The sequence below is a fragment of the Marininema mesophilum genome (assembly GCF_900106775.1).
Classification (GTDB): Bacteria; Bacillota; Bacilli; order Thermoactinomycetales; family DSM-45169; genus Marininema; species Marininema mesophilum.
In genome coordinates this window covers 1-57,671 of the sequence record NZ_FNNQ01000011.1, presented here as the reverse complement: position 1 = coordinate 57,671, position 57,671 = coordinate 1, and the positions used below count along the sequence as shown (strand labels likewise).

General features: G+C 46.3%; 54 protein-coding genes (1 of these 54 running past the window's edge). 3 read left to right on the top strand and 51 right to left on the bottom strand.

The window, feature by feature from the left end; all coding sequences use genetic code 11:
- The 9 genes from BLV90_RS11175 to BLV90_RS11135 all read right to left on the bottom strand — a co-directional run.
- A protein-coding gene (locus BLV90_RS11175) for an RrF2 family transcriptional regulator (protein ID WP_091740812.1) crosses the window boundary here: on the bottom strand, window positions 1-48 show its 5' portion. The gene continues 393 nt to the left of window position 1, outside the view; 48 of the gene's 441 nt are visible here — the first part of the coding sequence; the start codon lies at window positions 46-48; its stop codon lies beyond the left edge, outside the window.
- A 35-nt stretch (window positions 49-83) separates the two neighbouring features.
- A complete protein-coding gene (locus tag BLV90_RS11170) occupies window positions 84-977 on the bottom strand; it encodes a sulfite exporter TauE/SafE family protein (protein ID WP_091740809.1) in 894 nt (297 codons plus the stop codon).
- 256 nt (window positions 978-1,233) lie between these two features.
- Window positions 1,234-1,959, bottom strand: coding sequence for an exonuclease domain-containing protein (locus BLV90_RS11165; protein WP_091740806.1), 726 nt, complete (start codon window positions 1,957-1,959; stop codon window positions 1,234-1,236).
- Between the two features lie 20 nt (window positions 1,960-1,979).
- Window positions 1,980-3,068 carry a DUF294 nucleotidyltransferase-like domain-containing protein gene (locus BLV90_RS11160; protein WP_091740804.1) on the bottom strand — a complete coding sequence of 363 codons (1,089 nt, stop codon included), beginning with the start codon at window positions 3,066-3,068 and terminating at the stop codon, window positions 1,980-1,982.
- Between the two features lie 117 nt (window positions 3,069-3,185).
- Entirely contained in the window at window positions 3,186-4,427 is a 1,242-nt protein-coding gene (locus tag BLV90_RS11155) for an ammonium transporter (RefSeq protein WP_091741068.1), read from the bottom strand.
- A 224-nt stretch (window positions 4,428-4,651) separates the two neighbouring features.
- Window positions 4,652-6,856, bottom strand: a complete 2,205-nt coding sequence (locus BLV90_RS11150) for a YheC/YheD family protein (RefSeq protein ID WP_091740801.1) — start codon at window positions 6,854-6,856, stop codon at window positions 4,652-4,654.
- A gap of 105 nt (window positions 6,857-6,961) precedes the next feature.
- A complete protein-coding gene (locus BLV90_RS11145; RefSeq protein ID WP_091740798.1) occupies window positions 6,962-7,699 on the bottom strand; it encodes a DnaD domain protein in 738 nt (245 codons plus the stop codon).
- A gap of 116 nt (window positions 7,700-7,815) precedes the next feature.
- Window positions 7,816-9,105 (bottom strand): asparagine--tRNA ligase, encoded by a 1,290-nt coding sequence (gene asnS / locus BLV90_RS11140; RefSeq protein ID WP_091740795.1) that lies wholly within the window; start codon window positions 9,103-9,105, stop codon window positions 7,816-7,818.
- Between the two features lie 168 nt (window positions 9,106-9,273).
- On the bottom strand, window positions 9,274-9,873 hold the full coding sequence (locus BLV90_RS11135) for a histidine phosphatase family protein (protein ID WP_091740792.1): 600 nt from the start codon (window positions 9,871-9,873) through the stop codon (window positions 9,274-9,276).
- A gap of 340 nt (window positions 9,874-10,213) precedes the next feature.
- On the opposite strand from BLV90_RS11135, the gene BLV90_RS11130 reads away from it, so the two are divergent.
- Both BLV90_RS11130 and BLV90_RS11125 read left to right on the top strand, forming a co-directional pair.
- The gene (locus tag BLV90_RS11130; RefSeq protein ID WP_091740790.1) at window positions 10,214-10,810 is read left to right on the top strand and encodes a DUF2087 domain-containing protein; all 597 of its coding nucleotides are present in this window, start codon (window positions 10,214-10,216) and stop codon (window positions 10,808-10,810) included.
- Window positions 10,807-11,334, top strand: coding sequence for a GNAT family N-acetyltransferase (locus BLV90_RS11125; protein ID WP_091740786.1), 528 nt, complete (start codon window positions 10,807-10,809; stop codon window positions 11,332-11,334). Before BLV90_RS11130 ends, BLV90_RS11125 begins: the two co-directional genes overlap by 4 nt.
- A gap of 62 nt (window positions 11,335-11,396) precedes the next feature.
- On the opposite strand, the gene glnA is transcribed toward BLV90_RS11125, so the two are convergent.
- The 30 genes from glnA to recA form a co-directional block, all read right to left on the bottom strand.
- Window positions 11,397-12,734: a type I glutamate--ammonia ligase gene (glnA, locus tag BLV90_RS11120; protein ID WP_091740783.1), complete on the bottom strand. Its 1,338-nt coding sequence runs from the start codon at window positions 12,732-12,734 to the stop codon at window positions 11,397-11,399.
- Window positions 12,735-12,790: 56 nt separating this feature from the next.
- Complete coding sequence (locus BLV90_RS11115) at window positions 12,791-13,201, bottom strand: MerR family transcriptional regulator (protein ID WP_091740781.1); 411 nt, start codon at window positions 13,199-13,201, stop codon at window positions 12,791-12,793.
- A gap of 399 nt (window positions 13,202-13,600) precedes the next feature.
- Entirely contained in the window at window positions 13,601-14,077 is a 477-nt protein-coding gene (locus BLV90_RS11110; protein ID WP_091740779.1) for a DUF456 domain-containing protein, read from the bottom strand.
- 10 nt (window positions 14,078-14,087) lie between these two features.
- Window positions 14,088-15,377: a methionine gamma-lyase family protein gene (locus tag BLV90_RS11105; protein WP_091740777.1), complete on the bottom strand. Its 1,290-nt coding sequence runs from the start codon at window positions 15,375-15,377 to the stop codon at window positions 14,088-14,090.
- A gap of 22 nt (window positions 15,378-15,399) precedes the next feature.
- Window positions 15,400-16,641: a GTPase HflX gene (gene hflX / locus BLV90_RS11100; RefSeq protein ID WP_091740775.1), complete on the bottom strand. Its 1,242-nt coding sequence runs from the start codon at window positions 16,639-16,641 to the stop codon at window positions 15,400-15,402.
- Between the two features lie 107 nt (window positions 16,642-16,748).
- Window positions 16,749-17,726, bottom strand: a complete 978-nt coding sequence (locus BLV90_RS11095) for an AAA family ATPase (RefSeq protein WP_091740773.1) — start codon at window positions 17,724-17,726, stop codon at window positions 16,749-16,751.
- Window positions 17,727-17,822: 96 nt separating this feature from the next.
- Complete coding sequence (hfq, locus tag BLV90_RS11090) at window positions 17,823-18,068, bottom strand: RNA chaperone Hfq (protein WP_091740771.1); 246 nt, start codon at window positions 18,066-18,068, stop codon at window positions 17,823-17,825.
- A gap of 40 nt (window positions 18,069-18,108) precedes the next feature.
- Complete coding sequence (gene miaA / locus BLV90_RS11085; protein WP_245726332.1) at window positions 18,109-19,059, bottom strand: tRNA (adenosine(37)-N6)-dimethylallyltransferase MiaA; 951 nt, start codon at window positions 19,057-19,059, stop codon at window positions 18,109-18,111.
- On the bottom strand, window positions 19,028-19,807 hold the full coding sequence (locus BLV90_RS11080) for a class I SAM-dependent methyltransferase (protein WP_091740769.1): 780 nt from the start codon (window positions 19,805-19,807) through the stop codon (window positions 19,028-19,030). The genes miaA and BLV90_RS11080 overlap by 32 nt, the downstream gene beginning before the upstream one ends.
- The gene (gene mutL, locus BLV90_RS11075; protein ID WP_091740766.1) at window positions 19,807-21,768 is read right to left on the bottom strand and encodes a DNA mismatch repair endonuclease MutL; all 1,962 of its coding nucleotides are present in this window, start codon (window positions 21,766-21,768) and stop codon (window positions 19,807-19,809) included. Before mutL ends, BLV90_RS11080 begins: the two co-directional genes overlap by 1 nt.
- The gene (gene mutS, locus BLV90_RS11070) at window positions 21,761-24,400 is read right to left on the bottom strand and encodes a DNA mismatch repair protein MutS (RefSeq protein WP_091740764.1); all 2,640 of its coding nucleotides are present in this window, start codon (window positions 24,398-24,400) and stop codon (window positions 21,761-21,763) included. Before mutS ends, mutL begins: the two co-directional genes overlap by 8 nt.
- Before the next feature lie 89 nt (window positions 24,401-24,489).
- The gene (locus tag BLV90_RS11065) at window positions 24,490-25,869 is read right to left on the bottom strand and encodes a putative amidoligase domain-containing protein (protein ID WP_177168021.1); all 1,380 of its coding nucleotides are present in this window, start codon (window positions 25,867-25,869) and stop codon (window positions 24,490-24,492) included.
- A gap of 127 nt (window positions 25,870-25,996) precedes the next feature.
- Complete coding sequence (cotE, locus tag BLV90_RS11060) at window positions 25,997-26,563, bottom strand: outer spore coat protein CotE (protein WP_091740758.1); 567 nt, start codon at window positions 26,561-26,563, stop codon at window positions 25,997-25,999.
- A 115-nt stretch (window positions 26,564-26,678) separates the two neighbouring features.
- Window positions 26,679-27,101, bottom strand: coding sequence for a YlbF family regulator (locus tag BLV90_RS11055; RefSeq protein ID WP_091740755.1), 423 nt, complete (start codon window positions 27,099-27,101; stop codon window positions 26,679-26,681).
- 1 nt (window position 27,102) lies between these two features.
- Window positions 27,103-28,575, bottom strand: coding sequence for a tRNA (N6-isopentenyl adenosine(37)-C2)-methylthiotransferase MiaB (miaB, locus tag BLV90_RS11050; protein ID WP_091740752.1), 1,473 nt, complete (start codon window positions 28,573-28,575; stop codon window positions 27,103-27,105).
- Between the two features lie 230 nt (window positions 28,576-28,805).
- On the bottom strand, window positions 28,806-29,981 hold the full coding sequence (locus tag BLV90_RS11045) for a glycine C-acetyltransferase (RefSeq protein ID WP_091740749.1): 1,176 nt from the start codon (window positions 29,979-29,981) through the stop codon (window positions 28,806-28,808).
- Window positions 29,982-30,012: 31 nt separating this feature from the next.
- A complete protein-coding gene (gene tdh / locus BLV90_RS11040; protein WP_177168020.1) occupies window positions 30,013-31,053 on the bottom strand; it encodes an L-threonine 3-dehydrogenase in 1,041 nt (346 codons plus the stop codon).
- A 231-nt stretch (window positions 31,054-31,284) separates the two neighbouring features.
- Window positions 31,285-31,944 (bottom strand): hypothetical protein, encoded by a 660-nt coding sequence (locus BLV90_RS11035; RefSeq protein WP_091740746.1) that lies wholly within the window; start codon window positions 31,942-31,944, stop codon window positions 31,285-31,287.
- 202 nt (window positions 31,945-32,146) lie between these two features.
- Window positions 32,147-33,013, bottom strand: coding sequence for a 2-oxoacid:ferredoxin oxidoreductase subunit beta (locus BLV90_RS11030; protein ID WP_091740743.1), 867 nt, complete (start codon window positions 33,011-33,013; stop codon window positions 32,147-32,149).
- Window positions 33,000-34,760 carry a 2-oxoacid:acceptor oxidoreductase subunit alpha gene (locus tag BLV90_RS11025; RefSeq protein WP_091740741.1) on the bottom strand — a complete coding sequence of 587 codons (1,761 nt, stop codon included), beginning with the start codon at window positions 34,758-34,760 and terminating at the stop codon, window positions 33,000-33,002. The genes BLV90_RS11030 and BLV90_RS11025 overlap by 14 nt, the downstream gene beginning before the upstream one ends.
- 505 nt (window positions 34,761-35,265) lie before the next feature.
- Window positions 35,266-36,210 (bottom strand): dipeptidase, encoded by a 945-nt coding sequence (locus BLV90_RS11020; RefSeq protein WP_245726331.1) that lies wholly within the window; start codon window positions 36,208-36,210, stop codon window positions 35,266-35,268.
- An 87-nt stretch (window positions 36,211-36,297) separates the two neighbouring features.
- Window positions 36,298-36,558 carry a stage V sporulation protein S gene (locus BLV90_RS11015; RefSeq protein WP_091740738.1) on the bottom strand — a complete coding sequence of 87 codons (261 nt, stop codon included), beginning with the start codon at window positions 36,556-36,558 and terminating at the stop codon, window positions 36,298-36,300.
- A 211-nt stretch (window positions 36,559-36,769) separates the two neighbouring features.
- On the bottom strand, window positions 36,770-37,561 hold the full coding sequence (locus tag BLV90_RS11010; protein WP_091740736.1) for a TIGR00282 family metallophosphoesterase: 792 nt from the start codon (window positions 37,559-37,561) through the stop codon (window positions 36,770-36,772).
- A 51-nt stretch (window positions 37,562-37,612) separates the two neighbouring features.
- Window positions 37,613-39,154 carry a ribonuclease Y gene (rny, locus tag BLV90_RS11005; protein ID WP_245726337.1) on the bottom strand — a complete coding sequence of 514 codons (1,542 nt, stop codon included), beginning with the start codon at window positions 39,152-39,154 and terminating at the stop codon, window positions 37,613-37,615.
- A 235-nt stretch (window positions 39,155-39,389) separates the two neighbouring features.
- Window positions 39,390-40,067: an ATPase gene (locus BLV90_RS11000; RefSeq protein ID WP_091740731.1), complete on the bottom strand. Its 678-nt coding sequence runs from the start codon at window positions 40,065-40,067 to the stop codon at window positions 39,390-39,392.
- Window positions 40,060-40,311, bottom strand: coding sequence for a hypothetical protein (locus tag BLV90_RS10995; RefSeq protein ID WP_091740728.1), 252 nt, complete (start codon window positions 40,309-40,311; stop codon window positions 40,060-40,062). Before BLV90_RS10995 ends, BLV90_RS11000 begins: the two co-directional genes overlap by 8 nt.
- Window positions 40,289-41,752, bottom strand: coding sequence for an AAA family ATPase (locus tag BLV90_RS10990; protein WP_177168019.1), 1,464 nt, complete (start codon window positions 41,750-41,752; stop codon window positions 40,289-40,291). The genes BLV90_RS10995 and BLV90_RS10990 overlap by 23 nt, the downstream gene beginning before the upstream one ends.
- Window positions 41,749-42,744, bottom strand: a complete 996-nt coding sequence (locus tag BLV90_RS10985) for a metallophosphoesterase family protein (protein WP_091740721.1) — start codon at window positions 42,742-42,744, stop codon at window positions 41,749-41,751. The genes BLV90_RS10990 and BLV90_RS10985 overlap by 4 nt, the downstream gene beginning before the upstream one ends.
- Before the next feature lie 8 nt (window positions 42,745-42,752).
- Window positions 42,753-43,403, bottom strand: coding sequence for a RecX family transcriptional regulator (locus tag BLV90_RS10980; protein ID WP_177168018.1), 651 nt, complete (start codon window positions 43,401-43,403; stop codon window positions 42,753-42,755).
- A gap of 7 nt (window positions 43,404-43,410) precedes the next feature.
- Window positions 43,411-44,499: a recombinase RecA gene (recA, locus tag BLV90_RS10975; protein ID WP_091740715.1), complete on the bottom strand. Its 1,089-nt coding sequence runs from the start codon at window positions 44,497-44,499 to the stop codon at window positions 43,411-43,413.
- A 176-nt stretch (window positions 44,500-44,675) separates the two neighbouring features.
- Here recA and BLV90_RS10970 point away from each other — a divergent pair, with 176 nt between their 5' ends.
- On the top strand, window positions 44,676-44,987 hold the full coding sequence (locus BLV90_RS10970; protein WP_091740712.1) for a metal-sulfur cluster assembly factor: 312 nt from the start codon (window positions 44,676-44,678) through the stop codon (window positions 44,985-44,987).
- Between the two features lie 173 nt (window positions 44,988-45,160).
- Here the strand turns inward: BLV90_RS10970 and BLV90_RS10965 are convergent, their stop codons facing one another.
- The 12 genes from BLV90_RS10965 to BLV90_RS10910 form a co-directional block, all read right to left on the bottom strand.
- Window positions 45,161-46,744, bottom strand: a complete 1,584-nt coding sequence (locus tag BLV90_RS10965; RefSeq protein WP_091740709.1) for a DEAD/DEAH box helicase — start codon at window positions 46,742-46,744, stop codon at window positions 45,161-45,163.
- Window positions 46,741-47,991: a competence/damage-inducible protein A gene (locus BLV90_RS10960; RefSeq protein WP_091740706.1), complete on the bottom strand. Its 1,251-nt coding sequence runs from the start codon at window positions 47,989-47,991 to the stop codon at window positions 46,741-46,743. Before BLV90_RS10960 ends, BLV90_RS10965 begins: the two co-directional genes overlap by 4 nt.
- Window positions 47,992-48,020: 29 nt before the next feature.
- Entirely contained in the window at window positions 48,021-48,605 is a 585-nt protein-coding gene (pgsA, locus tag BLV90_RS10955) for a CDP-diacylglycerol--glycerol-3-phosphate 3-phosphatidyltransferase (RefSeq protein WP_091741056.1), read from the bottom strand.
- A gap of 468 nt (window positions 48,606-49,073) precedes the next feature.
- Window positions 49,074-49,967, bottom strand: a complete 894-nt coding sequence (locus tag BLV90_RS10950; protein ID WP_177168017.1) for a helix-turn-helix domain-containing protein — start codon at window positions 49,965-49,967, stop codon at window positions 49,074-49,076.
- A 103-nt stretch (window positions 49,968-50,070) separates the two neighbouring features.
- Window positions 50,071-51,228, bottom strand: a complete 1,158-nt coding sequence (locus BLV90_RS10945; protein ID WP_091740700.1) for a helix-turn-helix domain-containing protein — start codon at window positions 51,226-51,228, stop codon at window positions 50,071-50,073.
- Window positions 51,229-51,259: 31 nt separating this feature from the next.
- Window positions 51,260-52,423, bottom strand: a complete 1,164-nt coding sequence (locus tag BLV90_RS10940) for a helix-turn-helix domain-containing protein (protein ID WP_091740697.1) — start codon at window positions 52,421-52,423, stop codon at window positions 51,260-51,262.
- Between the two features lie 29 nt (window positions 52,424-52,452).
- Entirely contained in the window at window positions 52,453-53,226 is a 774-nt protein-coding gene (locus tag BLV90_RS10935; protein ID WP_091740694.1) for a DUF3388 domain-containing protein, read from the bottom strand.
- Between the two features lie 265 nt (window positions 53,227-53,491).
- Window positions 53,492-53,755, bottom strand: a complete 264-nt coding sequence (locus BLV90_RS10930) for a DUF3243 domain-containing protein (RefSeq protein ID WP_091740692.1) — start codon at window positions 53,753-53,755, stop codon at window positions 53,492-53,494.
- Between the two features lie 94 nt (window positions 53,756-53,849).
- On the bottom strand, window positions 53,850-54,605 hold the full coding sequence (ymfI, locus tag BLV90_RS10925; protein WP_177168016.1) for an elongation factor P 5-aminopentanone reductase: 756 nt from the start codon (window positions 54,603-54,605) through the stop codon (window positions 53,850-53,852).
- Between the two features lie 74 nt (window positions 54,606-54,679).
- Window positions 54,680-55,960 (bottom strand): EF-P 5-aminopentanol modification-associated protein YfmH, encoded by a 1,281-nt coding sequence (gene yfmH / locus BLV90_RS10920; RefSeq protein ID WP_091740686.1) that lies wholly within the window; start codon window positions 55,958-55,960, stop codon window positions 54,680-54,682.
- Window positions 55,947-57,248, bottom strand: coding sequence for an EF-P 5-aminopentanol modification-associated protein YfmF (gene yfmF / locus BLV90_RS10915; RefSeq protein WP_245726330.1), 1,302 nt, complete (start codon window positions 57,246-57,248; stop codon window positions 55,947-55,949). Before yfmF ends, yfmH begins: the two co-directional genes overlap by 14 nt.
- Window positions 57,249-57,488: 240 nt before the next feature.
- Window positions 57,489-57,671: zinc ribbon domain-containing protein (locus BLV90_RS10910; protein ID WP_143035045.1), on the bottom strand; the 183-nt coding region annotated here is incomplete at its 5' end.

Sequence of the window (57,671 nt, the reverse complement as noted above, 5' to 3'; positions counted from 1 at the left end):
CACAATAAGCGCTCGTAGTGCGTATTCCCCTCGACTGGATATTTTCAATACCATCCAACTCCATGAGGATTTATTACCTACTACTATGCGTCATTCTCAACTTGATGAATAGAGGAGCCCTCATTCCACTTTTTCCAGACTGCAAAAGCGATACATGCTGCCCAAAGAGAGAGAACCAGTGCATATATGTAGGTTTTTGTTGTAGAATCCAATCCCTTTGAAACATCAACCAAGTTACGTAGGTTGGTAAAGATGATCAATCCACCTACGAGTACTCCTAACAAATACGAAGGAAGAACCTTTACCAACCAGGCAGCGATTGGTGCAGCGATGATCCCCCCAAGGGTTAATGCTCCAATCCATAGCCAGTTAAATCCACTTGTACCTAAGGAGATTAAAAATCCGAGGGTCGCTGCTGAAGCAATGGCAAATTCACTTGTATCTACTGAACCAATCACTTTTCTTGGCTCCATACTGGTTCTGCTCAACAAAACTGGAGTCGTAAAGGGGCCCCATCCGCCTCCTCCTGTAGCATCTAAAAAACCTGCGAATAGCCCAAGTGGATAGAGGAAACGTTTGGAGTATGGTTGCCGAGTTGCCTTCGTTTGCGCCCTATTAAAAAGAAAACGATATACGATGTATACACCCAACGCTAGCAAAAAGATTGAAATATACGGCTTTACAAGATCACCTGGAAGATTGCTCAGGAAACATGCACCGACAAAAGCACCGATAGAACCAGGAATAATCAGCGTTTTAACCACTTGCTTATCGACGTTGCCAAAACGAAAGTGAGCTATCCCTGATGCTGCAGTAGTTGCTAACTCGGATAGATGAACAGAAGCGGATGCAATAGCAGGAGAAATTCCAAAAACGAGTAGCAACGACGTTGATGTCAGCCCATAGGCCATTCCTAAAGAACCATCAATGAGCTGTGCAACTAACCCGATAAAGGCAAAGACGATAAGCTTCTTCACAATGAGGTACCCTCCAACCCAAAATGATGTGTTTAACCAAACTAATTACAGTGCTTTAGTAAAGATTACAGTGACGTGACTTATTTTATGACATCAAGGAACGAAGGATACCCCTCCCAATTCCGAGTTAACTCATCCGATTAAGTATATTTTGTAATGTACATTTTCCTTTCCAAATTGTCAAGCAGTATTAAAAAATCTAGATATAAAAATATCTAGATTTTCTTCCACAGAGCATATGGGCATTCGGTTGATTTTACTTAACCATACGACTTAAGCGAGCATATAAATCTTCAAGGGTATGGATCTGATGATAACTACATCGCTTGATTAACTTCACCAAAAGAGCTGCAGTCATCCTTGCATCTCCATCAGCTGTATGACGTCCGTCAATAGGGATATCATGAAAATGCAAGGCGGCATCTAATGAGTAATCGGTCCAATCCGGATAGAGAAGTCGGACGATTTGCAAACAGTCAATGACCCGATGAGGTAATCGAGAAGACCAGGTTTTCTTAAGTCCAACTTGAATAAATGCCGTATCGTGATTCGCGCCATAAGCAACTAAGGTGGATGTCCCTATATAACGTAACCAATCAGCAAGAGCCTCTTTTAAAGAGGGGGCATTCACTGTATCCATGTTTGTAATCCCTGTCAACGTAGTTATTTCCGACGGGATGGCACTTTCAAAACGGACATAGGTATGAAATAGCGGCGTTTCTTCCACGCGTCCCTTTATAACGCGAATGGCTCCGATAGACAGGATTTCGTCTCCCTGTTGCGGATGAAATCCTGTCGTCTCCAAATCAAAGACTGTAAAGGGGATATCAATTAAGGGTGTCCCTAAATGGACTCTATTCTTAGCATCACGAATCGTTGAACGAATGAAGGCTTCTCGTTGGAAATCTCCTTCCCTCGCCATCCCGGATAAGGTTACCCCCCGTTTACGCATCCATTCACTCAGCGGATTATTCCAATTCATAACGCCCAATCCCCCTGTGCTTACGCAACCGGATCATCCCAGTCATCTCCGTATTTCTGTACTTCTTTCCCCAGGGCGGTAGCGATTCTCATCGCTCCTTTCAGCCGGCTTAGCTCTTTCTTCGTCAACTTATCAGGGTCTAGGTGATTATCCGCTTCTTTGACCAGTCCATCCTCCCAACCTGCGTGGATGGATAACCGCCACCAAAGAAATGTATCTAATGCTCCCCAAACCTGCTCTTTCTTCTCTATCGGCCAATTCAAGCAAGCGGAAACCCCTTTAAGACGTTCTTTCGTGGAGCTTTCTTTAATATTCAAACGTAATGACCATAACCGGATCGATTCCACTAACTGAAGGTATCCCCCTTCTTTGATATCCACTTTCCCTGCATAGGGACCGTGGACCTCTGTATAGAGGCGAGAAAAGGGACCGAGAGGAATCCGCCGATAACTGGAACGCTGGGATTCTTTAACAAGCACCGATGGATTTTTCGCTAGAAGTGATTGAAAATGATCACGCCACTGTCTATATAACGATTCATCCCCTGCCACTGCCCGAGCATCCGAAGCGATCATGGTATACCTTGCATGATCTAATTGAGGATCCTCTACCCACTCTTTTAATCGTTTACTCCAATCATCCAATGACCCCTGCCAACGGGGGTTGGTCGCCATCACATTGCCTTGACACAATGGATAACCTGCTTCTGCAAGACCTTCCACTGTCCCCTTTGTCAATCGAGAGACCACCTCTTTCGCATCAGCGGATGACATTTCGCCCTTTTCATAGATTAGGGCGTTATCCTGGTCCGTCCAAAAAGTTGCCTCACCCCTACCATTACTCCCCAAAACTAACCAGCAATACTGAGGCAATGGCGTAATCCTCTCTGCCTCCAATTTCTGTTTTACCAGTTCTAATACCCTGCGGAAAATCGAATCATGCCAGATAGCCATTCGTGTCGTAATTTCTACTGGAAAGTACCCTGTCTGCTCTAACTGATCAGCTAATCCCGGCAATCTGCGATGGATCCCACGCAACTCATCGGTATCCATCGCATTTTCAATTTCCGCCAGTAACCTCTTACTTTCCGTCTCCCAAGAGTAGGTCACCCTTCTCACCACCTTCTCCGCCCAAACTTATTCTCACTCCATAGGATATCCTTCAGCGCCATCGTTGAAAAGAGGCTGCTAGCCGGTTTGGCTACAGCCTCTTTTCAACATGATTGATCAAGAAACTCTACTGTCCATTTTTTGAGTAGTCGGATTCACAAGTTGTTCCGGATAACCATAGGAACCATGCTCCGAAAGATCGAGGCCCATCACTTCATCCTCTTCGGATACTCGTAATCCCATCCACTTTTTCAGGACCCATAGGATAACAAAGGAGGCAATCGCCACATAAATACCAGCTGCAAGAATACTTACCGCCTGAACACCTAACTGGTCTAATCCACCACCATAGAAGAGTCCTGCCTTTCCAACCCCCGTCTTTTCTACTAATCGAGGAGAAGCAAAGAGTCCAGTCGATAATGTTCCCCAAATCCCAGCGATCCCATGAACCGAGAAGGCATAGATCGGATCGTCAATTCCTTTGCGTTCAAAATATAAAGCTGTAAATACAGTAAGGGACCCAGCGATTACACCGACTAAAACTGCAGCCCACGGTTCCACGAAGGCACAAGCTGCGGTAATGGCCACTAAGCCTGCCAGCACACCGTTTAGCATCATCGGGATATCTGCTTTCCCTACGACTAAACGTGCAGTGCCAAGGGCTGCTAGAGCACCTGCTGCCGCCGCTAAGTTCGTCGTCAATGCAACATAGCCAAAGAATCCATCCTCGGCACTTAACGTACTTCCCGGGTTAAACCCAAACCAACCTAACCAGATTATCAATGTACCAAGCACCGTATAGACCTGGTTATGCCCCAAAATAGCATTGGGTGTCCCATTGGAATTAAACTTCCCAATACGAGGACCCAAGAGCAAAGTCGCAACTAAAGCTGCAATTCCACCTTGGAGATGAACCACGGTAGAACCAGCAAAATCCTGTGCACCAAGTTTACTTAACCAACCGCCACCCCAGATCCAATGGCCAACCAATGGATAAATAAGCATCGTATAGAGCGCTCCGAAAATCACATAGACACCTAACTTTGCCCGTTCAGCAAATCCCCCCCACGCAATCGACAGGGAGACAGCTACAAAGGAGAGTTGGAACAAGAAGGTAATCTCCAATGGCAATGCACCCTTCTCCTTTGGCAGATCAAGAAACCAACCCTCTAATCCAGCAAATGCGTTTCCATTCCCAAAGGTAACTCCGTACCCTACCGCCCAAAAGGCGAGGGCACAGATCGAGAAACTAAGCATCTGCTTTCCAGCTACGTGACCAGCATTTTTCATTCGGGTAGAACCTGCTTCCAACAAAGCAAAGCCCGCTTGCATAAAAATGACTAAGATAGCACAAATCATTACCCAAACCGAGTTAATGGACAATGTTAATTGGTCCAAGCTAATCCCTCCCTCTCTATTATGTTAGATAATATCACATATATTGGTACCTATGATACCACAGGATTTCCTACTCTGCAATAATTACGTCAACTATCCTTACATATAATTCATTTATCCATATTTGCGTGCGGCTCACTTCATTTCCACACACAAAAAAAGCGTCCCTATCACGGAACGCTTTTTTAACGAATATTGAGCTGGGTGTATAATTCCTTTGTACGCTCAACGGTTTGTTCCCAAGTGAATTGCTTTTCCACCCTTTCCCTTCCTCGACATCCCAGCTCCTCCATACGCTCGGGATCATCCAAAAGAGCGTTACACACTTCAGCAATCTCCTTTACTGGCTTTTTACCAGGAATCAGCACCCCAGTTACCCCATCATCCACTACTTCTGGGATCCCACCTGTTTGAACAGATACTACAGGTAATCCCGATGCCATCCCTTCTAAGTTAACTAAACCAAAGGACTCTTCGCCCATCGAAGGCATGACTAACAGATCTGCTACAGCGTAGAATGTCGGCACTTTATTATGGGGAACGAATGGCACCCAGGTGATAGGCAACCCCTCGTGAGAGATATCATGTAATAGTCGCACATAGGGTGTCTCAATGTTTTTCCCGTATTGACTTCCTCCAACAATCAACAAGCGAACCTCTGGGTGCTTCTCCTGGATAGTAGAAAGTGACTTAATCAGATAGTGAAGCCCTTTTTGCGGAAGTAGCCTTCCCAGAAATAATAATACCTTTTCATCTTTTTTGATCCCCATGCGCTTCCGTGCTCGATTCCTAATCTCTAAGGCCTCTGGGGTATTCCTCGCCGGGAACAATTTCGTATCAACCCCGAGTGGAAGAACTTCCATCAGGGACTCCACTTTAGGGAATCGCTGTGCTAGCTTCATTTTAAGATAGTTACTATTGGTTAGGATACGATCACAAAGCCGAAGAGTCTTCTCCAACTCTTTATCCTTAACCCCTGCAGGTTGGAAAAAATTTTCCGAATGAGCATACAATAATATCTTCGCTTGAGGGCAGGCCCTTCTAACATCCGCGACAGCTTTTGGCCGGTTTTCCACATGAATCACATCGGGCTGTATATGGCGCAGATGAGTAATGATTTTATTCCGATACTCCTTTCCACTACGATCGTCTATCTCAATGGGCTGGACGTTTTCTATGCTGTTCATCCCTTTACCAAAGAGATAAACCTGCATCTCTTCACCTATTCGCGTAGCAGTTTCACGTACCGCCGTTTCTACCGAGCCGCTCACTTTTCCTGTCAACGATAACGTCCCAGGGGTTAACCATGCAACTCGCACACCTTTCGTCTGCTTGTCACCCAGGAGAAAGGCAGCATACTGCATGGGTCGAGCAAAGGTATTGGACCATGCCGTCCAGTCTTTTGCCTGGCGGAAGGTAATTCGGAAATCGCGTCCATTCACCTCGATAATCCAGACTCGCCCTAAGTCATCAATTCCCACATCGAGTCCTAGATCCGCCAGACCTGGATTTGATTTTGCAAGAACTTCTGCCGCTCGTATCGTTACCCGGGAAATTTCTTCCCGCGTCTTTTCTAGATCTTTTCCTAATGTTTTTAATATGGGGTCTAATAAGTGAGCCTTCCCACCTAAAGCAACATTGGTAGTCACTCCACCAGCAGGTCCTACTTTCGCCACCATACCGGATACTACCCATTCTCCATCAGCGCCTCGCTGAACCGATACACGGATATCCACCGGTTTATTGTTATAAGTGATCAGCCGTAGTCCTTGTTGTAGGAGATAGCTACCTCCGCTGGTCCATCGATCCAGCTTGTTCATCAAACTGGTACGCTCAAGGAGGAATTGCTTTCGCCTCTCAGCAAGAATCACATTGACTTTCTCACCTCGTCGTTCCAACCGTCGAATTCCCATCCCCAGGCTCTTATTACTGGGTTTTAGATAGAGACTCCTATGACGAAGGAACAATTCATTCATCGCTGAAACGCTAGCCCGAGCAGTCTCCGGTAAATGCTCGCTCACTACCGGATCCTCCCGCAACATCCGATGGACAACCCATTTATCTAACCGATTATCCTCATTAAATAAAGTAACTCCTGGCAGATCACGTAATCGAGACCAACGATCAAGATCCCCGAACATAGGTTTCACTCGATTGTGAATCAACCCCGGCAGGGGAACACGTCGGCGTTCGTAACTTTCTCCCTTGCCAACGACTCCCCATACCGTACGATCCTGAAAGGAAATATCACTAAGTCGAAAAAACACCGGCTCTATCCCCGCTCGGTAGGCGTGGGTCTTATAAAGATCAAAGGATTCAAATAGAAAGCGTCCTCGCAAGCAATCTTTAAAAAAAGGGCGACTGATTAGAACACCCACTTCATACGCCATCTGAGCCCCTCCTCTCCCTTCAATGTATGCCAAGGAAAGATTGGGACCTAGTCACTTGCCCCCCCTACATAAAAATAGACGGGAGCCTAGCTCCCATCCACCACATCAACTACTTTGATTCACCCAATTGTAAAATGAGAAGGAATCGACACCTTCATCCATTTCCTCAGACTTCGTTTGGTAAAGAATCCCCTGCTGACGAAAACGCCGGGAAAACTCTACTGCTTCTTCGGGGGAGCGAACCTGATTCCGTTCCCACTCTAATAATATACGGTCAATATAACGAACGTTCGGCTTCCCTACAAAAACCGCTTCGCGCAGAGCAGCTACAATGAGTTCTTCACTATGTCCATCAACATCCAACCACTGGGTAAGAGTCTCACATTCTACTGGGGATAATGGTCGACCACATTCCCTTTCAAACAACTGGAATAGATTATCATAAGCTTTTTCCATTCCTTTATCTGCTTTCTCTCCCTCCCTACCAAGGGAAGAGGCTGCTAATTGCTGTAACAACGGCGCAGTAGAGTAACGCTCACTACGTAACCCCTTCTCATCCACAGACTCCTCGATCCCTATGAATCCACCCTGAACAAGGGTTTGTAGCCAGCGAACGATCTCATCCCCTGAAACACTCATCCGACACTCCAATTGACTAACAGTAGGGAAGGACACTCCCTCTTTTTCTTGGAAGGCCATGATATGGATAAGTAACATCACCTGACCCTCTGTCAAACCCAGGTGCTTATACTCTGTGAACAACATCACAGGGATCGCTATTGCACCTTTGCTCAGACCATGAACAAGAGCTGCGTGGGGTGATAGTTTTCGATCCATGTCCATCCACCTCTCCTCCCCACTATATCAACCGCCCCCATGAAAAAATAGACTTGAAATAAAGAAAGCATCGGTGATTCCCCGATGCTTTCTTTCCTCGTTTACTCGTAATCACATTCACTTTATGGATAGAGCCGATTCAACATCCGTGGGAAAGGAATCGTTTCTCGTACGTGATCCAGGCCGCAAATCCAAGCGACTGTCCGCTCTAATCCTAGGCCAAAACCAGAATGAGGAACCGTCCCATATTTGCGCAAGTCGAGATACCAAGCATAGTCCTCCTGGGATAGCTCATGCTCATTAAAGCGTTCTGCCATCAACTTAGGATCATCGATCCGCTGACTTCCTCCGATAATCTCCCCATACCCCTCAGGAGCGATCAAATCTGCACAGAGTGCCACTTCAGGACGTGTAGGATCCGGCTTCATATAGAAAGCCTTGATTTGCGTCGGATAATGAGTGATAAAAACGGGCTGATCAAAACTCTCCGCGATTTTCGTTTCATGGGGCGCACCAAAGTCATCCCCCCATGTAAACTCCATCCCCTCGCGGTTCAGTAACTCCACCGCTTCATCATAGGTAATCCGCGGCAAGGAACCTGTCACTTTTTCAAGCTTGGATGTATCTCGCTCCAGGATTTCAAGTTCGGTTTTACATGATTTCAGCACATGATTTACGACGTGAGATAGCATCGACTCTTGAATCTGTAGGCTTTCTTCATGTTCGACAAAGGCCATCTCAGGCTCAATCATCCAGAATTCGATTAAATGACGACGCGTTTTTGATTTCTCTGCCCGGAAGGTTGGGCCAAAGGAGTAGACACGGCCCAATGCCATCGCAGCGGCCTCCATATATAGCTGACCACTCTGCGTTAGATAAGCATCTTCATCAAAGTATTTTGTGTGAAAGAGATTAGTTGTCCCTTCACAGGAAGAAGGGGTGAGAACGGGAGGATCCACCAGGGTAAACCCTTGCCCATTTAGCCAATCTTGGATTGCAGAGATGATCACCGAGCGAATGCGAAGAATCGCTGCTTGTCGACGTGAACGAATCCAAAGATGGCGCTTGTCCATCAGAAACTCCACACCGTGCTCCTTCAAGGAAATCGGGTATTCCTCCGCTTCCTGGATTACTTCAATCCCAGTTACATCCATTTCATAACCACTTGGAGCACGATCATCTGCCCGAATCGTACCATCTACATAAAGAGAGCTTTCCTGGGTGAGGGTTGTTGCTTGCTCCCAAACCTCAGGGCTTACATTCTTCTTCAAAAGAACACCTTGTATGTACCCTGTCCCATCCCGCAGTTGCAGGAACTGAATCTTCCCACTGGAACGTTTATTGTAAAGCCATGCCCCAAGTCTTACTGACTCACCGACATGATTCGCGACCTGTTTAATATGGGTTAGCACGTCGATTCCTCCATCCCCATTTTTGACTTATCCATTATATCCCTCTGTCGTTAGCCCGTCAACGTTCAATGCCGGTTCGTAAGATGTCTCTCAGAAATGGGTCTTTACTATGTCTAATGACTGCTTCGATTCTAAGAGGCGTTTGCGTAAACGCTTCTTTCTTATTAATCAAATAATAGTTAGATGTTCTAAATGCGTCATACTGTTCATCAAATGAATGAATTGACGATTATCACTTAATTCCAACAAATGAATACCGGTGTTTCCTGTAATAAAAAAAACATTATTATTCATCATTGGCAAGTTCAGAAGGCTCTGCATCAGCATCGATATCATCCCACCATGGGAAACAATAGCTATCCGTTGGTACGATTGACTTTTGTCCAAAATTAACGAGAGAACCCGCTCACCTCTAGCCCGAAACTCAATCTTACTTTCCCCACTCCCACCTAACTTCTCATAGGGCTTAAGATCCACCGGATACCCCACCTCTGAAATCAATTTCCCTTTTAAGCTGCCATTTTGGATTTCCCTAAGGTCATCCAAGTATTGCAAGGGACTAGTCGTAGTCTCCGCTAATATTTCAGCGGTTTTACTCGCTCTTTTCAACGTACTAGACCAAACAAAATCAGGAGGAAATTTACTTTTCACCCGATTAGCCATTAAATAAGCCTGCTCCACCCCCTTCGGTGTTAGCGAGTGATCATTGCTGTGAACACCGAGAATGTCATCTTCCGATTCCCCATGACGTATTAATAGAATTTCCATTCTATCACCTCAACTATTTTTTTATAATTATATAAGAAAATAAAAAGCATATAAAGAGTAACATTTTATCAATTATCGCCCCCTTCATATGATTAAATAAGGAGGTTCAGTTGTAGGCCTACTCCATTGATAAAAGCAATGCCATGAGTAAACGGTAAACAATATTCCCTTAATCCGCGGGTAACCCACTTGACACCGATCCTTAAATTCGATATATATCTAATTAGATATATATCGAATTATTAAACCGTTGCTGGTCGACCTTGCTCATCCGCGTGGATACTCTCAACTAATTGGCAAATTATTATTTCAATTCCCCCTTAAAAGGAGGTCACCTTTCATGCAATTAAATCGCTTAATTGACTTTCACAAAGCATTAGCCGATCCTACTCGTCTACGCATCCTCATCTTGCTCTCCCACTCTCCCCTCCACGGTCAAGCAATCGCTGGAAAGTTGGGCCTGAAGCCACCAACGATCACACATCACATGACCAAATTACGAGAAGCAGGACTGGTAACAGAGAGACGGGAGAGAAATACGATCTATTTTCATTTAAAACGACAAGAGTTAGAGCAAAAGTCCCTATCCCTTCACTCTCTTCTTAAAGAGGAGGACGCCAACATGAAACACACGAATGTAAATCAAAATTACAATGATTCCATACTGCGCAACTTCTTGACACCTGAGGGTCGCTTGAGAAGTATTCCTGCCCAACGCAAAAAACGAATTGCCATTCTACAACATGTTGCTACTGCTTTTACCCATGGTCAAAAGTATCCTGAAAAAGAAATCAACCAGATGATTCAACGCTTTCACGATGATTTCGCTACACTACGCCGGGAATTAATCATGCATCAATTTATGTATCGAGATAAGGGGGTTTACGAGCTAAACCCTGTTGAAATGTGGCCTACACCTGAGGAAACAGGCTCATGATGCAGGCAAAAGGATTTAATACACCTCGTCTCCAAGTACGCAAAGTAGAGGCTTCCGATCTACCTACTCTCCTTCCTATTTACCAGAGTAATCCTACCTACGTGGAGTGGGAGGGAGAGCAATCGGGCCATTATGATCTATCGATGATAGAACGCGATTGGCAAATGGCAACTTCAACACCCGGTAGACATTTAGCCGCTATCCATCGTAAAAAAGAGGATAAAGCCATCGGGATCGTAGAATGGCTTGAGGAGCATCCCCTGGACCAATTTCCCTGGTTGGGTCTACTCATCATTCACGGCGACGAACAGCGCAAAGGGGTTGGCCATGAGGTGGTAAAAGGATTTATCCATTATGCAAAAGAGACCACCTCTTGGCAGTCTCTTCGGATTGCTGTTTTTGAAGAAAACCAACCGGCTCAAACCTTTTGGCAAACCCTCGGATTTGTCCCCTTTGAAACCGTTGAAAGGCAATTAGCTTCTGGTGTGATGAAACGGCTAATTAAAATGGAGCGACTAGTATAATAGTTATTTTAGGCAATAAAAAAAGCCGACGCACTAGGCGTCGGCTTTTACAACCCTTCGACTTAATAGAAGGTCATATATTGGTCACGTTCCCAAGGATGAACTTGAGTCCGGAACATATCCCATTCAATCTCTTTTGCTTCGAGGAAGTGTTCTACGGCATGCTCACCAAGAGCTTCGCGGATTACTTCGTTTTTCGCTAGCTCATCGAGAGCCTCTTTCAAGGAAGAAGGCAAGCTTTCAATCCCTGCGGCTTTCCGCTCTTCTTCGTCCATGATGTAGATGTTACGATCGGTTTCTTTTGGAACTTCCAATTTGTTTTTAATACCATCGAGACCCGCTTTGAGCATAACTGCTAAAGCAAGGTATGGGTTAGCTGCCGGGTCTGGACTACGAACCTCGATCCGGGTAGAGACACCACGGGAAGCCGGAACGCGGACAAGCGGACTACGGTTTTTCGGAGACCAAGCAACGTAGCAAGGAGCTTCGTAGCCAGGTACCAAACGCTTATAGGAGTTTATAAGCGGGTTGGTCAAAGCGGTAAAGGCTTTCGCATGCTTTAAGACCCCTGCAAGGTATTGGCGAGCGGTCTCGGATAGACCTAATTCATCACTGTCTTCAAAGAAAGCATTCTCTTTTCCGCGGAATAGCGATTGGTGACAGTGCATACCTGATCCGTTTACACCGAACAAAGGTTTCGGCATAAAGGTAGCGTGCAAACCATAACGGCGAGCGATGTTTTTCACTACTAATTTGAAGGTCTGGATGTTATCCGCAGCGGTCAGGGCATTGGCATATTTAAAGTCGATTTCATGCTGGCCAGGGGCCACTTCATGGTGAGAAGCTTCCATCTCAAAGCCCATCCGCTCCAGGGTTACCACGATATCACGACGGCAGTTTTCACCCAGATCGAGTGGCGCTAAGTCAAAGTATCCTCCCTTATCGTTTAGATCAAGGGTCGGCTCACCCTGTGCATCGGTTTTAAAGAGGAAGAATTCTGGCTCAGGCCCTACGTTGAAAGAAGTAAAGCCCATCTCTTCTGCTTCTTTCAAGACTTTTTTCAGGATACCACGAGGGTCTCCAGAGAAGGGTTCACCGTCTGTATTATATACATCACAGATCAACCCAGCTACACGAGAATCCTCTGTTCCACCCCAAGGATAAACAATCCAGCTGTCCAAGTCAGGATATAGGTACATGTCTGATTCTTCGATACGCACAAAACCTTCAATGGAGGATCCATCAAACATCATCTTGTTATCCAACGCTTTAGAGAGTTGACCTTTTGGGATTTCCACGTTTTTGATCGTACCAAGTAGATCAGTAAATTGGAGACGAATATACTCTACATTGTGTTCTTCGACCTGTTTCAGGATGTCTTCTTTAGTGAATTTTGACATGGACTTCTATCTCCCTTCAAATTCGTACATTCCGTAATGGTTTACTACTACGACATCTAATGAAAGAAACGAGATAACTCACCTCGCAGTAGATGATTCTGATTGGAGCGAGCAGATGGATCAGCAAGTTGCCTCTTTAAGAGTTTGTACAGTTCTGCCTCAGAAATTTCCGGTTTTTTCACCGGCTGAGCCTCGACTACTTCTGCGGAAACTGTCTCCCCTTGATCTTCTTTTTGTAGCATCTCTTTTACGCCAGCAATGTTGACGCCCTTCTCCATCAGCGTTTTCACATGAAGCAGACGATCGACATCGTTAAACGAAAAAAGCCGCTGATTGCCATTTGTGCGAGCGGGACGAATCAACCCTTGTTGTTCGTAATATCGCACTTGCCGTGGGGTGAGTTCAGTCAGTTTTGTCACGGTGCCCATTGAAAAGAGAGGCATGTTACGACGAGTCTCATCACGCATCAGCAGTGCCTCCTCACAAATCACGCTTTCTGTCCCCATTGTATTCATGTCAGGTTTCATTGTCAACGGGTGTAAGGAAATTTAACAAAATAAATAAAACCTGCCTTATTAATGTTCCCCAATTAAATCCAACACACCTTTGACTTTCCTCTACAGTGTGCCTTCTACAAAGCGTTTTATCAATCCTACACTCATATTTCTTCAAAGTAGTCTCTCAATTGATGATGTTAAAGTCTAGATAACCATATGTTTCTAATCGAATACTGTTGACCGCAATGTCCGTCTGTCACTCAACCCAGCCTAGAATAGATAGGGCCATCCGATTGGATGACCCAGGGTGTAGAGAAAACCTTTCGTTCGTTTTCCTACATCTTATATAAAAACTCATTCATCCTCTCGCTACATAACTAAAATAATAAACCAGATTATCAAAGCAATCATCAGCAATCCTTTAAACAATACGCCCCCAATAAAACCGATCATGGTGCCGAAACCGACTTTCATCGCTTCTTCAAAGCTTTTTTTCTGTAGCATCTCCACGAGAACCACCGCGACAAAGGGACCGATAATCATACCAATCGGCCCAATGACAAGACCTACCACAGCACCTACAATAGCCGCCCACGTAGATGCGCGGGAACCACCATACTTGCGTGCAGCAATCCCCCCTGCTACATAATCAACGATCATAATCAAGACCGTAATCAACCCTGCAGTAATCCAAAAGATGAGGGGAAACGACCCGTTGCCAATCACCACATCATAAAGGATAAAACCGCCAAGCAATAGCAATGCATCCGGAAGTACAGGGAGAAATAACCCTGCAAAACCTAAAACAAAGAGGAGGATGACCATCGACCACCAAAACATATCCATTGTTCGTTTTTCACCTACGCTCTGAGAGAATAGTTTTTGAATGTGCCTTACGTGTCAACATGCGATCTAATGCAGTCAAAATACCAATTTTCACATGGGAATACGTCAGGCCCCCCTGCATATAGGCCCGATAGGGTGGACGAAGGGGCCCGTCCGCAGAAAGCTCAATGCTCGCCCCCTGCACAAAGGTACCAGCTGCCATGATCACCGGATCTTCATAGCCTGGCATCGAAGAAGGTTCTGGGCGAACATGGGCATCTACAGGGGATGCTTGCTGAATCCCCTGACAAAAATCGATCAATGGTTCTGGACTACCAAATTGTATCAGTTGGATAATATCAGCTCGAGGATCGCTCCATCCCGGAGTACTGCTAAAACCCGCTGCCTCCAACATGGCAGCTGCGTATACAGCTCCCTTTAAAGCCTCACCTACCACATGAGGTGCGAGAAAGAAGCCTTGGTAAAAATCACGCAGGTAACCATGGCTTGCTCCTCCCTCTGCTAATATGCCAGGTGCTACTAACCGGGAAGCCGCACGATCCACCCACTGCTTTTTACCAGCAATGTATCCGCCTGACTTGGCCAATCCCCCACCAGGGTTTTTAATGAGTGAACCAGCGATTAGATCTGCTCCCACATGGGTGGGCTCACGATCTTCTACAAACTCGCCATAACAATTATCCACAAATATAGCGGCACTCGGGCAAATCTGGCGTACTTGTGTAATCATCGCTTCCATCTGATCGATGGTAATAGAGGCTCTCTCTGCATATCCCCGTGAGCGTTGGATAGCGATGCATCGGGTGCGAGGGGTTACTGCCTCCTGTACTGCACTCCAGTCTACCTTCCCATCGGAGGTGAGTGAAATGGCCTGATAGGCGATCCCATAGTCCGTTAGAGATCCTGATCCATCCGCACGATCACCAATCACTTGATGCAATGTGTCATAGGGTGCTCCTGTTATGTAGAGGAGTTCATCTCCTGGACGTAAGATACCAAATAAACTGGCAGCGATGGCATGGGTTCCTGAAGTGATATGAGAACGGAAAAGACACGACTGTGCACCAAAAACCTCCGCCACGATCGATTCTAAGGCTTCACGTCCAAGGTCATCATACCCATAGCCTGTTGATGAAGCCAAATGAGCTTCAGAAACGCCTGTTCGCCGATAAGCTACAAGAAGTCGCCACTGATGTTCATCCACTTGCCTCTCAATCCGGCGGAGAATAGGAGTAATCTTCTTCTCCGCATCTTCCCCCCACTGCTTTAAAATTGCTGCGTTCTGAAAATACGTATACACGCTGACAACACCATTTCTTCAATTAGTTTTTCTCATGGACTTCACGAATGCATGCCTTGATCTCAGGTGGCATCCGCTCATATTTTTTACGAGGAAGTCGGAAATGAAGGGTCATTGTCAAATCATTCACCTCCGAGTGAAGAACATCCGCTACCTCATAGAGTTGGGAAATCATTTCTCCTCGTGCGACAGGGATCTCTGCAGAACCAGAAACCTGCGCTTCATAGAGAATCTGAGCGATTTTCTCCTTCAGCCTTGCTATATCCGCCTCCGCCAAGGCCGAAATCTGAATCAACTCCCCTTCAGCAGAGAGAACCTCCCCTCGTCCTTGATCTCGTTTATTAAATACCGTCAACATCGGCACTTTATCAGCAGAAAGATCCTTCAATACTTGTTGTACCGCTGCCATCTGTGATGCAGCTTCCGGATGACTCTGGTCCACTACATGAAGTAAAAGATCTGCCTCTTGAACCTGCTCCAAAGTAGAACGGAAAGCGGCTACTAAGTGATGGGGTAGATTACGAATAAACCCTACCGTATCGGTCAGTAGGATTTTCTCACCTGAAGGAAGATCCAAAAAGCGTGACGTCGGGTCCAAAGTAGCAAAGAGCTGATCCTCCTCCAGAACAGTAGAGCCTGTCAACCGATTGAGCAAGGTAGATTTCCCTGCATTGGTATAGCCCACCAAGGCCACCTGCACGATCTCCATCTTCCGACGACGCGATTGGTGAAGCTGTCGATGTTTTCGCACCTGCTCTAAATCTCGCTTCAGATCATGAATGCGTCCACGGATATGGCGGCGATCTGTCTCCAGTTTCTTCTCCCCTGGACCTCGGGTACCAATGCCACCTCCTAGACGGGAAAGTTCAGTTCCTTTCCCCACAAGACGGGGCAACATGTACTCCAGTTGCGCTAGTTCTACTTGAAGGCTTCCCTCTTTGGTTTGAGCACGCATCGCAAAAATATCCAAGATCAATTGTGTCCGGTCAATCACTTTACATGGAATGCGCTCTTCTAAACGAGTAAGTTGCCTTGGAGAGAGTTCCCGATCAAAGACAACCAAATCAATCTTATCTTCTTCCACGCTCTTGATGATCTCTTCTACTTTTCCTTTTCCGATCAACCATGTAGAGTCGTACTGATCACGAACCTGTGTCACCCTTGCAACTGGTACAGCTTGTGCGGTATCCACCAAGCGCGCAAGTTCAAAAAGGGACGAATCCAAGTCGACATCGTCGGTTTTAAGAGCACAACCAACGAGAATCGCCCGTTCGATAGGATCCTTATCTTCGATAGCTATTCATCCTCCTTGGCACAATGCCTCAACTCAGACGTGTTGATTAATCAACACGTCTGAGCTTCACGTATAAATTAATTATACCACGAATAGGCAGGGGATTTCGTTGTCGTGCTTGTGGGAAAACGAATATCCTCTGAAGTCAAGGTCATTAAATCTTCACGAGAGATGTACCGGGTATGAAGGAGTCGGACTGCCTGTAAGCGGATCGCCTGCTCAACAATATTGCGCACATAACGTGCATTGCCAAAGGATTCCACCGAGCATCTACTCTCCTCTGCTAGATGAGTGGTTAGTTTCTCTCTAGCCGGTACCGAAAACCGATACTGACGAGTTGTTACCATTCCCTCTGCAATCCGAACCAGTTCATCGAGGGAAAAATCGGAGAAATTTAGCCGGATGGGAAAGCGAGAGGGGAGTCCTGGATTGGAACGGATAAAGCGCTCCATTTCTGCAGGATACCCGGCTAGAATGAGAACAAAACCATCCTTGTGATCCTCCATGGACTTGACTAGTGTATCAATCGCCTCTTTACCGAAGTCCTTATCTCCACCACGGGATAGGGCATACGCTTCATCGATGAAGAGTATACCACCGATGGCCTGCTTCACATGTTCCCTGGTTTTTTGAGCAGTGTGACCGATGTATTCCCCGACCAGATCTGCTCTCTCTACCTCAACAACGTGTCCTTTCTCAAGCACATTCATCTCTTTTAACATTCGTCCCATTATGCGAGCAACTGTTGTCTTTCCTGTGCCTGGATTTCCTTCAAAGATCATATGGAGAACCTGGCTATCCGTAGTAAGGCCTGCCGCTGTCCGTCGCCGGCTAACTGCCAGCCAAGCGTAAATTTCATGGATAAAGGATTTTACTTTAGAGAGACCCACTAAACTCTCCAGCTCATCCAGGCAGCGTTTTAGAGGAAGGTGTTCCTCCTCCTGTATGGGATCGGCTAGTTGATCTCGTATCTTCCAGTCTCTTTTTTTACGAGGACCATGATCTAATACCACCTGGATACGGCGGGTTTCCTGAGTAATCACGCGGTTGGCCATATCTGTCACCTCTTCGCGGAATCGCTGCCCTATATATACGCAGGAGCCCAGGTATTGGTGAAGACATGAAAAAACCAAGTGAGTAGCCACTTGGTTTTAACCTTCTTTATTGGATTCGTCGCTAGACATCAAGGATACTGCTCGTGCCGGTGTGAAGGTAGAGATAGCGTGTTTATAAACCATCTGTTGTTTTCCGTCACTGTCGATCACGATCGTAAAATTATCAAAGCCCCGCACCACACCACGCAGTTGAAAACCGTTAACGAGATAGATGGTGACGGGAACTGATTCTTTACGAATCTGATTGAGGAACGTATCTTGGATGTTGATCGATTGCTTCAACGTTTCGTACCTCCTATGTACATTTTGGCATTAGTTTACTCTATTCTTTATACAGAGGGAAGTTTCCTGCTACGTGTCGGTGAATTTCTCGTACAAAGCCCTCATTCGAGACATCCACCCAGTAAATTTCTGGTAATCGGCGAAACCAGGAGAGTTGCCGCTTCGCATATTTTCGAGTGCCCTGCTGAATCATCTCAACCGCTTCAGAATGACTACATTCACCCTCCAGATAAAGCATCAGCTCTTTATATCCCAGAGCTTGCATCGAGGTAAGCGTTCGAGAATAACCCATTTCCCGCAGGCGGATCACCTCCTCTAGCAATCCCTCTTCCATCATCTGCTCAACACGGCTGTTGATGCGCTCATAAAGGCTTGCCCTGGGCATCGTAAGCCCGATCCAGCAAATCCGGTAAGGGGATCGTTCTCGTTGCTGTACCTCTGCTAAGGGTTTACCCGTCTCCTTGATAATTTCAAGCGCACGAATGACACGGCGGCGATCATTGGGATGGAGTCGAGCCGCCGCTTGTGCATCCTTGGCGGCAAGAAGATTATGGAGGACCTCCTGCCCCTTCTCATCTGCTAACTGATTCATTTCAGTGCGAAAGGATGGATCTTCCTTAACCTCAGGAAGTTGATAACCATGGGTGACAGACTGGATGTAAAGGCCGGTACCGCCGACAATCATCGGTAGATGGCTTTGACTTTGCACCTCGGCTATCGTCTGCCGTGCCAATCGCTGAAACTCATCCACTGAGAAAGCTTCATCCGGGTCCTTTAAATCGATCAGATGATGGGGAATCTGTGCCCGCTCTGCTGGAGTCGCCTTTGCAGTACCAATGTCCATATATCGGTATACCTGCATCGAATCACCCGATATGATTTCCCCAGCAAAGGTATCTGCTAACTCCAAACTAAGGGCAGTTTTGCCTACAGAAGTAGGGCCGACAACGACGAGAAGGTTACCCCCCGCATTCAATGATGCCGAAGTCAAATTTGGAGGCCTCCTTTACAACGCGAAATCCAAGCCGTTCAAATTCCCCGCTTATCTTCCGTTCCTTGAGAACAACCCTTCGTTTTGCCACACGACAAGCCTCTGCGACGGAGATGGAATCTAAGGGAGCTGGATTAGCTAGCATTTTTAAAGCCTGCAAACTAGTGGAACCGATTACCGTTTGCCGAAACATCGGGTCGAAGAGAACGACATCATAGCTATCATCCTCCATTTCGCGCAAGAAATGACGATAATCTGCATAGCACACCTCTACGCGATGCATCGCTTCCAATAAACGTGGAGAATCCAGCTGATAAACTTTTAGCCCATAGGACACTAATGCAGCAACCACGGGTTGACTTTCAAGCCCTGTCACATTTCCTTCCTCTCCCACCACATGAGCAGCAACAATCGCATCGGAGCCAAGACCCAACGTACAATCCAATACCCGATCCCCTGCCTTGATTCCACTCGCTTCGATCAGTGCATCATTTCCCCCATGAGTAAGCTCTTTTACCCGGATAGGGGCCATATTGGGGTGAAAGAAAAAACCTTTTCCTTCGGTATCCTGCCACTTAGCACCTTCCGGGCCTACAATCACCGCCTCGGCGAAACCACTCCTTTTATACAGTTGTGCCATAGATAAATTATTTCGAGGAAGGTATGGAGCAGAAAGAAAGTGCGCCAACTCCTTTGCAGATTCCTGGACTTTCCCCCTAGGTTTGCGGATCGTGGTTACAAATGCCATTACATCACCCGCTTAAACATTTTCTCTATCTCATACGTGGAAAAGTGGATCAAGACCGGACGACCATGGGGACAGGTATACGGTGTTTCGCATTCCCGTAATTGATGAATTAAGCTCTCCATCTCCTCCCGCCTTAGATGACGATTCGCCTTTATCGCTGCTTTACATGCCATCATCTTCGCCCCATCATCCAATAATAGCGCCTGTTCCACTTTCTTCCCTGACTTCATCCAATCGACGATCTCTCGAATCATCGATTCTTCCTCCCCCTTTGGAAGCCATCGTGGATGGGAACGAATCAAAAACGCTGTCGTTCCAAAGGACTCTAGCTCGACACCCAACTCCTCTAGCTCGGGAGTCCGCTGACGAATCGTCTCAGCCTCACCTGGAGTACATTCGATAGTAACCGGGACCAATAATGGCTGTTGATCTTGGTTCTTCTCCTGCAACCGACGATAGAAAATTTCATAATAGATTCGTTCATGGGCCGCATGCTGATCCAGGATATAAAACCCACTCTCCGCTTGAGCAAGGATGTAAGTGCCATGAACCTGGGCCAAAGGCAAGAGATCATGGGGAATCCCCGTTCTTTTCTCATACATGGTACCTCGATCGTTACCAGAAGATGGAGAAGGCAACGTTTCTTGATCAAATTCTTGGTTAGACTCTTTGGCTTCCTGTATAAGTCTATCCTTAATATTAGGACCGGGTGTTTGCAAGACGTCCTCTCGTGAAGCAGTCGGCTGGGATACAGACGGTTTTTCTGAAAGAGTATCCTGAATAGGACTTAACTTCAAATAAGAAGAAGCATTCTCCCGGATTTCACCCTCCTCTACGCGTCCAATCGGGCTTTTCCACTCTCTATTCGGTGGCTTCGTCTCTTGCCCCTGGGATGGATTTTCTAAGCGCAGCCGGTCTTGGACAGGTCTTGAAACAGGGCGTTCCCGGGGACTTTTTGCCTCTGGAATTAATACCTGACGGCGGAAGAGTTGTCTTACCTCCTCTTCGATCAACCGGCACAACTCCTTCTCCTTGGATAAGCGGACTTCCAATTTGGCTGGATGAACGTTCACATCCACTAATTTCGGGTCCATCTCTATCGAGAGGACTGTAATGGGATAACGACCAATCGGGAGTAGGGTATCGTAAGCGCGAAGCACCGCTTGAACAATGGAGATGTTCCGGATAAAGCGCCCATTAATCACTGTAGAGATATAGGAGCGATTGGAGCGCGTAATCTCTGGACGGATGATCATCCCTGTCACCGAAAAATCCATATCTTCCGCCACAATACTCATTGCTTGACGTGCAACTTGTTTCCCATAGAGGGCATGAACAACATGAAGAAGTTTTCCATCCCCTGGAGTACGAAACAATTCACGTCCATTATGAGTAAGGAGGATCGAAACCCTTGGGTGAGCCAATGCTAGACGTCCCATGCTATCGGCCACATGGCTAACCTCAGTGTTGACGGTTTTCAAATACTTCAAACGAGCTGGCGTATTGAAGAATAGGTCCTCCACTAGGACTTCAGTCCCTTGGGAACGAACCGCATCCTCTACTGCAGTCGATTTTCCTCCATCCATCCGGACACATGCCGCCGCTTCCCCCTCTCCTGCTGAGGTAGTTAACGTCAAGCGGGAAACTGAAGCGATACTGGGAAGGGCTTCACCACGAAAGCCGAGGGAGCGGATTGAAAACAAATCACGCTCCCGCCGAATCTTACTAGTGGCATGACGTTCAAAGGCACGAAGCGCATCCTCTCGATCCATCCCCTGTCCATTATCCGACACGTGTATGGACCGGATTCCCCCTTCTTCGATAGCGACCTGAATCCGATCAGCTCCTGCATCCAGAGAATTTTCCACCAGTTCCTTTACCACGGAGGCCGGCCGCTCTACTACCTCCCCTGCAGCAATTTGATTCGCAAGGTTGTTATCGAGAATCCGAATCTTACCCATCAGTACCGCCTCCTGAGGATTGGCCTTGCAAACTCCGTTGCAACTTCTCAAGAAGGTGAAGGGATTCCATGGGGGCTCGATTCAATAAATCCCAATTCCGCAGGGATTCCAAGGCCTTTCTCTCCTCTTCCGAGTAGGGATCTTCCTTGGTTACTGCTGTCTCATATTGAAATAGATCCAGCTGATGCATTGAGAGCTCTCTTTCAGCCTCTACTCCCTCTGGCCGGGATTCTAAACCCTTTAAAATTACCTGTGCCCGGTAAATGACCTCTTGAGGTAATCCTGCTAACTGGGCAACATGAATACCGTAGCTACGATCCGCTCCGCCCTCTTCGATTTTATGTAAAAAGACAACCTCGCCATCCTTCTCAATACAGCGAGCATTCACATTAACTACACGGGAGAGCTCATTTTCAAGAGCCGTTAGTTCATGGTAGTGGGTAGAGAAAAGGGTTTTCGCTCCAACATGATCATGGATATACTCCACAATTGCCTGGGCTAAGGCCATTCCGTCATAGGTAGAAGTTCCTCTCCCTACCTCGTCCAAGAGGATCAAACTACGTGAGGTAGCTTGTCCTAAGGCTTGACGGGTCTCATCCATTTCCACCATGAAGGTACTCCGTCCACCTACCAAATCATCCGCTGCACCGATGCGTGTAAAGATACGATCCACAATCCCGATAACCGCTTTCTTCACAGGCACAAAGGAGCCGATTTGGGCCATTATGGTGATCAAAGCAGACTGACGCATATAAGTGCTCTTGCCCGCCATATTAGGCCCTGTAATCAATAACACCTGACGATTCCGTCGATCCAAATGAAGGTCATTAGCAATAAACCCTTCACCCACAGCCGCTTCTACCACAGGATGGCGACCACCCTCGATCTTCAGTGTATCATCTGTACTAATTTCTGGACATACATAGCGATACCGATTGGAAACGACTGCAAGAGAATGAAGAGCATCTACTTGGGCAACTTGATCCGCCAATTTTTGAATCCGAGAAATCTCACTGGCAATCGAGTCCCTTACCTCGTTGAAGAGCTTGTACTCTTTCTCTACCGATTTCTCTTCCGCCGTAAGAATTAATCGTTCTCGCTCTTTTAACTCGGGAGTTACAAAACGCTCGGCATTTGCCAAGGTTTGTTTCCGTTGATATCGACCTTCTGGTATTGATTTAAGATTGGCACGGGTTACTTCGATGTAGTAGCCAAATACCTTGTTAAATCCTACTTTAAGGGAACGAATCCCTGTCGCTTCCCGCTCCCGTTGCTCCAGCTGAGAAATCCATGAACGTCCCTCGCGTTGTACAGTACGGAGCTCATCCAGGGACTCATCATACCTTTCACAAATAATGCCCCCCTCTTTAATCGATATTGGAGGTTCTTCGACAATCGACCTAGCAATGTTCTTCACCACATCCAGGCAAGGATCCATCCCTTCAACCAATTGAGCGAAGGTAGGTGAGCTCGTGCCTGCCAGTCTTTTACGTAAAGCAGGGACCGCCTCCAAGGAGCGCCGTAGCGCATGAAGATCCCGACCATTTGCTGAACCATAAGCGATTCGCGCACAAAGACGTTCTAAATCGTAAACGCCACGTAAATGATCCCGAATTTCCTCCAGGAGAATCAGGTTCTCTACATAGGCTTGTACGGCACCTTGTCGGTTCTCTATCTGTTTTTGATCGAGTAAAGGTTTATCTAGCCATTTTTTCAGCAGTCGACTCCCCATCGCTGTCGCTGTCTGGTCTAATAACCAGAGCAAGGAACCCTTTTTTCGACCATCACGAAGCGTCGCGGTCAACTCTAAATTTTGGCGTGCCGCAGTATCAAGGACCATATATTGACCTGCATCGTATCGTTCAAGGCGATTCATATGAGCCATCGACCGTTTTTGGGTCTGTTGCAGGTAGGTATGAAGAATTCCTGCCACTTCTAACGAAACAGGGGACCCATAAGTATCTTCACAACCTGGAAATTGTCTTTGCAACTCTTCTTCTATCTGCTTTAGAGCAGGGAGCCACTCCCTTTTCAATAGCGTAATGTGCACCCCATGATGCCCTCGTAACTGATTTAAAAAGTGTTCATCCCCGCTTAAATCTGGAGACAATAGTACTTCCTTTGGGGAAAAAGCAAGCAATTCATCGATTGCTTGCTCCGATGATCCGGAAAGTTCCGTAACATAAAATTCCCCTGTGGAAAAATCAGCCGCAGCTATTGCATAGTGATCTTCACGCTTTGTCACCGCAACTAAAAAATTGTTCTCCTTCTCAGCAAGCATTTTCTCTTCCATAACAGTCCCAGGCGTAACAACGCGAACTACTTCACGCTTCACAACGCCCTTAGCCTGTGTGGGGTCTTCTACTTGTTCACAAAGGGCCACTTTATACCCTTTTTCAATCAAGCGTCCGATGTAAACGTCCGCGGCATGGTGAGGAACTCCACACATCGGAATTCGTTCCTTACCGCCACCATCACGACCTGTAAGAGTAAGTTCTAGATATTCTGAGGCCCGCTTGGCATCTTCAAAAAATAACTCGTAAAAGTCACCCAAACGAAAAAATAAAAAGGCATCCTGGTATTCTGCCTTAATCGATAGATACTGCTGTATCATCGGAGTGTAATTGGACACGTTCCAGCTCCTCCGAATTCTTATTTTTCTTGTTCATCATCGTTTTTTATTTTACCATGGCCCTCCAACCGGAACAAGCCACCCCGTTGTCATTTCCGACTGTAGGGCGGCAACTTCCAGTAGATACGAAAATCCTTCGACTCATCCCAAGTAATTCCCGAAAAAAGATATTGAGATAATGCATCTAAAAATTTTTGATAGGTTTTGTATTCAGGGAGCAGGGTTAATTCTCCCCAAAGACGGGAAGCTCGATCCCTTAGGACCTCCTTTTCCCCTTCATAGTATGCTTTCTGAACGGATAATTCATGGAGATCCCTTGCGGTAAGTTCAGGGTATCGAGCAACGATCAACTGTGCTGCGGCCAATACTCCTTTGCAAAGAGTAGGTGAAATCAACCAGCTAGGTAAGGTTCGATACTCAAAACCTCCATGAAACTGTAATCGGTAATCCCCAAGAAATCCGTATTTAGGACGCCTCTTGATCCCTCGTTGATCTTCAACAAGTACTAAAGGTAGAGCCAAGTAGTGATCCAATGCACGAAGTAATTTAAAGTTCGGGGAAACTCCACTAAAGTGAATGTGTCCTCCTAGGGGAAACTGATGATGAGGAAGTGCTCCAGCTAACCACTCGATATTGGGCTCATTTACCTTGTGAGAAGCCGTTCGTAGCCCCTGATAAAGACGAATGACTAACTCTCGTGGATCCGTTGTAGGTTCAGGACGCAATTCCACTAACGGTTTCTTCGCTCGATCCTGCCCATGCCAAATGGCATCACACCCCACTCGGCCACGTTTCGGAAAATATTTGGAAGCCATCACCAGATTTCCATCCGAATGCCGCATCATAAATTCCGGGTCGGCTCCCAGCATCACCTGCTTTAAGTTCACTGCCGCACGAGGAAGCATGCTGATATACTCGTGTACTGCATCGACAAAGACGGATTTCATCTCATCATTTAACTTGGGAGAAGGGTTTACATCGATGATCGACACTCTGTTGCCTGCTTGGATTGCTACACGAACTAATCCATAATCTAAACCAAGGGCGTACAAAGCACGAACAGCCAGTGTGCGTACACGCCGCACTTCTCTGCTATCATCCTCTAACTGTACTCGGGTAATTTGATTCCGGATTCTATTCTGTCCCTGTGCAAGCCATGCTTTACGGGCACGAGTACGATAGGTAAGCAATACATTAGTTTGAAAAACACAGACAATGTATTGCTTAAGAATTCCCACTTTCTCGGCGGTTGCTATCCCATGGATCTTGAGACAAGAATTTCTTTCCTCGCGTGAAGACGTTTTTGCAACAGCTTTTTTGTCGTTTAGGACTCGCATCGGCTCTGCTAAAGTCGATGGTGTACCCTCGAGGTGGATGGACGGGGCAAGGGTCTGCTCCGGGGTAACCACCTGATCAGAGACGTCCCGGCTGTTCGCGGTAGTGTCGAAGATCAGGTCGTATGATTCCATATCAATCCCCTTCCCGTATGTTTTTCGACTTTGATATGATATGTTGCTCATACCAAGAGGGTACATGCGGAAAAGAAAAAGGAGGCTGGTTGCCTCCGTGCTCTTCCTCCTATAAAACCCGGATTAATCAGCCATCCAGATCGTCAATTACCAAATTGGGGTCCAGATCTTCAAAATCAATATCATCTCCATAATCATCGACACCAACTTTGTCCGTCCAATCATCATCACCAGGTTCTACAACAACATTGACCTTCGTCTCCCCCACCATCTCTACATAAAATTCCTTTTCCACACGAACCAATACTGTACCATTTCCAGATATGGTTGCTTCGATGCAGTTGGGTGGTTGGGTGGCGACAGCATTCACTTCGGTCGTACCATCCCGCACATTTCTGTCAAAATAACTGAGTTGCACTGGTACACTGTAGCGTACCGTTTGGTTAGCTACTTCTGTCTTCGTGTTGCGATTTTGCGAAAACCAGATGTTAATGTCGTAGCTTCCCGTTACTTCAATTGCGTCACCGATCCGTGCGGCATCATACTGATGGTTAATGATCCAGCAACCTAAGATACTGGAAATATTATCGGGTGGCTGGACGGAGTGCGTCGTCTGGGAGAACTTACGGCCTTTGCCGGTAACAGCTTTCGTGATAATTTGGCGGGTTTGTATACCGCTTTCTGTATTTGACACGAGGCTCCCTCCTCCAAACAATCGTTCAATCAATTGTATGCAGGGCAGGAGTCCAGGGTGTCAAAAAAACCCTACGAGATTTGCAGGGTTTTTTCTAGTGGGTTATAAATAGGCCTCAGTTACAGCCGCAAGCACCGCCACTACCACAACCGCCACCTGTTTCTCCACCAATTTCAATCTCTAGTTTTTCAGAAACAACATCCGCTACCACTTTTTGAATCGTCTGTAGCAGATCGTTTACTTCCACTTGGGATTGCTGATACTCGCGGACGATGGGTAAACTCTCCATCTCTTGCTGGAGTGTATCCAGTTCCCCTTCTAACTGACGGATATATTCTGTCTTATGGTACGCCTTTGCGTGAACCAGTTCCTTTTGCTTCCGTTTGATCTCAGCAATCATCCCATTTACTTTCTCACTCTTTTGAATCTGCCTCTCTGCCAAGCGAAAACGCTGAATTTCTTCTGTTGCGAGCATTTTACTCCCTAGCAACGAAGCATACTGAAGAGCTGGATGACTATCACTCATTTCCATAGCCATATTATCCACCTACCTGCCCTATCTGAGTCTCTCCCACGAGCGTACCGGAGAGAGTCCAGGTTTTCGGCTCATCGATTCGCACTTGGACAAATTGACCAATCAAATGCTTAGGTCCGCGGAAGTTAACCAGTTTATTGGTACGTGTACGACCAGAAAGAACATCGGGATTTTTCTTACTTTCCCCTTCAACAAGCACCTCTACTTCCTGTCCACGCAGTTCTTCATTTTTTCGGCGGCTGATGGACTCCTGTAGACGATTAAGGCGCTGTAGCCGCTCCTTCTTCACTTCCATTGGTACATCATCTTTCATCCGCGCTGCTGGTGTTCCTTCCCGAGGGGAATAAATAAAGGTGTAGGCAGTATCGTACTCTACTTCCTCCATCAGTGATAGTGTATCTTGGAACTGCTCCTCCGTCTCACCGGGGTAGCCCACGATAATATCCGTTGTCAAAACCGCATCAGGAATCTTACGTTTAATTCTATGCACTAGGTCATTATACTGCTCTCGAGTATACTTTCGAGCCATAATCTTTAGGATATCACTATTACCGGATTGTGCTGGAAGATGAATATGCTCTACTAAATTTCCTTTATGAGCCAGGACATCAATCAAATGATCATCAAAATCCCGGGGATGACTTGTCGTAAACCGCACACGTGGAATACCAATCTGACGAACATCATCCATCAGATCTGCAAAGAGATATTCACGATCAGTAAAGTCTTTACCATACGCGTTTACATTCTGCCCAAGAAGAGTAATCTCTTGGTACCCTTTCCGAGCCAGTTCCCGTACTTCAGCCAGCACATCTTCCGGCCGACGGCTCCGTTCTTTGCCTCGGGTATACGGTACGATGCAGTAGGTGCAGAACTTATCACAACCGTACATGATGTTCACCCACGCTTTGAGACCATCTTCCCGTACCTTCGGTAGATTCTCAACAATATCCCCTTCCTTGGACCAAACTTCTACCACCATCTCTTTGCCCATTAATGCTTCAAATAGAAGGTGAGGGAGGCGGTGGATATTGTGCGTACCAAAGATGAGATCCACATGCTGGTGCTTTGTAAGGATCCGATTGACTACGCTTTCCTCTTGGGACATACAGCCACACATGCCAAGGACCACTTCAGGCTTTTCCGTCTTAAGAGCCTTCAGACGGCCAACTTCACCATAAACCTTATCTTCCGCATTCTCACGAATCGCACAAGTATTGATAAGAATAACCGCTGCTTCTTCATCTTTTTCAGTCGCTTCGTATCCCATTTGCTCTAAAATACCAGCCATCGTTTCACTATCATGAACGTTCATCTGGCACCCAAAGGTACGAATCAAATACTTTTTCCCTACCCCTATATTCTTCATCTCAGGTGGAATCGTATCAAATTCCAGTACGGAAATTTCTTCTTTTCCACGTTTTTTAGCTGCTTTCAAATCTGGTGGACTAAAATATTTGCGCATTTCTTCATTCATCTATTCCTCATCCCTTTCCGCTCAGGGTGAAAATTAATCATCACAATCTCTTTATTATAAACGATAAATATGACACATTCAACGAAACCGCTGATTCAAAGGGACCCCTGGGACACACGATCCATGGATAAACCGTATAGAAAAAACCCTTGGCAATACAGCATCGTTCCACTTAGCATGGACCTAATTGCTGTCTACCAAAGGTAGATTCACGATTAATCATTCTTCGTTTACAAGATTCCTAGCCTTTGCCCGGCACGGCCAAAGGCTTCTAAAGCATATTCTAGGTCTTCTCTTGAATGGGCTGCCGTTACAATCGTTCGTACCCGAGCCTGGTTACGTTTTACCGTTGGGAAAGCAATTCCCTGAGCATAAACGCCTTCTTCTAAAAGCGCATCAGAGAATTTCATGGCCAGCGCATCCTGCCCGACAATGACAGGAGTGATGGGTGTATCACTCTTCCCTGTGTTAAAGCCAAGCTTGGCCAATCCTTCCTTAAACATCCGTGTATTACTCCACAGCTTATCAATCAGCTCCGGCTCTTCCTTTAACACTTGAATCGCCGCTCGGCATGCTTCTGTCACCGCAGGAGGATGGGAGGTACTAAAAAGGAAGGGGCGAGCCCGGTGAATAAGATAATCCCGCAACACAGCAGGTCCTGCAACATAACCACCCAGGACGCCTACAGCCTTGGAAAGGGTACCGACTTGGATATGAACGCGGCCATTTAAATCAAAGTGATCCACAGTTCCTCGTCCATTGCGTCCCATCACACCACTTGCATGGGCATCGTCCACCATCACTAACGCATGATATTTTTCCGCGAGTTCTACAATCTCTGGCAGTGGAGCGACATCCCCATCCATACTGAAAACTCCATCTGTCACAATCAAACGGGTGCGGGCATCTTGCGTTTCCTTTAGTGCAGCTTCAAGATCTTCCATATCGGTATGCTTGTATATCCGACGACCTGCCTTCGTAAGGCGAATGCCATCAATAATGCTCGCATGGTTGAGTTCATCACTGATCACAACATCCTGATCCGATAGAATCGTTGCGAGGATTCCCACGTTGGCCGTAAATCCAGATTGGAAGACAAGGGCCGCTTCTGTGTGTTTAAACTCGGCAAGTTCTCGTTCAAAGTCTTCATGCATAGAAAAAGTACCAGCGATAGTACGTACAGAGCCCGTCCCTGCTCCAAAGCGTTCAATAGCTTCCAATGCCGCTTGTTTTACACGGGGATGGGTCGTCAAACCAAGGTAGTTATTTGAAGAAAGCTGAATCACTTCCTTGCCATTAATCACCACACGAGCTCCTTGATCTGACTCTAGTTCTGTCAACGATCGGTAGGTTCCAGCATCTTGCCATTGGCGAATCTCTTTCTCTAGGTACTCAAAGCCCTTCATCCCATTTCCTCCTATCTGTTTTAACCGTACATCACGGATAGAGAACCACTTTTCCTGAATGGCCACTCACCATTTGTTCAAAACCTTGGGCATAATCTTCCAGGGAGAATCGGTGGGTGATCATCGGCGCCAAATCTACTTGGCCAGAGTTAAGAAAACCTGCGGTCTGTTGCCAAGTTTGATACATCCTTCGACCAACGATACCATGAACTTGCGCTCCTTTAAACACGATATCGTTGGTAATATCCAATTCGATTGGCTGAGTTGGTAGCCCTAGCATAGATATCCGTCCACCATAGGTGAGCATGGAAAAGCCTTGCTTAATCGCTACAGCATTTCCCGACATCTCCAAAACCACATCGACACCTTCACCACCGGTCAACTTCTTCGCCTCCGCCACAGGATCCTCCTCTCGGGAGTTAACCAGATGAGTAGCCCCCATCGTTTTTGCTAGCTGTAGGCGATACTCGTTAATATCAAAAGCAATAACTGCCGATGCACCAGAAGCCTTCGCAACAGCAACAGCCATCACTCCAATCGGGCCACAGCCGATCACGGCCACCGATCTACCTGCGATAGGACCAGATAGCGCAGTATGCACAGCATTCCCCAGTGGCTCCATTGCCGAGGCCATTTCCGGAGGTAACTCAGGATCATTCTTCCACAAATTCTCTGCAGGCATTACGGCATACTCTGCAAAACACCCTTGCGTATCAACACCAATAATTTTCGTATTGGCGCATACATGGGCTTCACCCCGACGACACTGGGGACAATGTCCACAAACGATATGAGTTTCCGCAGACACATGATCCCCCACTTGTAAGTGGGAAACGCCAGCCCCTCTTTCTACCACAATCCCTGAGAATTCATGCCCAAAAACCATCGGTGTCTGGACACGACTTGCAGCCCACTCATCCCATGTATAGATATGGACATCTGTCCCACAAATGGTTGTCGCTTGTACTTTCACCAATACTTCACCCGGGCCTACAGCAGGAATCGGAACTTCTCGCAATTCTGCACCAAACCCAGCGTGATGTTTCACCAGGGCACGCATATTTCCTTCCACGGCGGACACCCTTTCCTACACACGTTCTATTAATCATAATGATTACAGGGGCATTATAACACTACCATGTAAAAAAAGCGAAACTGTCCATTCCAAAAAGACATTTTCAGAAATATCAATCAATAAGGATGTGACAGAATCTCGCTGTTTTTCCGATAGGAGAATATCACCGAAGAATACGCCAAGGGGATGGGCACATAAAAAAACGAGCAGCCCAGGCTGTCCGTTTTTTTATCGTTTACGAATCTCATCTTCTAGATTACGGATACGCACATCCCAATCCCCTTTCCAACCTTCTGTACGTGCTTCCTTAGCAAGGCGGAGGGCATCAGTCCATTCGCTTACTTCTTCATAGAGCAAGATCAAATGATTATAGCCTGGATGGGCAGGTAAACCGTATTGATATGGATCCATTTCATATGCCTTTCGTGCAACAGGCGCAAACTCAATCTGGCGTTCACAATAACGGATAACACGGTGCAAAGCAATGGGGTCATCATTTCGTTTGGGAAAGTACTCTTCAATCTTTTCACTAAAATGATCATGTAAGCTTAAGTACTTTTTAGCCTCCCACTGCTTGTGTACGCGAGGATCGGACTGAACCTGTTGTACTTCCTTGAACTTTCGCCTGGCTTTACTATAAATATTAGCTTCCTCAGCAGAAATCAACATCGAGCAGTCTATCTCATCATCCTTATAGCGAAACTCCGCTTCATAGTCCTCAGTATAGGCGAGTTCTCGTTCCCGCTGTGCCCGTTTCTCTTTTATATTCTGGATTGCCTTTGTAAGTTCACTTTTTCCTGTCTGGATTCCTTTACCTATGAGCCGCTTCGCTTCCCCCATCATTCTCTTACTATCTTCACTGTTAAAATTAAACAATTTCTTCGGCACGGCTTTACCTCCTTTGCTGACGGATACCCGCGCCTCGCTAATCTATGGCCAAACGGTTGCTATCAGTATAACATAATTTTACAAACATCAAAGAAAGTGATATGAAATGGACTATCCAATTATCGGAAATAGGGCTGTCCTACAGGAGAAGATGGTTCCCTCCCATAGATCAGCCCTATTTCTAATTCATTTTAGCTTATTTTTAAGCGAATTCTGCTACCAATTCATCAAAATTTGCTTGGGAAATCTTCATATCTTGTTTGACAAGGGGAGTCTCCTCGAAGCCAGCGATCAAATCTTCATAGGATTGCCGTTCTTTATTCTGATAGATCAAGCCAGTCACTAGTCCTTGACTTTCCATCAGCTTCTGCATCGCCATCATGCGATTGGTTGGGTCATAACCTTCGACATCATCCAGGCTGATCAAACTCTCTTTAAACCAATCATAGGTATTGATCTTATTGTAGGTAACACAGGGACTGTAGACATTGATCAAGGAGAATCCTTTATGCTTCAACCCTTCTTCGATCAAATGGGTCATCTGCTTAAGATCACTGGAAAATGCTTGTGCCACAAATCCTGCACCTGCAGTTAAAGCCATCTCTAGGGGAGCAATCGTCGCTTCAATGGAACCTTTTGGTGTACTCTTGGTCTTAAAGCCCATCTCACTCCGTGGAGAAGTCTGCCCCTTAGTCAAGCCATATACCTGATTGTCCATCACAATATACGTGATATCTACGTTGCGTCGGATCGCGTGGATAGTGTGGCTCATACCAATAGCAAATCCATCCCCATCGCCTCCAGCCGCTACCACAGTCAAATCGCGATTGGCCAATTTAAGCCCCTGGGCGATCGGCAAGGCTCTTCCATGGATTCCATGGAATCCGTAGGCATTGGTATAGCCAGAAATCCGGCCTGAGCAACCAATACCAGAAACAATGGCAACATCTTCAGGCTCATTGCCTAGATTAGCAAAGGCTCGTTGCATCGCTGCCAAAACGGAGAAGTCCCCACAACCAGGGCACCAGTTTGGTTTTACTTTATTGCGAAAATCTTTAAACGTGGCCATGGGCAAACAGCTCCTTGCATTCGTGGTAGATTTCAGCAGGTAGGAATGGGTTGCCATCATACTTACCGACATGTTTGATCTTCTCCAACATGCCCACATGCAACCTCAGCTGATTTGTTAGCTGTCCTGTCGCGTTATTTTCAACGACTATCACCTTCTTCGCCTTAGCAACTAAAGGCTCTACCTGCTCCGTTGGGAAGGGTAGTACTTGCCGGATATGAAGGTGGTTCACTTTGATTCCATCCTTCTCCAGACGCTCCATCCCTTCTTGAATGACTCCTCGGGTCGAATTAATACCAACAATCAATAGATCTGCCTCTTCATGTTTCGCATCGATAAATACCGGGTCTTGAAAATCGATGGGCCCTGCTAATTTTTGCAAGCGTTTCTCCATCATCTGCTTACGATTCAGGGGATTCTCAGAAGGACGACCTACTTGGTCATGTTCAACACCGGTTACATGGTGAAGTCCATTTTTCACACCAGGGATGACTCGTTGCGAGATCCCATCCTCAGTTAGTTCATATCGTTTAAAGAGTTCAGAGTTGGCCAACTCTTTTAACCCATCTGCTTCTGTAATCAAACGTCCACGGTCAATCTGAATTCGGTTGTAATCTAGGGGCTCTACTGATTGCTTTCCTAGGGAAAGCGCTAAGTCAGAGACGATGATAACCGGACATTGGTATTTATCGGCAAGGTTAAATGCCTGAATCGTATCATAAAAACATTCTTCAACGGTACTAGGTGCAATTACGATCTTAGGAATTTCACCATGAGTGCTATAAATCATCGCATTCAGATCCGATTGTTCCTGTTTGGTTGGCAGTCCGGTAGAGGGGCCTCCACGTTGAGTATCGACAATCACCGCAGGAGTCTCCGTCATCCCAGCCAGTCCAATGGCCTCTGTCATCAAGGAAAGTCCAGGTCCCGCAGAAGCTGTCAATGATCTTATCCCACCATAGTTAGCACCGATCACCATCGAAATAGCAGCCATCTCATCCTCTGTCTGTACAACAGTTCCACCAAACTTCGGTAGTGTCTTAATAAGATATTCCATAATTTCCGAAGAAGGAGTAATCGGGTAAGCTGCCATGAGGCGAACTCCAGCCGCAACGGCCCCTAGAGCGATGGCATCGTTACCGATCATATATAGCCGCTTCTTTCCATCGGAAGGCTCTAGCGTCAACTCTGCGAGGGGTTCACCAGTCTCTTTGAGAATGAAGTCTGCCCCTTCTTTGATCGCTTGCATATTTTTTTCTACCACTTGCTGACCTTTACGAGAAAACTTCTCTTCGATCACGCTTTGGAAGGCTTCGAGTGGCAAGCCGAGTAATGAACTTGAAGCTCCAACAGCCACCATATTTTTCATTTGAGCCAAACCGACTTCCTGAGCGATCTTAATAAAAGGCACAGAGAACAATCGTGCTGAGATATCATCGGGAACCTTCGGATTAAACTTTTCGTCCGCTAGGATGACTCCCTTGTCGTGTAATTCATGGGCATTTAGATCGATGGTTTCTTGATCAAACGCCACCAAAACATCGAGATCATCTGAAACCGCCCCCACTGGTTGCGTACTGATCCGGATCTTTGTGTTAGAATGCCCCCCCTTAATTCGGGAAGAAAAATGTCGATATCCATACAGATGGTACCCCAATCGATTCAACGCAGTGGAGAATATTTCCCCGGTACTATCAATCCCTTCTCCCTGTTGGCCGCCCACTTTCCACGAAAGCTGCTTGATCAAGTTCCATTCATCTCCTTTGTATCTACCCTGCGACTTGAAAACAATAGATGGATCCGCGAAGGGTGGGAACACACCTTCTTTGCAAAATGATCCGAACTATTCCGGCATCTCTGTCAATAGCTTGAAAAGTTGCTAACGACTAACCACTACCAGGGGCTCCTCTCCCCTTTTCGGGGAGGTCTATTGCAGGATGATGTTCTTTAATCCCTTTTTCGACTTCAATTCTAGACCCCTTGGCTGCAAAAATCAACCGGATACACGAGTATATCAGGGAAAGTTTCCCGATGATCCCTTTTTATTCATCTCTTGTTGTATGCTCTTTCTATCCTTTAAAAATCGGGTAAAATCCTTGCTATGAATGGGATTAATGCAGATTTAACCTCTCCAAAAAGAAATCATCCAAAGAGAATGATAACGGTTACAATTATTCATTAAATTCCATCCGATTTTCTTTGAATTAAACATACTCCTTTCACTTTTTGGCGATCGATCCATCCACACAGGGCTACGGAAGAGATCGTTCATAAAATTGAAGGGCATTTCCAGCTGACCATCTATACACCAATGATTCTGGATAATGCTTCAACAATGCATTCCACCAATGATCCCAATGTCCTGCATGCTCTAAGTAAGGAATTTTATTTTCAATTCCATCAAAATCCGAACCAAAGGTAAGAATGCCTTCTCCACCAAGGGAGCATACATGCTCCACATGGCCTAGTAGATCATCGATGCTCGCCTGTTTTGGATCGGTATGGACAAACTGAGGAACAAAGGTGATGCCCATCAGGCCCTGACGTTGTATCAATGCTCTGATTTGATCATCTGCCAAATTTCGTACATGGGAACAAAGGGCCCGACAGTTTGAATGGGAGGCGATCACAGGAGTTCTAACCTGCTGAACCACCTCCCAAAATCCCCGTACAGAAAGGTGAGAAACGTCCAAAATAAGGCCTAATCGCTCCATTTCCTTCACAAGTTGCCAACCGAAGGTCGTTAGCCCCCCATCCCGCTCTTCTAAGATGCCGTCCGCCGCCTCATTAGCATAATTCCAAGTAAGCCCTACTTGCCTTAACCCAAGGCGATACAGAAGACGCAAATATGCAAGTTCCCCTTGAAGGGAATCTACCCCCTCTATAGCAAGTAGCGCACTTGGACGCCCTTGGCGAAGCTGGATGAGATCGTCCCGATTTTGAACATGAAAGAGTGGACCCCTTTCCCCGATAACCCGTTCATAAAAATAATCTACCTGTTTAAGTGCCACATCCCAGGTACCGTGCCTTGGAACACGTTGTGGAACATAAATCGCAAATACTTGTAAGCCCACTTTCGACTGCTTGATTCGAGGCCATGTAACATCTAACCAGCTCTGTTCACTCATAAAAGAATGATTTTGTGGATCCATATACATTTTATATAAAACATCACAATGGCCATCGATCCATTTCACAAGGTTTCCATCCTCTCTCTGATTTTCTATATGCAAAAGAAGACCTGTCTATACAATAATAAACAGGTCTTTAGCTCATATTTTTACCTAGCGAGGCTCCACAATCAGTTTGATGGCCGTACGTTCCTCACCATCGATGACAATATCCGTAAATGCGGGGATACAAATGAGATCCATTCCGCTAGGTGCGACAAACCCTCTTGCAATCGCTACTGCCTTCACAGATTGGTTAAGTGCACCTGCACCTATCGCTTGGATCTCTGCATGTCCTCGTTCGCGCAGGACACCTGCCAGTGCACCAGCGACGGAGTTCGGGTTCGACTTTGCTGAAACTTTTAATATGTCCATGTCAGCTACCTCCTCGATGGTTTGGACTGTATCCACTTGTAATATATTCGGCAATCTTTTATAAATTCCTGCTAATCCAAGCTGATTACACGAACCTCTTTTCCCCCAAGGTTTTTTCTCTATATTGGGGATAAATAACAACGTCGATACTTATTCATTACCACCTGTCTCACATGATTAATCCTCAAAAAGAGGGAATACAGATAGAAAATTATTCGAACCAAGGCTGATCATCATCAATTCGAATCCGTTTAATCCCTCGAGCTTTCCCTGAGGAGTCAAAGTCCAGCAGTACTCCATTTAATTGGACGCGCCCTTCTGCCACTTCAAACCGGACAGGTAGCTGGGTTAGAAAGCGTTTGATGACGATTTCTCTCTCCATCCCCAATACAGAATCATAGGGACCCGTCATTCCCACATCACTTAAAAAAGCCGTTCCACCCGGTAATATTCGTTCATCAGCGGTCTGTACATGAGTGTGAGTCCCAATTACAGCAGACACCCGACCGTCAAGATACCATGATAGAGCTTGCTTCTCTGAAGTGGTTTCTGCGTGAAAATCGACCAGAATGGGACCCGTTTTTCCCAGGGATTTTAGGATCTCATCGGCCTTACGGAAAGGACAGTCCAAGTTAGCTAAAAAAGTTCGGCCCATGAGGCTGATCACTGTCAGTTCCCCCCGAGAGAGGGAGAGCTTCGCTACGCTAGCTCCTGGAGCTCCTTCTGGATAATTGGCGGGCCGTATCATACGCGGCTCATCATCAATAAAATCAAAGATCTCCCGCTTATCCCAGGTGTGATTCCCCAGGGTGATTCCATCGATCCCGGCACCAAAAAACTCCCGTGCAATTCCACGAGTGATACCACGTCCATCATCCGCCGCATTTTCACCATTTACGATAATGGCATCTGGCTGATGGGTACGTTTTAGGCGGGGTAAGTATGTAGAGAGTGCAGATCGGCCAACCTCTCCCATGATATCGCCAATCATTAATACACGCATGCATAACGCCTCCAGACCCTTTAGAAAAAATAAAAGTGGCGGCAGCCACTTTTATTTTGCATATTCAACCGCTCGTGTTTCACGAATAACGGTCACTTTGATATGTCCAGGGTAATCTAGCTGGTTTTCTATCTGCTTTTTAATTTCACGTGATAGACGTACCGACTCACTATCATTGATTTCATCTGGACGTACCATGATACGAACTTCACGCCCGGCTTGGATGGCATAGGATTTTTCTACCCCATCAAAGGACTCACAGATCTCTTCAAGCTTCTCCAGACGTTTGATATAGGCTTCCAGAGTCTCACGGCGTGCTCCTGGCCGTGCTGCTGATAAGGCATCAGCAGCACCAACCAAAACGGCGATGACACTCGTCGCTTCTACATCACCATGGTGTGAAGCAATCCCGTTAATGACAACAGGATGCTCATTATACTTTTTGCCCAGTTCAACCCCGATTTCTACATGCGAACCTTCTACTTCATGGTCAATCGCTTTCCCAATATCATGCAACAAACCAGCCCGTTTTGCCAAATGAACATCTTCGCCCAATTCGGCTGCGAGAAGGCCTGTTAGATGTGCCACTTCCATCGAATGCTTCAAGACATTTTGTCCGTAGCTCGTCCGGAAGCGGAGTCGGCCAAGAACTTTGATCAAATCTGGATGGAGTCCATGTACACCCGTCTCAAAAGTAGCCTGTTCTCCGTATTCTCGAATCCGCTCATCTACTTCCTTGCGGGATTTCTCCACCATCTCTTCAATCCGGGCTGGATGGATCCGTCCATCAGCCACCAGTTTTTCTAAAGCAACACGGGCCACTTCACGCCGGATTGGATCAAAACCGGAGAGGATAACCGCCTCCGGGGTATCATCGATGATTAAATCGATTCCCGTCAACGTCTCCAAAGCACGGATATTACGGCCTTCACGACCGATAATTCGCCCTTTCATCTCATCATTGGGAAGAGTTACAACAGACACGGTTGTCTCTGCTACGTGATCCGCAGCACACCGCTGAATCGCAAGGGAAAGGATACTCCGGCCCCGTTTATCTGCTTCTTCCAGAGCTTGATTCTCCATCTCCTTGATCATTTGAGCGGTCTCATGCCGCATTTCCTGTTCCACACGTGAGAGGATCAACTGCCTTGCTTCCTCCGATGTCAAACCTGACAAACGCTCCAACTCAGCCGCTTGCTCTTGATATAACTCATCGATTCGCCGCTCTCGTTCTTGTACTTTGTTTTCTTTACGGCTAACCGTCTCTTCGCGTTTTTCCTGAGACTCTTGTTTTCGATCAAGAGTTTCTTCCTTTTGCATCAACCGACGTTCCAAACGTGTCAGGTCATTGCGCTGTTCACGAAGCTCTTTTTCCGCCTCTGTCCGCAATCGATGCGCTTCGTCCCGCGCTTCCAATACCTGCTCTCGTTTTAATGTCTCTGCGTCGCGCTGCGCTTTATCGATAATCTGCTCCGCCTCTAACTCAGCACCGCCAATACGACCTTCTGTTGTTACCTGACGCATACGGTAACCAACATAGGTACCAACGATCCCACCGAGGAGAAACAGGAGAGGCCACACAACATACTCAATTATATCTACCCACCTCCTCCCTTCTCCATGTATAAAACAAGACCGAGCATTTCGGTCTATCTGAGGTCCACGCATGTAAATCAATGGGCAAACGAAGGTAAAGTTAGGTCACCCTAACAAAAGCTTTCAGACCCTTAACCGGGCAAAACAGATGTCATTTCTAACAAATAAACAACGGTATCAACCTTAAAAATCCTTATTTAAGGGTTCATCAGTTGCAAACTAATTGTATTATTTACCCTGTCCCATTGTCAAGCAAGCGGAGGGGGCGCACAGTTGATGCACCGCCTTTGATCCGCACTTCAAAAGCCTGATCTGCTCCCTCTGTCAAATGGGGATCATGGGTCACTAATATTATCTGACGACCAAACATCTCACCTGTGGATTTTAGAAATTCGAGCATCGGTAAGATGTACTCCTGGCTCACATGTTTTCCAGGCTCATCCAAAATCAACGGACCTGCCGGAAGTGGACGGAAGGTTTCGATCAAGGCAACCCGCAGAGCAAGGGAGGTGATATCGACAATACCTCCTCCTCGAGCCTCTTGAGGCTTGGTTTTTACTGGTGTCCCCTCCCAGTCCGTAATTACGTAAAACTCAGCGATCGGTTTCCCTCCATGCTCCATCAATTCGATCTCAAAGCGAAAAAGGGAGCCAAAGACATATTGGAGGGCATTGGTGACCAATGTCTCCATCTGAGCTTTTGCCTGGGAACGAGCATGTTCAGCCGATTGCTGGAGAAGCACACGAACTTTATCATATACGTCCCGTCTCTTCGTTTGCTCAGCGAGGCGTTTTTCTACTTCCTCTAAAAGCCGTGTAAGCTCATCCCGTTTCGCTCTACGCACCCAAGCCTCCTCCCGAGCTCGAGCTAAGTGCTCCTCCAGTATTGCTAAATCTTGTCCCTTACCCATTATTTTGCATCAACTCCTGGGGCAACATCGCCCAGGCCTCTTCAATTTTTCGGGAGATTTCTTGCTGGAGTTTTTGAATCTCCTCTTCAAGATGTTCAGGCTCCACACCAAGTTCCTTCAATTCCTGTAATATCTCCTGCTCCTGACGCTCCAAATCCTCTAGGCGTACCTCGGCTTTATAACGGAGATTCTTTGCTTCTTCTAATCGCACCTTAATTTCTTTAATTCGCTCCTCTTGTTGCACCGCGCTTCCCTCCTTGATACTCCTCTACTATATGTTCTACTACTGATCCATCGATATCTGAACCACAGGTAGGGCAGCGCCCCAATGCTGTCAATACCCCCGATAAGCCTTCGATATATTTCTTGATTTCTATCTCCTGCTTTGCCTTATACTCAAATCCATGGAGGATCCGTTTCCGGCGATCCTGGAGATCCTTTGCTCTCTGATAAAGGGATTGTAGTCGCTCCTGGAGTTCTATCAACTCTATCGTTTCCGACTCCGGTAGCGACTTAGTTTGACGAAGACGCTCTCGCAGTTGCCTCTTCTCCTCTTGTACCTGGCGAAGACGTGGTAGAATGCGTACTAAATGGGTACGTCGATGTTCTTTCCCTTCGAAGTCTGTAAGATCGACTCCCTGAAGGGATTCCGTTTGGCGCAACCAGTTCCGAACACGCTTCTCTTCCATTCGGTGGTTCTTTTTTCGCTTGTAAACCTGTTCGAGGCGATTTTTTTGTTTAACTACCTCTTCTAATTGCCACAACCCTCTTTCTAATGAATCACAGTTTTTTGTATCAATCAATACCTGACGCCAACCAATGATTTCTGCTGAAGTGCGCTGATAACGATGAGCGATGCGCTCCATTTTTTGTCTACGCAAATGATCCTGTGTAAGCTCCATTACCTTTTCTTCTATTGACGGCAGATGGATTAACTTCTCCAATCGCAACCGCTCTGTTGCCATTTTCTCACGGCAACCCTGTAATGCGCGGCGGGCAGTTTCTAAGCGTTCCAAACGTTTACGTAGAATCTCCGCTTGTTGGAGACTTTGTTCTGCTTGTTCCAACCGCTCTAATTGATTCGGTAATTCGTCATAGGTTTTGAGGGATTCCTGCAAACGGTTCGATTCTTCAAGATCATGTTTCATTTCAGAAGATAGGCTCCTCATATCTTTTACCGTTCCCTGAAGAGCGATATCGATCAGATGAGCTCCGGATATTCTCCCAATTGACTTCGCTTTTACACCGCCGGTTTCCGAAAGGAGAAAGGGAGCCTCCAATTGCGTGCCAAATTGAGCAGGCATGTGCCAATCCGTATCCAACTTTAAAGGATGCATCCCATGGGCTTCCATCACTTCCAAGGGAACTTGTCCACCAAACCCCTCAAAAACCATCTCCTCTTCCCCTGGACGATTGATGGTGTATCGATTGATCGAGGCAGAACGCTCACGGCAAATTTTCGTACCATCCATCAGTGTCAAGGTAACGCGGCAACGTTCTTTTCCTACCCGGATGTAATCCTTCCCTTTTGGTTGATTGTACAACAACCAACGTAAAGCACGAAGGATTGCGCTTTTACCACTATCGGATGGTCCAACGAAAACATTTAATCCGGAAGAGAAGTCCACCTCGGTTCGTTCATGGGATTGAAAATTTTCGATGAGCAAACTAGCAAAGCCTTTCAATCCCCCCACTCCCCTTCTGAACCCAATCGTTCTTGGACCACAGCAATCCGGCGCAGTGCCTCAAACTTCACCTCATCGTCAATCCCTTCCATCCGGGCAATCTCTTCTACGATATCCAGGGCCCCAATACCTTTGAATTCCCCAGCGGCCTGAACTTCCTGGACAAATGAAACCATCTTCTCTTCTCGATAAGCAGCCTGCTCTAGATAAGAGCGATCCAGTACAGCCTCTCCTAGTGAAGCGGACCGAAGCCTACGAAACTTCACTCGAACTTCATGGTCAAACTCCAGTAATGCAATCTGGGGGATTCGACGAATCTCAGAAGGATGGTTATTAATCCGTGCCAAGGCACCAGGATTCACAATGTAACGCCCTTCCTTTTCTTGCAAAGGAAAACCTGCGTGGTAATGACCTGTGAGGAGAACATCTGCTTCTCCTCCCCACAGATCGTGAACCATGGTGTGTGGAACTCCATCAGGAAGAGCCCGTTCCACAACCATCCCATGCACCATATGAATGGCAAAATCAACTCCATCATCCTTGGATACCGCATAATCCACCAATGCATCCCTTTTATCCAGTTCATAGTGGAAGGGTTGTCCTGTAAACTGGAGAGTCATCCCTTCTTTTCTAAACTTCGCCTTCTCTCCACCACGTAACAGGTTCACGGTACCAAAAGCGTCGAGCAAGCCTAGCATTGATCTATCCACGGTCTCTGGATTTTGTCCATAGATATCATGATTTCCTGCAATCGTATAAATCGGCACTTCAAAACGCCGCAAAATACGGGCAAAATCACGCACCACAGCTGGGGAGATATCCGGACGATCAAAGAGATCCCCCCCATGGAGCACCACATCTACGCCTTCCTTATGCGCTATATCTACTACTTCCTCCATTTTCACCCGGAGAGTCGCTACAAAATCATCCAACCGACTGCGCGGGGTAGTACCGCGGATATGTGTATCCGTCACATATAATAAACGTAACATCCTTGCGATCACTCCCCCTCTTGATGTCGCTTCCGGAAATCCGCCAGTAATCGACGAACCAAGGATGAGCTAAAGCCACGACGTATCAAATACTGCCCTAAACGCCTCTCTACCACCTGCCATGGCTGATCCGCCAATCGCCGATATCGTTTTTCTGCTGTAGTCCTTGCGATCGCAACCTCGTCTTCCTCTTCGATCCTACTTACTGCCTCTTCCACACAGGTAGGAGAAATCCCTTTTCGTAGCAATTCCTGCCGAAGCACGGCAACGCCGTACCCTTTGGTACGGCGTCGCTCTTCTACCCAGTTGCCAGCAAAAAGCCGGTCATCCAGGTATCCCTTTGTCTCCATATCCGCAACGACTTGTATGACATATTCCTCGGCAAACCCTTTCCCACTAAGAAACCGTTTCGTTTCTTGAAGAGTACGAGGTTTATATCCCACATAGCGAAAAGCTGTCTGCCGAACCTTGTTACGCTCCTCTTCTTGGAGAATGGACTCCATCTTTTCAGTATCCACGATCATTCCTTTGGATAATGACCATTTAACCAAAACGTCCTCGTGGACAGCAAAACGATAAGTACCATCGATATGGATGTTATAACGAGGCGCTCCGCTTTTTTGTCGTTCAATTCGCGTGATTACGCCGGATTCTTCCATGTACCGCTCACTCGCCTTTGTCTCCTTGGATGCCTTTTGAATCCTCAGTCGCTTTCGTTGCCTTTCCATCCTTATCCTTTGAAGCAACTTCGCCATCAGGAGTAGTGATAACACCAAGATCAAAATGTTCACGAATCCGGTTTTCAATCTGGAGCGCGATTTTTCCATTTTCCTTCAAAAATTGCTTGGAGTTTTCCCGTCCTTGTCCTAAACGATCTCCATCGAAGGAGTACCAAGCTCCTGATTTATTAACGATATCTAAATCACTACCTATATCTAAAATACTACCTTCGCGGGAAATTCCCTCTCCATACATGATATCCACTTCCGCCTGTTTGAAAGGAGGGGCTACTTTATTTTTCACTACCTTGATCCGTGCGCGGTTTCCAACCATATCATTGCCTTGTTTAATCGTTTCCGCACGACGAACCTCTAAACGAACACTCGAATAAAATTTAAGGGCACGGCCACCCGGAGTCGTTTCTGGATTACCAAACATTACCCCTACTTTTTCGCGGATCTGGTTGATAAAGATCGCAATCGTATTGGACTTGCTGATAGCCCCGGAGAGCTTCCGCAAGGCTTGAGACATCAGACGAGCTTGAAGGCCTACATGGGAGTCTCCCATTTCCCCTTCAATTTCCGCCTTTGGTACCAATGCCGCAACGGAGTCAACGACGATGATATCCACTGCACCACTTCTCACCAAAGCTTCAGCGATCTCTAGTGCTTGTTCCCCTGTATCCGGCTGGGAGAGAAGTAACTCATCTACATTTACCCCAAGTTTCCGTGCATAAACGGGGTCCAGAGCATGTTCTGCATCAATAAACGCTGCCTGGCCACCACTTCGCTGGGATTCAGCGATGGCATGGAGAGCTACTGTCGTTTTACCAGAAGATTCAGGACCATACACCTCAACGACACGTCCACGAGGGAGTCCTCCCACACCAAGGGCAATATCCAAGGCGAGTGCCCCAGAGGAGACTGTTTCGATTTGGCGGATACTCGATTCTCCCATTTTCATGATCGAGCCCTTACCAAACTGCTTTTCTATCTGTCTTAAAGCCATATCCAAAGCCTGACGGCGATCCGACATCCATAACCCACTCCTTCAAAGTCCAGTAGATATCTTCATCATACATCCTTTTTCCATTCGTGCCAAGATCATTTGCGAACATTTATTCGCTTTTTTTGATCAACATGGAGGCCTTTTCGTTTTCCTAAACATTCAAGTATAATAGAACCAGATTCAGCTGAAAGGAGTAGATAGCAATGGACAAAGAACAAATGAAGGAAGAAATCATGGAAGCCTTGGAAACAGTAGAAGATCCAGAGCTTCATATCGATATTGTCAACCTTGGTCTCGTCTATGGCGTTGATCTGGATGACGAAGGAAAAGCCAAAGTAACCATGACTCTCACCGCAATGGGCTGCCCCCTAGCAGGAATGATCAACGAATTAGTCACCACGGCAGTTCTCTCTGTCGACGGTGTTAAAGAGGTAGAGGTGGATGTTGTCTGGAATCCCCCTTGGTCCAAAGAGAAGATGTCTCGCTATGCCAAGATGGCTCTCGGTATCCACTAAGATATTAACTTCTTATTAAACCAAGCTCTGATTATAACCAGAGCTTGGTTCTTTTATGAATAAAGTGGGGATTCACCATAAAAAATACCCCTTCAAAGTAGTTTAGTCACAGGAGTTATCCTCTGCCTACTCTAAGAGGTATTCCATCCCACTAGCAGGATTTTTGGGTATGATTAGGAACGGTTGCGCGGACGAGCGGGTTCTAAATTTACCCGAGCTCCATTGATTTTGGTCTGGCGTAGTGCTTCAAAGACGAAGGGTGCAGCCTCCTCGGGTACTTCCACAAAGGAGAAGCGATCATAGATATTGATCCGACCCACATTCTTTGCATTAATTCCTGCTTGTTCAGCGATTGCTTTGACCAACTCTTTTGGCTTGATGTCCGCATTGCGACCCACATTGATGAAAAAGCGCACCATTCCTGGGGAAGCACCTGTTTCACCAAAGTCGTAAACTGCATCATGCCCTGCAGTAAAACGGTCTGCAAAAGCAAGGTGAAGTGCAGCGATTGCTACTTTAGTCGGATCATGATCCTCGGTTAAATCCTTCACCATTTCTTCAAAGAGCGGCATTGCCTCAGAGGTATTTAGGGTCTCCTCCAACTGTTCGATCAACACTTTTTGTTGTCGTTCAGCCACCTCTTCTAAGGTAGGTAATTCCCGGGGAGTTAAGTGACCATGGATCTCTTGTTCGATAGAACGAAGCTGTTTCATCTCCCGGGGAGTAACCAGCGTCAAAGCAAGGCCTGTACGTCCTGCCCGACCAGTACGACCGATTCGGTGAACATAGCTCTCTGCATCCTGGGGAATATCATAGTTGATTACATGGGAAATTGTCCCCACATCAATCCCACGTGCTGCTACATCAGTCGCCACAAGCAACTCGATATCCCCGTGACGGAAGGCGTTCATCACACGATCCCGTTGCTGTTGAGCCAAATCTCCATGAAGCCCACCTGACAGGTATCCACGGGCCTGCAGGGCTTCAGAAAGATCATCTACTCCCTTTTTCGTTCGACAAAAGACAATTCCTTGCGCCACATCTTCGCTGTCCAAAATACGACAGAGAGATTCAAGCTTCCCGTTTTCGAGGATTTTATAGTAGACCTGTTCAATCACAGGGGCAGTCACTTCTCCCCGGCTCACAGTGATGTATTTCGGTCTATTCATATACTTTTGTGCAAGGCGACGAATCCCTGGTGGCATGGTAGCAGAGAACAGAAGCAATTGACGATGCTCAGGTAAAAATTTCATCACTGCTTCAATATCGTCGATAAAACCCATATCTAGCATCTCATCGGCTTCATCCAACACGAAAATCTCTACTTCATCCAGATTCAAGGTGCCTCTACGCAGATGATCCAACATCCGTCCAGGAGTCCCAATCACCACATGGACGCCTTGCTTCAAAGCTTTAATTTGCCGACCGATGGATTGACCACCATAAATCGGGAGCGTGCTGACTCTTTTGGAGCGGCCAATCTTGCGTAACTCTTCCGAGACTTGGATAGCCAACTCCCGGGTAGGTGCCAAGGCCACCGCCTGCACTTGTCGGCGACTAGTATCCACATGGTCAAGAAGTGGGATACCAAAAGCAGCGGTTTTACCAGTACCTGTCTGCGCTTGACCAATCACGTCTTCGCCGCGAAGGACAGCTGGGATACATTCTTCCTGAATCGGAGAGGGCTCTTCAAAGCCCATCTCACGAACTCCTTTTAAAATAAGCGGATCCAATTGAAAAGAATCAAATTGCGTCATTGTGTTGCTTCACCTTTCTTTGAACGTTCCAGTAGTGTAAAAAGCGCGTGTTTCGCCGCCCGAATCTGGATCTTCTCACGAGATCCACCTAGATCAAGACGGTAGGCACGGGGAGGGTATCCCCGCTCAGCCAGTCCAATGTAAACGAGACCGACAGGTTTTCCTTCTACAGGATCAGGACCTGCGACCCCTGTCGTACTGAGTGCATAGTCCGTATCCAATCGCTTCCGGATTCCATCGGCCATAGCTAAAGCTGTTTCCATACTTACTGTACCATGCTCATCTAAAAGTTCACCTGGTACCCCTGCCAGTTCTTGCTTTGCTGTTGCACTGTATGAAACCACTCCTCCCTCAAGCACCGTGCTCGCACCTGAGACAGAGGTAACCATTTCCGCCAATAATCCACCCGTACAACTCTCTGCAAAAGCGACTGTCTTGCCTACCTTCGTCAATCTCTTTACAAGAGAAATCTCCAAGGTATCCTCATCTTCTCCATAGAGAAAACGTCCAGCAATCGTAAGGACCTTCTTCTTCACCGGAGAGATCAATTTACGTGCTTCCTCTTCGGTGGCCGCTTTTGCCGTTAGACGAAGGGTTACTTCTCCTTCTTTAGCCAGAGGAGCAATCGTTGGGTTCGTCTGATCACGAATAAGATCCTCCATCTGTGCGACCAGATGGGATTCACCAATTCCATAAAAACGTAAGACATGGGAGGTTACTGTCTCCCCCGAACTGATCTCTTCCAAAAATGGACGAGCTTCATTCATAAACATAGGGTAGAGTTCCGTCGGTGGACCTGGAAGCAATATAAACGTTGTGTCACTTTGGGTCACAGCGACACCAGGGGCCGTTCCATTCGGATTAGCCAAGACTCTTCCATTTGGAAAAACGAGTGCCTGTTTATAATTAGATGGAGGGACAGACATCCCTCGTTCAGTAAATGAAGCCTCTATAAATTCCTTAGATAGAGTATGCTCGATCAGTTCAAGTCCAAGTACCTCAGCAACTACTTCTTTCGTTAAGTCATCCTCAGTAGGACCTAACCCTCCTGAGAGAATCACCAAGTCCGAACGACTGGTTGCCTGCTCGACTAGTTCTTTTAATCGGCTCCAATTATCCCCTACAGAAGTATGGTAATATACACCGATCCCCAGTTTCGACAATTCCCTAGACAGATAAGCGGAATGCGTATCTACAATTTGGCCAAGAAGAATCTCCGTCCCAACGGCCACTAATTCTGCACGCATCTAACGACGTCCTTTCCTTCGACCACAATTTACCGAGGTTTTGAAAAGCGGATCACCCGTTTATTCTTTACAAAGTAATCCACTCCAGAAACCACTGTAATGATAACAGCTAACCAGATCAAGATCTCTGAAAAGGGGAAAGCAACAGAGGAAAACGGAAAGTTGTTCAGTATCAATGCAGCAACGGCAATAATCTGAATAATCGTTTTCAGCTTACCCAAGGGACTTGCGTCAATCACTTGTCCTTCCACTGCCGCCACCAATCGCAAGCCCGTCACTGCAAATTCCCGACTGATGATCACCACAGCAATCCATGCATCTAACCGTTGCATTTCTACCAATGAAATTAAAGCAGCTGAAATCAACATCTTATCCGCCAAAGGATCTAAAAACTTTCCTAAATTCGTTACTAATTTCCGCTTCCGTGCAATGTAGCCATCTAAACCATCAGTGATCGCTGCGATAATAAAAATTAACGTCGCGATGATCTCACTAACAGTAATGCTCCCCGCACCTAAACGGAATTGGCCTAGATCATACTTGACCAACAAAAAGATCATCAACACCGGAACAAGAAATATCCGGGCTAAGGTGATTTTATTGGCTAGATTCACCTTTTGCGAACCTCCCCCCGCGAGGTCGCCTACGCGACGTTGTTCGATCATCAACCGCCCCGGCCTCATCCCTCCAAAGCTCTGGCTATCCTTCAACGCAATTACATGTTCCGTCAATGACGGTATAGGATCATTCCAACAGCTAATGATAGTCACCGGATTATCAACCATCCGATACGCCATCGGAAGATGCGTTAATGGGAACGGTCACTGCCCGTATAGAGTGTTTCCGGCAGGCGGAATATGTATTCCCTGCTTAATACTTAAGCCCTTATCAACACTCCTCCGCCGAATTTAGGGCAGATGGGGAAGGGGAAATCGGCAAAACAAGCCCTTCACAGAAAAGGGCTCGATCCAACGTTTTCACGCCCCCATTCTCGCAATTCTTCCGTAAGTATAATATACGCGCTTCCCCAATGTCAAAGCAGGCGGGGCCTTCAGCACAATCAAAAAGCCTCGCCTGCTCCATTAAGATTTTCGTTGAAATTGATACGAATGATCCTTTGAATCACTTGTAGTATCAATTAGATGACCATTTACCATCAACTGTACAGATGCCGGAGTACCCACCTTAAGAGAAACCCATTCCTTATGTTGAAAACTCTTCTTCTCTCCAGCTTTGATCTTCCCTTTCTCAACAACCTTTTTTGTTGGTCCACCCTGTCGATAAGTGAAGGTGGTCTCCTTCTTTGCTTTGAGGACAACATTTACCTGATCCGCTTTAGATACTGCAAATAGATCCCCATACTTATATGTTTCCGATGGTTTGACTAATTTCACTACGGATGAGTCGCCACGAATGGGTGAGGATTTAGACTGGGATGTTGTAGTTGTATCCTTACTTGGCTTTTTCTCACGAGAAGTTGTCGCTTTATCTCCTGAAACAGACACCAAGAAAACTATACCCGGAACAATAACGACCAAACTGATCAGTGCAATTAGAATGAAGGAGATTTTTCTTTTACCACCCCTTCTCCCCGTACTTCTACTACTCCTGCCCCTTCCGATATTCTCTGAAAGATTCTTCTCTTCTCCATTACTCACTCCAGCCTTCCGACTTCTTTTGGGAAGTGAACTTTCAGAGATCGCATTTGACACAGGTACAAGTGCTGAGGAAGAAGACGTTGTTGTTGGTTCGCCCTTATCCAAATGCTTTAATAGCGGAACGGGATCAACTCCAAGCTCTTTACTATAAACTTCAACCGTTCTTCGTACAGCAAATTTGCCTGGTAAAACCGAGAAATCCCCCTTTTCTATTGCCTGTAAGTAATCCACACGGATGCGGGTTCGTTGTTGAATATCTTCCAATGTCAAACCTACCTGTTCCCTGCGCAACCGAAGTTGATCCGTCGGCATCGGCATTGGGTTCATCCTCCTCTTGGTGTCCGTCGCATCCTTATTGAAACGTGATGAACGATCCAACCCTTCTTAGTGAAAAGGCTTCCGCATGAAAAAGCGGAAGCACTCATTGAAGAAGGGTTACGCGAAATTTTCTTTCTTTATCGTACGAGGTTTTAACACTTAACCCATTCACCGTCATCTCAACATCTTTTGGCCGACCTAGCTTTAGCCATAACTCATTCCCCTTTTTATAAGAAAATGAGAAGACCTCCCCTTTCTTCAACACCTTTTCTTTTAATTGATCGCCAACCTCTTGTCCACTTACCTGAATCCAGCATTCTCCCTTCGCCTTTAGTTTCAAATCAATTTTATCGGCATTACTTAGTTCATATTGATCCAAGTTACCTTTACCGACATCAACAGGATTCAAAATAGGCTTTGACTCTTTTGGGTTAGAAGCAGTTTTTTTCTGCTGATCCTTCGCTGCTCTTTTTTGTGGCTGTTTCGGAGGTGGATCATCTCCATAGACTTGAAATGCAACGAAAATAGCTGCGGGAATCAATAATATCGCCCAAGCAATTAAAAATCTTGTATACCAGGTACCGAGAGATGAGGACTTCTTTTTTGCCTGCTTTGCAAAGTAACGTCCACTCTCCGATTGACTCTCTTTTCCTTCTACCTCAGTAGGTAGATTATCTTCCTTGGAAGCTGCACTCTCTATTGTACCCGAGAGTCCTAATTCATTAGGATCAGGCAGGTCCGCAGGCAAGCTCACACTACGTGGCAACTCCAAACGACTAAAGGAAGAAGGCGTCTCTCCCAGTGTAGATCCTTCCACTTCTTCAACAGCTTGTCCTGAAAAGCGAGGATCACGACGAGGGGGAAGAGTACTCTGTATGTGATCAGTGAAGAGATCCGTAGAACCCTCCTGTTCAGCACGTCTGGTAGAAAGGCTCCTACGTTCTTCAGCTTGTAGCCAATCAGACAAGGGCGTCAAGTCAGAAGGGTTTAAAGAATCTACTCCACCACCGATAAATGTTCCATCCGCCCGATACGATTGTCGGTATAGGTTTAGAATACTTCGTGAATCTAGTCCCATGACAATCGCATACGTTCGTAGAGAAACTCGTGCATAATAGGGACTGGAAAATTTGCTGAAGTCACCAGCTTCCATTGCCATAAGGTGTGTCTGTGGAATCCCGGTTTTCTGTTCAACCTCCAGCAGACCCATCCCTTCAGACTCTCTGGCTTGCCTGAGGCGGTGACCGATTTCAGCGGACAAACGGCCCACCTCCAAAAGTTAGTGAATACCTTTATTTCTTCAATTTAATGCGGTAGCTTTTGGGTACATCCTGAGCTGTGGTATCAATTTCCTCACCATTCACTTTGATTTCTGTATTAGAAGGTTTAAAGAGACGGAACCAGATGAATTTGTCACCATCAATCGAGCGCTTCTCCCCGACTTTTAGAGTAAAGTTCTCCTTTTGATTGTTGGCTTGTGTTCCGTAGGTGAGACTACTTTCCCCTTCAACAGCTTTTATTTCGACTTCGATCTTTTTAGCACCCTTTAAGGTATAAAGATCACCCTCGACATCATTACCAGTTTCCACCTTACTCAAAGTGGTTGTTTCTGGGGTTTTTGCATTCGCTGTAGAACTGGAAGCCGTAGCTGCATCGTTCTTTTTTCCAGCTTTTTCACTGGACGCCCCCGTACCACCCAGTACATCATTGAAAACAGCTAATGCCCCAACTGTTACTAAGAGCAATGCTCCTACAGCCGCTACACGAACCATCCAGGTTTTTCGACCCTTATTTTTCTTTTTTGGGTCACCATCTCCTTGCACAATTCCTCGCTTTACTTCCTGTTGTACTCGACGAGGCACCATCGTTGTTTGGCTGACAGCAGGGACAGGACTAGTTGATTGCTGTCTAACAGGTTGAGAAGTTTGAGAGACGGATGGAATCCTTTGTGAAGATTGCGAAGGTTGTGTGGGTTGGTTATCCATAGACGCTGCACGAAAGCTTCCAGTTGTAGGTTGTCGACCTGCGCCTGGCTGTTGTTGAGCATGACGGAAATTTTGCGTCTGGCCTTCCATCTGAGGTGAAGACATTCTTTGTGAACGAGGAGCGTAGTTACGACCTAGGCGTGGTTGGGGACGAAACTCCCGGGGAGCTTGTCCAGAAGGAGTTCCCCCTTGTACGGATCGACCCTTTGGTTGAACACCACGACGGGGGATTCTGGATGACATAGCCGACCCTTCATAATAATCTAAAAGTGGTTGGGCATCTAAACCCAAACTGTGGGCATAAGTACGAAGAAAAGCCCGCACATAAAAAGGACTAGGCAATGTGTCAAACTGATCATTTTCCAGAGCACGCAGATACTCCATGTGAATCTTTGTACTTTCTTGCACCTGTTCTAGCGAGTAACCTTTGGACTGTCTAGTTTTCTTTAACTGCGAACCAATTCCTAGCATCCACGACACCTCCTGAGTAACATTTCGGGTCACCGTATATCAAAAACGGCCATGTCCGAATCAAGTACTTCATAAGAGATTACTTCGTCCGGTTCGTTACGTAATTCTATAATATAATCAAAGTCATCCAGTGAATACTCGGTTTCTCTGACGAAAATATCAGGATGTTCCACCACTTTGGTCGCCTCCATCCGCATGATCTCCTGGACCAACATATGATGACGCTCAGTCGACCGTAACGTGGAGACAATACCATCGATGATGTAAACATTATTGATGGTCATCTCATCCTCCGCCAGTTGTTTACGAACCGTTTGGCGGAGGAGAGTTGAGGAGAGAAATATCCATCTTTTGTTAGCGCATACACTAGAAGCTACGATGGATTCAGTTTTCCCGACACGCGGCATCCCGCGAACTCCAATTAATTGGTTCCCCTCTTTTTGGAACAATTTCGCCATAAAATCGACCAATAACCCAAGTTCTTCCCTGGTGAAGCGATATGTCCGTTTATCCTCTAAACATCGATCTAAGTATCGACCATGCCGAACCGCCATGCGATCCATCAGAGTAGGAGGACGTATCGCAGTAACAGTGATATTATCCACACGATTCAAAATGTGTTTTAGGGCATGGATCTTCTCCCTATCATCCGTATTAAGTAGCATCCCGCGCCGCTTATTCTCAACCCCGTTAATTGTGAGGATATTGATTGACAACATCCCCAAAAGGGAGGCGATATCGCCAAGAAGTCCCGGCCGATTTCTATGGATTTGGTATTCCAAGTACCAATCGTGGCCGCCCATCTCAACACACCTTTCAAATAACGCCCTATTGAAGGGTCCGATAACTGGAAGACCATACAAATTCGTTTAAAGTATATCACATGTTGTCCATAAAGCAACCCGCATAGCAAGAAAATCGCGTTCAAAAAAATGTCTACTCAAGTTCTCTCACAAGAAAACCACTCTCTTAAAACATAAAAGAGTGGTTTTACCGACGGAGTGAGCACCGCTCATGCGTTACTATATTGAGATTCAGAGCTTTCTGTCGGCGATAGATCTGTAAAAATCATGGATTAATGTTTTTCCCATCTGAAACCATTTTCACCATCAAACTAGCCATCGTACGTTGTTCCTGTTCATCCGCACAATCCCATAATTCTTTCAAAAGCCGTTCTTCATTGTTTTTCGGATCAATACCCTGTGAAAGATAATCTCCGAGCTCATAAGCTACGTTGCTAATAGAATCTTGATCCATACCTATCGATTGGGCTTGATTGACACGTTCACTTAAGAAGTTTTTCCAACCATCAAAGTCGTTTAGAACAGACATGTAATACCCTCCTAGTGATAAATAGATATCCTCATTTGGTAATATGGGCTACCGCTTTACCACTTATGCAAAACAACAATGAAGTTATCTATATTTAGGGATACCATCCCCCATTTATGTGAAGGATCTGCCCTGTTAAATAAGCGCTTTCCATGTTACAGAGGTGAGCCGCTAAAGTAGCTATTTCCCTCGGCTGACCCACTCTGCCTATGGGAATCGATTCTTCTATTTCATTAAGTTCCTCTTTCGTCACCTGCCGTGTAAGCATATCCGTTTCAATCGCACCAGGGGCGATTGCATTCACGGTGATCCCTGAAGGAGCTAATTCCTTCGCAAGGGCTCGAGTCATGCCATTTATTGCACCCTTAGCCGCTGAATACAACACCTCTCCTGCTCCTCCTGACTCCCCCCAGATGGACGAAATGAGAATAATGCGCCCAAAACGGTTTCGAATCATTCCAGGCAGCACTCCTTGAATAAGGTGTGTTGCCCCGCGAACGTGTGTATCGAACAAGAGGTCATACTCTTCCTCCATCACATCTTGAAAGAGTAGGCTTTTGCCTGTTACACCTGCGCTATGGATAAGAAGATTTGGTTCCCCTAGGTCTTTTTCCACCTGGCGGAACATCTCCTTTACCTCATTGCGAGAACCTATATTGGCGGGATATACTTGAGCGCTCACACCTTCGCGTCGACACTCTTCAGCTACCTGAGTGGCTTGATCAAAACTCTGAAAATAATTGATAGCCACATCAGCCCCGGCTTTTGCTAACTCCAAGGTAATAGCTGCCCCAATACCACGGCTCCCTCCAGAAACAAGAGCTGTCTGTCCTTGTAACCACTTGTTCACTCTTTTTTCCACCTTTAAAGAAAATGCGCCCTCCCAGGGGCGCTTAGCATGATTTTTCTTAGAAGAACCCCTTGTTAATGGGGGCGGACAATAGAGATCGAGAAGTAATCCCAGTTAATATGTTCCCGCAAGCGATTGTTCACTTCTCCAGCGGACAATTCCTCCAGGACCGGGACTAGCTGAAAAAGATCCATTTCATTGAAGCGGTAGCGGGTAAATTGATTGGCCATCCACTCAGGGGAGTTGAAAGAGCGTAAATAGCCCCCTAGTTTCTTTTTACGGATGCGCTCTATCACATCCATTGGAATCCCTTTTTCAACTAATGGCGGAATTTCTTTTTGAATTCGCGCAAGTAGCGCCTCTGGATCTGCTGTATCTCCACCAATCACAGAGAAGCCGTAACCCTGCTCCAAGCTATAATCATAACTAAAATTATCATCGATCAGCCCATCATCATAGAGTGATTGGTACAAATCAGACCCCTGACCAAATAGAGCCTCTAACATTAATTCTGTTGCTAGCTCCTGCTTAGCCAGAGCTTTACCAGAAAGTCCAACCTTCTGTTCCTTAAATCCAAAGAGACACTTCGGAATTCCAACCGATAGTTGAATCTCTTTTTTCTTTTCCGATACAGGAACCGGTTCCTTAGGGTAAAAGCGCTTTATTTCCCCTTGTTTCCCATAATCTTTACTAGCTTGGTTTTCTCGAATGAGCTGGATTATCGCTTCTTGATCAATTGGCCCAACAACAAAGAGGAGCATATTGCTAGGATGATAAAAAGTTTCATAGCAGGTGTAGAGCGTATCCTTTGTAATTTCAGCAATGGATTCCACTGTTCCTGCAATATCAATTTTGACGGGGTGCTGATGATACATCGCTTCAATCAAACCAAAATAGGAACGCCAATCTGGATTATCATCGTACATTTGGATCTCTTGCCCGATGATTCCTTTTTCTTTTTCTACTGTTTCCTTAGTAAAGTACGGACTTTGCACAAAATTGATCAAGGTGGTGAGGTTCTCCTCTACTTTCTCTGTACAAGAAAAGAGGTAGGCTGTTCGCTCAAAGCTGGTAAAAGCATTGGCAGAAGCACCCTGGTTGGAGAATTTGGCGAACACATCCCCATCTTTTTCCTCAAACATCTTATGTTCAAGAAAGTGGGCAATTCCATCAGGAACGCGTATTTCCTCTTCCCCTGGTTTTTGAAAGTGATTGTCAATAGAGCCGTACTTCGTAGTAAAGGTAGCATAGGTTTTATTGAAGTTAGGCTTTGGCAACAAATATACTTGAAGCCCATTCGGCAATTGTTCATGGTAAAGCGTCTCTTCTAACTGCTGATGTTCAATGCGTTCCATCCTGGGCTCCCCCTTTCTTGTCCCGCAAGAAGTAGATGGTGTCGATCTGGATCTTTTGTGCTACCTGAACCACATCATCCTTTGATACCTGCTTAACACCTTGAATCAATCCATCCAATGGTCGATCTGCACCGCTTAAGACACTATGGTAATGTGCATCGATCAAATCGTATGACCGATCCTGCCGTTCACGTAATTGGTTTACTAGCATCGCTTTGGTTTGGCTAAGCTCCGAATCTGAAATATTGCCTGCACGCATGATATCAAATTGTTCTTTAATGATATCTACTGCTTGCTGATACTTATCGATCTCAATCCCTGATTGTATAGTGAGAATGCCTTTATGACTCTCTAAGCGAGAGGCTGCATAGTAAGCCAAGCTACTTTTCTCACGGACATTGATAAATAGTTTGGAATGGGGGAAGCCACCAAGGATACCATTGTACATCATTAAAGACACATAGTCGGGATCTTGTAACGCGATTTGTGTACGGGCACCCATGTTCAGCTTCCCTTGTTTGACATCAAGGCGATCCACTACTTCTTTTATTTCCCTCACAGGGTGCTTCACATCTGTTGACTGAACACGATTGCGCTGGCGTCCCTCTGTCGGGAAGAATTTATCCACCAGCTTACAGACTCGATCCACGGATAGATTTCCTACAAAATATAGATCAATGGGACGAGTCTGGATTAACTCTTGGTAGTATGTATAAAGGTTACTGGCATCGATGGAATCAAGATCTTGGAGTCGACCATGATTAAATAGGCTAAAAGGTTCATCACTACACATCTCCGATACGCAACGCTGTGCTGCGTAACGAATCTTGTCATCCATCAAACTTTCAATTTTTTGCTTTAGATTCTTTTTCTCAGCCTTCACATAAGCTTCTTTAAACGCACTCCCTTCTATTGCTGGAGCAGTTAAAATTTCACCAAGAAATGCTGCTCCCTGATCCAGAAGAGATTCTGCTTCGGACAAGTACGCTTCATTGGGAATCTCCATACCCACCTGCATAATATGGCGTTCTCCACGTTTAAATACATCCCCGAACAACGTCGCCCCATATAGATCATCCAACTTCCGTTGTAATTGCAAAGTCGTCGGATGAGAACGCGTTCCCCGCTGTAAAACCGCAGGTAACAATGCATGACGAGTAACCGTCTCTGCAGATAGCGACTGTTGAACAAGAGCCGACATCATATTCGTTTTAAACTTATCAGTGGAGCAGATATGTACGCGTAAGTTGCCCATCTGCACCGTTTCAAATTGGACAGAAGAAGACACATCGACACCTCTCTTCATTGGTCTATAATTCCATTATAGACCATGATACCAGGATCCGAAAGAACACAGTAGCCTATGGTCCATAGTATTGCCGAAGCAATAGAAAATGTTGCACAGAGATAATCTCTCTAAGACCTTTACTTCTCCCGGATTTCTCTATATTGAATGACTTGACAATCCCACAGCTGAAGCAGTGGGATTCTTGGGAGCTCCCATCTACCGACAGGATCGATTCCAAGCTTAGACGGTCTGCCCAACCGCAAGTACACGAAGTCCTTCTTGCAAGATGTTCTTGGATGCATTGATGTCTCGGTCATGGTGAGAGTGACACGTAGGGCATGTCCATGCTCGCAGGTTAAGATTCTTCACATCCTTATTGCGGTAGCCACAGGCGGAGCATAGCTGACTAGAAGGAAATTGTTT

Bases quoted from the DNA above. Each gene is read 5' to 3' on its own strand.
- BLV90_RS11165 (WP_091740806.1), bottom strand. From the start codon at position 1,959: ATGAATTGGAATAATCCGCTGAGTGAATGGATGCGTAAACGGGGGGTA.
- BLV90_RS11155 (WP_091741068.1), bottom strand. From the start codon at position 4,427: ATGATTTGTGCTATCTTAGTCATTTTTATGCAAGCGGGCTTTGCTTTG.
- BLV90_RS11150 (WP_091740801.1), bottom strand. From the start codon at position 6,856: ATGGCGTATGAAGTGGGTGTTCTAATCAGTCGCCCTTTTTTTAAAGAT.
- BLV90_RS11145 (WP_091740798.1), bottom strand. From the start codon at position 7,699: ATGGACATGGATCGAAAACTATCACCCCACGCAGCTCTTGTTCATGGT.
- BLV90_RS11135 (WP_091740792.1), bottom strand. From the start codon at position 9,873: ATGGAAATTCTATTAATACGTCATGGGGAATCGGAAGATGACATTCTC.
- BLV90_RS11130 (WP_091740790.1), top strand. From the start codon at position 10,214: ATGCAATTAAATCGCTTAATTGACTTTCACAAAGCATTAGCCGATCCT.
- BLV90_RS11125 (WP_091740786.1), top strand. From the start codon at position 10,807: ATGATGCAGGCAAAAGGATTTAATACACCTCGTCTCCAAGTACGCAAA.
- glnA (WP_091740783.1), bottom strand. From the start codon at position 12,734: ATGTCAAAATTCACTAAAGAAGACATCCTGAAACAGGTCGAAGAACAC.
- BLV90_RS11115 (WP_091740781.1), bottom strand. From the start codon at position 13,201: ATGCGTGATGAGACTCGTCGTAACATGCCTCTCTTTTCAATGGGCACC.
- BLV90_RS11110 (WP_091740779.1), bottom strand. From the start codon at position 14,077: ATGGATATGTTTTGGTGGTCGATGGTCATCCTCCTCTTTGTTTTAGGT.
- BLV90_RS11095 (WP_091740773.1), bottom strand. From the start codon at position 17,726: ATGGCCAACCGCGTGATTACTCAGGAAACCCGCCGTATCCAGGTGGTA.
- BLV90_RS11080 (WP_091740769.1), bottom strand. From the start codon at position 19,807: ATGGCATTTGTAACCACGATCCGCAAACCTAGGGGGAAAGTCCAGGAA.
- mutL (WP_091740766.1), bottom strand. From the start codon at position 21,768: ATGGGTAAGATTCGGATTCTCGATAACAACCTTGCGAATCAAATTGCT.
- BLV90_RS11065 (WP_177168021.1), bottom strand. From the start codon at position 25,869: ATGGAATCATACGACCTGATCTTCGACACTACCGCGAACAGCCGGGAC.
- BLV90_RS11055 (WP_091740755.1), bottom strand. From the start codon at position 27,101: ATGGCTATGGAAATGAGTGATAGTCATCCAGCTCTTCAGTATGCTTCG.
- miaB (WP_091740752.1), bottom strand. From the start codon at position 28,575: ATGAATGAAGAAATGCGCAAATATTTTAGTCCACCAGATTTGAAAGCA.
- BLV90_RS11045 (WP_091740749.1), bottom strand. From the start codon at position 29,981: ATGAAGGGCTTTGAGTACCTAGAGAAAGAGATTCGCCAATGGCAAGAT.
- BLV90_RS11030 (WP_091740743.1), bottom strand. From the start codon at position 33,013: ATGGCCACGTTTAAAGATTTTCGCAATAAAGTAAAACCAAACTGGTGC.
- BLV90_RS11015 (WP_091740738.1), bottom strand. From the start codon at position 36,558: ATGGACATATTAAAAGTTTCAGCAAAGTCGAACCCGAACTCCGTCGCT.
- BLV90_RS11010 (WP_091740736.1), bottom strand. From the start codon at position 37,561: ATGCGTGTATTAATGATTGGCGATATCATGGGAGAGGTTGGCCGATCT.
- BLV90_RS11000 (WP_091740731.1), bottom strand. From the start codon at position 40,067: ATGGGTAAGGGACAAGATTTAGCAATACTGGAGGAGCACTTAGCTCGA.
- BLV90_RS10985 (WP_091740721.1), bottom strand. From the start codon at position 42,744: ATGTTACGTTTATTATATGTGACGGATACACATATCCGCGGTACTACC.
- BLV90_RS10980 (WP_177168018.1), bottom strand. From the start codon at position 43,403: ATGGAAGAATCCGGCGTAATCACGCGAATTGAACGACAAAAAAGCGGA.
- recA (WP_091740715.1), bottom strand. From the start codon at position 44,499: ATGTCGGATCGCCGTCAGGCTTTGGATATGGCTTTAAGACAGATAGAA.
- BLV90_RS10970 (WP_091740712.1), top strand. From the start codon at position 44,676: ATGGACAAAGAACAAATGAAGGAAGAAATCATGGAAGCCTTGGAAACA.
- BLV90_RS10965 (WP_091740709.1), bottom strand. From the start codon at position 46,744: ATGACGCAATTTGATTCTTTTCAATTGGATCCGCTTATTTTAAAAGGA.
- BLV90_RS10960 (WP_091740706.1), bottom strand. From the start codon at position 47,991: ATGCGTGCAGAATTAGTGGCCGTTGGGACGGAGATTCTTCTTGGCCAA.
- BLV90_RS10950 (WP_177168017.1), bottom strand. From the start codon at position 49,967: ATGCCGATGCCGACGGATCAACTTCGGTTGCGCAGGGAACAGGTAGGT.
- BLV90_RS10940 (WP_091740697.1), bottom strand. From the start codon at position 52,423: ATGCTAGGAATTGGTTCGCAGTTAAAGAAAACTAGACAGTCCAAAGGT.
- BLV90_RS10935 (WP_091740694.1), bottom strand. From the start codon at position 53,226: ATGGGCGGCCACGATTGGTACTTGGAATACCAAATCCATAGAAATCGG.
- BLV90_RS10930 (WP_091740692.1), bottom strand. From the start codon at position 53,755: ATGTCTGTTCTAAACGACTTTGATGGTTGGAAAAACTTCTTAAGTGAA.
- yfmH (WP_091740686.1), bottom strand. From the start codon at position 55,960: ATGGAACGCATTGAACATCAGCAGTTAGAAGAGACGCTTTACCATGAA.